54 protein-coding genes are annotated in these 51,556 nt (G+C 39.6%); 53 read left to right on the forward strand and 1 reads right to left on the reverse strand.

Features of this window, described 5'->3' with window-relative positions; genetic code table 11:
- The 11 genes from ACJ004_RS28475 to rsmI all read left to right on the forward strand — a co-directional run.
- Positions 1–247, forward strand: a 247-nt coding sequence (locus ACJ004_RS28475) for a hypothetical protein (protein WP_410896504.1), incomplete at its 5' end; no start/stop codon positions are given.
- On the forward strand, positions 210–428 hold the full coding sequence (locus ACJ004_RS28480) for a sigma factor G inhibitor Gin (RefSeq protein WP_410896456.1): 219 nt from the start codon (positions 210–212) through the stop codon (positions 426–428). The genes ACJ004_RS28475 and ACJ004_RS28480, both read left to right, overlap by 38 nt.
- A 99-nt stretch (positions 429–527) precedes the next feature.
- A complete protein-coding gene (locus ACJ004_RS28485; protein ID WP_410896457.1) occupies positions 528–1,967 on the forward strand; it encodes an aminotransferase class I/II-fold pyridoxal phosphate-dependent enzyme in 1,440 nt (479 codons plus the stop codon).
- A gap of 33 nt (positions 1,968–2,000) precedes the next feature.
- Positions 2,001–2,636, forward strand: a complete 636-nt coding sequence (tmk, locus tag ACJ004_RS28490; RefSeq protein ID WP_410896458.1) for a dTMP kinase — start codon at positions 2,001–2,003, stop codon at positions 2,634–2,636.
- Positions 2,637–2,747: 111 nt separating this feature from the next.
- Positions 2,748–3,077, forward strand: a complete 330-nt coding sequence (locus tag ACJ004_RS28495) for a cyclic-di-AMP receptor (RefSeq protein WP_088084908.1) — start codon at positions 2,748–2,750, stop codon at positions 3,075–3,077.
- A 47-nt stretch (positions 3,078–3,124) separates the two neighbouring features.
- On the forward strand, positions 3,125–4,132 hold the full coding sequence (holB, locus tag ACJ004_RS28500; RefSeq protein ID WP_410896459.1) for a DNA polymerase III subunit delta': 1,008 nt from the start codon (positions 3,125–3,127) through the stop codon (positions 4,130–4,132).
- Positions 4,125–4,952, forward strand: a complete 828-nt coding sequence (locus ACJ004_RS28505; RefSeq protein WP_410896460.1) for a PSP1 domain-containing protein — start codon at positions 4,125–4,127, stop codon at positions 4,950–4,952. Before holB ends, ACJ004_RS28505 begins: the two co-directional genes overlap by 8 nt.
- A gap of 13 nt (positions 4,953–4,965) precedes the next feature.
- Positions 4,966–5,337 (forward strand): DNA replication initiation control protein YabA, encoded by a 372-nt coding sequence (yabA, locus tag ACJ004_RS28510; protein WP_410896461.1) that lies wholly within the window; start codon positions 4,966–4,968, stop codon positions 5,335–5,337.
- A 60-nt stretch (positions 5,338–5,397) separates the two neighbouring features.
- The gene (locus ACJ004_RS28515) at positions 5,398–6,141 is read left to right on the forward strand and encodes a tRNA1(Val) (adenine(37)-N6)-methyltransferase (protein ID WP_410896462.1); all 744 of its coding nucleotides are present in this window, start codon (positions 5,398–5,400) and stop codon (positions 6,139–6,141) included.
- Positions 6,128–6,418 carry a GIY-YIG nuclease family protein gene (locus ACJ004_RS28520; RefSeq protein WP_410896463.1) on the forward strand — a complete coding sequence of 97 codons (291 nt, stop codon included), beginning with the start codon at positions 6,128–6,130 and terminating at the stop codon, positions 6,416–6,418. Before ACJ004_RS28515 ends, ACJ004_RS28520 begins: the two co-directional genes overlap by 14 nt.
- Positions 6,396–7,268 (forward strand): 16S rRNA (cytidine(1402)-2'-O)-methyltransferase, encoded by an 873-nt coding sequence (gene rsmI / locus ACJ004_RS28525; RefSeq protein WP_410896499.1) that lies wholly within the window; start codon positions 6,396–6,398, stop codon positions 7,266–7,268. Before ACJ004_RS28520 ends, rsmI begins: the two co-directional genes overlap by 23 nt.
- Before the next feature lie 55 nt (positions 7,269–7,323).
- Here rsmI and abrB read toward each other — a convergent pair whose 3' ends face one another.
- Positions 7,324–7,608 (reverse strand): transition state genes transcriptional regulator AbrB, encoded by a 285-nt coding sequence (abrB, locus tag ACJ004_RS28530; protein ID WP_088084915.1) that lies wholly within the window; start codon positions 7,606–7,608, stop codon positions 7,324–7,326.
- A gap of 483 nt (positions 7,609–8,091) precedes the next feature.
- Here abrB and metG point away from each other — a divergent pair, with 483 nt between their 5' ends.
- The 42 genes from metG to lysS all read left to right on the forward strand — a co-directional run bounded on the left by metG (position 8,092) and on the right by lysS (position 51,178).
- A complete protein-coding gene (metG, locus tag ACJ004_RS28535; RefSeq protein WP_410896464.1) occupies positions 8,092–10,047 on the forward strand; it encodes a methionine--tRNA ligase in 1,956 nt (651 codons plus the stop codon).
- Between the two features lie 377 nt (positions 10,048–10,424).
- Positions 10,425–11,192 carry a TatD family hydrolase gene (locus ACJ004_RS28540; protein WP_410896500.1) on the forward strand — a complete coding sequence of 256 codons (768 nt, stop codon included), beginning with the start codon at positions 10,425–10,427 and terminating at the stop codon, positions 11,190–11,192.
- Between the two features lie 236 nt (positions 11,193–11,428).
- A complete protein-coding gene (locus ACJ004_RS28545; RefSeq protein WP_410896465.1) occupies positions 11,429–12,613 on the forward strand; it encodes a ubiquitin-like domain-containing protein in 1,185 nt (394 codons plus the stop codon).
- A gap of 232 nt (positions 12,614–12,845) precedes the next feature.
- A complete protein-coding gene (rnmV, locus tag ACJ004_RS28550) occupies positions 12,846–13,406 on the forward strand; it encodes a ribonuclease M5 (RefSeq protein WP_410896466.1) in 561 nt (186 codons plus the stop codon).
- Positions 13,399–14,277, forward strand: coding sequence for a 16S rRNA (adenine(1518)-N(6)/adenine(1519)-N(6))-dimethyltransferase RsmA (gene rsmA / locus ACJ004_RS28555; RefSeq protein WP_410896467.1), 879 nt, complete (start codon positions 13,399–13,401; stop codon positions 14,275–14,277). Before rnmV ends, rsmA begins: the two co-directional genes overlap by 8 nt.
- A 156-nt stretch (positions 14,278–14,433) precedes the next feature.
- Complete coding sequence (yabG, locus tag ACJ004_RS28560) at positions 14,434–15,318, forward strand: sporulation peptidase YabG (protein WP_410896468.1); 885 nt, start codon at positions 14,434–14,436, stop codon at positions 15,316–15,318.
- A 207-nt stretch (positions 15,319–15,525) separates the two neighbouring features.
- Complete coding sequence (gene veg, locus ACJ004_RS28565) at positions 15,526–15,789, forward strand: biofilm formation stimulator Veg (protein ID WP_066249244.1); 264 nt, start codon at positions 15,526–15,528, stop codon at positions 15,787–15,789.
- 174 nt (positions 15,790–15,963) lie between these two features.
- Complete coding sequence (locus ACJ004_RS28570; RefSeq protein ID WP_410896469.1) at positions 15,964–16,152, forward strand: small, acid-soluble spore protein, alpha/beta type; 189 nt, start codon at positions 15,964–15,966, stop codon at positions 16,150–16,152.
- Positions 16,153–16,565: 413 nt separating this feature from the next.
- Complete coding sequence (gene ispE, locus ACJ004_RS28575) at positions 16,566–17,435, forward strand: 4-(cytidine 5'-diphospho)-2-C-methyl-D-erythritol kinase (RefSeq protein WP_410896470.1); 870 nt, start codon at positions 16,566–16,568, stop codon at positions 17,433–17,435.
- A 56-nt stretch (positions 17,436–17,491) separates the two neighbouring features.
- Positions 17,492–18,310: a pur operon repressor gene (gene purR / locus ACJ004_RS28580; protein ID WP_410896471.1), complete on the forward strand. Its 819-nt coding sequence runs from the start codon at positions 17,492–17,494 to the stop codon at positions 18,308–18,310.
- 15 nt (positions 18,311–18,325) lie between these two features.
- Complete coding sequence (locus ACJ004_RS28585) at positions 18,326–18,700, forward strand: RidA family protein (RefSeq protein ID WP_410896472.1); 375 nt, start codon at positions 18,326–18,328, stop codon at positions 18,698–18,700.
- A gap of 149 nt (positions 18,701–18,849) precedes the next feature.
- Positions 18,850–19,140 (forward strand): septation regulator SpoVG, encoded by a 291-nt coding sequence (gene spoVG / locus ACJ004_RS28590; RefSeq protein WP_026565468.1) that lies wholly within the window; start codon positions 18,850–18,852, stop codon positions 19,138–19,140.
- Between the two features lie 240 nt (positions 19,141–19,380).
- Complete coding sequence (gene glmU / locus ACJ004_RS28595; protein WP_410896473.1) at positions 19,381–20,754, forward strand: bifunctional UDP-N-acetylglucosamine diphosphorylase/glucosamine-1-phosphate N-acetyltransferase GlmU; 1,374 nt, start codon at positions 19,381–19,383, stop codon at positions 20,752–20,754.
- Positions 20,755–20,777: 23 nt separating this feature from the next.
- Positions 20,778–21,734: a ribose-phosphate diphosphokinase gene (locus tag ACJ004_RS28600; protein ID WP_410896474.1), complete on the forward strand. Its 957-nt coding sequence runs from the start codon at positions 20,778–20,780 to the stop codon at positions 21,732–21,734.
- Between the two features lie 336 nt (positions 21,735–22,070).
- Positions 22,071–22,700 (forward strand): 50S ribosomal protein L25/general stress protein Ctc, encoded by a 630-nt coding sequence (locus ACJ004_RS28605; RefSeq protein WP_410896475.1) that lies wholly within the window; start codon positions 22,071–22,073, stop codon positions 22,698–22,700.
- A 173-nt stretch (positions 22,701–22,873) separates the two neighbouring features.
- On the forward strand, positions 22,874–23,434 hold the full coding sequence (pth, locus tag ACJ004_RS28610) for an aminoacyl-tRNA hydrolase (protein WP_410896476.1): 561 nt from the start codon (positions 22,874–22,876) through the stop codon (positions 23,432–23,434).
- 141 nt (positions 23,435–23,575) lie between these two features.
- Positions 23,576–23,806, forward strand: a complete 231-nt coding sequence (fin, locus tag ACJ004_RS28615; RefSeq protein ID WP_410896477.1) for an anti-sigma-F factor Fin — start codon at positions 23,576–23,578, stop codon at positions 23,804–23,806.
- Positions 23,807–23,908: 102 nt separating this feature from the next.
- Positions 23,909–27,454 carry a transcription-repair coupling factor gene (gene mfd, locus ACJ004_RS28620; protein ID WP_410896478.1) on the forward strand — a complete coding sequence of 1,182 codons (3,546 nt, stop codon included), beginning with the start codon at positions 23,909–23,911 and terminating at the stop codon, positions 27,452–27,454.
- A gap of 232 nt (positions 27,455–27,686) precedes the next feature.
- Entirely contained in the window at positions 27,687–28,223 is a 537-nt protein-coding gene (gene spoVT / locus ACJ004_RS28625) for a stage V sporulation protein T (RefSeq protein WP_410896501.1), read from the forward strand.
- 161 nt (positions 28,224–28,384) lie between these two features.
- A complete protein-coding gene (locus ACJ004_RS28630) occupies positions 28,385–30,001 on the forward strand; it encodes a putative polysaccharide biosynthesis protein (RefSeq protein WP_410896479.1) in 1,617 nt (538 codons plus the stop codon).
- Positions 29,995–31,464 carry a bifunctional methyltransferase/pyrophosphohydrolase YabN gene (gene yabN, locus ACJ004_RS28635; RefSeq protein WP_410896480.1) on the forward strand — a complete coding sequence of 490 codons (1,470 nt, stop codon included), beginning with the start codon at positions 29,995–29,997 and terminating at the stop codon, positions 31,462–31,464. Before ACJ004_RS28630 ends, yabN begins: the two co-directional genes overlap by 7 nt.
- 17 nt (positions 31,465–31,481) lie before the next feature.
- On the forward strand, positions 31,482–31,757 hold the full coding sequence (locus ACJ004_RS28640) for an RNA-binding S4 domain-containing protein (RefSeq protein WP_026565458.1): 276 nt from the start codon (positions 31,482–31,484) through the stop codon (positions 31,755–31,757).
- Between the two features lie 77 nt (positions 31,758–31,834).
- Complete coding sequence (gene yabP, locus ACJ004_RS28645) at positions 31,835–32,137, forward strand: sporulation protein YabP (RefSeq protein ID WP_410896481.1); 303 nt, start codon at positions 31,835–31,837, stop codon at positions 32,135–32,137.
- On the forward strand, positions 32,134–32,766 hold the full coding sequence (gene yabQ, locus ACJ004_RS28650; protein WP_410896482.1) for a spore cortex biosynthesis protein YabQ: 633 nt from the start codon (positions 32,134–32,136) through the stop codon (positions 32,764–32,766). Before yabP ends, yabQ begins: the two co-directional genes overlap by 4 nt.
- Positions 32,767–32,779: 13 nt before the next feature.
- Entirely contained in the window at positions 32,780–33,154 is a 375-nt protein-coding gene (locus tag ACJ004_RS28655) for an FtsB family cell division protein (protein ID WP_410896483.1), read from the forward strand.
- A gap of 104 nt (positions 33,155–33,258) precedes the next feature.
- On the forward strand, positions 33,259–33,690 hold the full coding sequence (locus tag ACJ004_RS28660; protein ID WP_410896484.1) for a S1 domain-containing RNA-binding protein: 432 nt from the start codon (positions 33,259–33,261) through the stop codon (positions 33,688–33,690).
- 337 nt (positions 33,691–34,027) lie between these two features.
- Positions 34,028–36,505: a stage II sporulation protein E gene (spoIIE, locus tag ACJ004_RS28665; protein ID WP_410896485.1), complete on the forward strand. Its 2,478-nt coding sequence runs from the start codon at positions 34,028–34,030 to the stop codon at positions 36,503–36,505.
- A 95-nt stretch (positions 36,506–36,600) separates the two neighbouring features.
- On the forward strand, positions 36,601–37,338 hold the full coding sequence (locus ACJ004_RS28670) for a VWA domain-containing protein (protein WP_410896486.1): 738 nt from the start codon (positions 36,601–36,603) through the stop codon (positions 37,336–37,338).
- Complete coding sequence (locus ACJ004_RS28675) at positions 37,307–38,323, forward strand: protein kinase domain-containing protein (RefSeq protein WP_410896502.1); 1,017 nt, start codon at positions 37,307–37,309, stop codon at positions 38,321–38,323. The genes ACJ004_RS28670 and ACJ004_RS28675 overlap by 32 nt, the downstream gene beginning before the upstream one ends.
- Positions 38,324–38,513: 190 nt before the next feature.
- On the forward strand, positions 38,514–39,926 hold the full coding sequence (gene tilS / locus ACJ004_RS28680; protein WP_410896487.1) for a tRNA lysidine(34) synthetase TilS: 1,413 nt from the start codon (positions 38,514–38,516) through the stop codon (positions 39,924–39,926).
- On the forward strand, positions 39,923–40,468 hold the full coding sequence (gene hpt, locus ACJ004_RS28685) for a hypoxanthine phosphoribosyltransferase (RefSeq protein WP_410896488.1): 546 nt from the start codon (positions 39,923–39,925) through the stop codon (positions 40,466–40,468). Before tilS ends, hpt begins: the two co-directional genes overlap by 4 nt.
- A gap of 129 nt (positions 40,469–40,597) precedes the next feature.
- Positions 40,598–42,535 carry an ATP-dependent zinc metalloprotease FtsH gene (ftsH, locus tag ACJ004_RS28690; protein WP_410896489.1) on the forward strand — a complete coding sequence of 646 codons (1,938 nt, stop codon included), beginning with the start codon at positions 40,598–40,600 and terminating at the stop codon, positions 42,533–42,535.
- Positions 42,536–42,645: 110 nt separating this feature from the next.
- Entirely contained in the window at positions 42,646–43,425 is a 780-nt protein-coding gene (locus ACJ004_RS28695; RefSeq protein ID WP_410896503.1) for a type III pantothenate kinase, read from the forward strand.
- Between the two features lie 21 nt (positions 43,426–43,446).
- Positions 43,447–44,325, forward strand: coding sequence for an Hsp33 family molecular chaperone HslO (hslO, locus tag ACJ004_RS28700; RefSeq protein WP_410896490.1), 879 nt, complete (start codon positions 43,447–43,449; stop codon positions 44,323–44,325).
- A 36-nt stretch (positions 44,326–44,361) separates the two neighbouring features.
- Positions 44,362–45,255 carry a peptidyl-prolyl cis-trans isomerase gene (locus ACJ004_RS28705; protein WP_410896491.1) on the forward strand — a complete coding sequence of 298 codons (894 nt, stop codon included), beginning with the start codon at positions 44,362–44,364 and terminating at the stop codon, positions 45,253–45,255.
- Between the two features lie 260 nt (positions 45,256–45,515).
- On the forward strand, positions 45,516–46,445 hold the full coding sequence (gene cysK, locus ACJ004_RS28710) for a cysteine synthase A (RefSeq protein ID WP_410896492.1): 930 nt from the start codon (positions 45,516–45,518) through the stop codon (positions 46,443–46,445).
- Positions 46,446–46,562: 117 nt separating this feature from the next.
- Entirely contained in the window at positions 46,563–47,405 is an 843-nt protein-coding gene (folP, locus tag ACJ004_RS28715) for a dihydropteroate synthase (RefSeq protein WP_410896493.1), read from the forward strand.
- Positions 47,398–47,757, forward strand: a complete 360-nt coding sequence (folB, locus tag ACJ004_RS28720) for a dihydroneopterin aldolase (protein ID WP_410896494.1) — start codon at positions 47,398–47,400, stop codon at positions 47,755–47,757. Before folP ends, folB begins: the two co-directional genes overlap by 8 nt.
- A gap of 2 nt (positions 47,758–47,759) precedes the next feature.
- Complete coding sequence (gene folK / locus ACJ004_RS28725; protein WP_410896495.1) at positions 47,760–48,287, forward strand: 2-amino-4-hydroxy-6-hydroxymethyldihydropteridine diphosphokinase; 528 nt, start codon at positions 47,760–47,762, stop codon at positions 48,285–48,287.
- Positions 48,239–48,445 (forward strand): helix-turn-helix domain-containing protein, encoded by a 207-nt coding sequence (locus ACJ004_RS28730; protein ID WP_410896496.1) that lies wholly within the window; start codon positions 48,239–48,241, stop codon positions 48,443–48,445. Before folK ends, ACJ004_RS28730 begins: the two co-directional genes overlap by 49 nt.
- 54 nt (positions 48,446–48,499) lie before the next feature.
- Positions 48,500–49,501, forward strand: coding sequence for a tRNA dihydrouridine synthase DusB (gene dusB, locus ACJ004_RS28735; protein WP_410896497.1), 1,002 nt, complete (start codon positions 48,500–48,502; stop codon positions 49,499–49,501).
- A 192-nt stretch (positions 49,502–49,693) separates the two neighbouring features.
- Positions 49,694–51,178 carry a lysine--tRNA ligase gene (gene lysS, locus ACJ004_RS28740; protein WP_410896498.1) on the forward strand — a complete coding sequence of 495 codons (1,485 nt, stop codon included), beginning with the start codon at positions 49,694–49,696 and terminating at the stop codon, positions 51,176–51,178.
- Positions 51,179–51,556 lie beyond the last annotated feature (378 nt).

Genomic DNA, 51,556 nt, shown 5'->3' on the forward strand with positions numbered 1-51,556 from the left:
ACATCAAAGACAACCTGAAAAGGTTGTTTTTTTGTTTTTTATTAGTAAGGACAAAAACAATAGTAAAAAAGTACGAAATGTTTTCAAAGAAATTGCGAATAGACATACACCCAATCGTGAACTGTTACATACTATATTAATTAGGATGATGGGAAAAAGAGTATTCGAAAAATTGTATACAAATAAAAAATTCCGGGCAGAATGGATGTATGGAGGTGGAGGGATTGAGTTCATTTTTAGCACATAAATATCACCAGGAAATCTGCGTTATTTGTGAGAATTTAAAACCAAAAGGCATACATCTATATAATTCTTTTATTTGTACAGAATGCGAAAATGATTTAATACAAACAGATACCACGGATCCAAAATATAAATATTTTCTTAAACAGCTGAAAAAAATAACGACCCCAGAAATTTTTTCATAAAAGTCCTCATCGGACTTTTTTTTTGCAAATATACAATCAAATAGGAATGAGAATCAATTTTTGTTAGAATAAATGAGACTCTTAGAAGGAAGTAAACAAATGAAAAATCAATTAAAAACACCATTATTTGATGTCTTAACCGAACACGTAAACAAAAGGCCAGTTTCCTTTCATGTCCCTGGACATAAATATGGAGAAGTACTCCAAGCTGAAGCACATACTTATTTTAAGCAAGTGTTCCAAATGGATGCTACTGAATTATCAGGGTTAGATGATTTACACTCACCCGAAGGAGCGATATTAGAGGCGGAGGTCCTTTTAGCCGATCTTTATCAGACGAGAAAAAGTTATTTTCTTGTTAATGGTTCAACCGTTGGTAATCTTGCAATGATTATGGCATCCTGTGAGGAAGGATCGAAGGTTCTTGTTCAAAGGAATTGTCATAAGTCTATTTTAAATGGTCTAAGCTTAGCAAAAGCGGATCCCATTTTTCTAGAGCCTGAATTTAACCAGGAATGGAAAGTTCCCTCTGGAATCCATCTAGACACCGTCAGAGAATCTATCAAATTATATCCTGATGTGAAGGCGCTTATTCTGACCTATCCGAACTACTATGGAATGGGATTTGAATTACTAGAAATAATAAATGAAGCACATCATCATCATATCCCTGTCTTAATTGATGAGGCACATGGGCCGCATTTTATCCTTGGTGATCCTTTTCCGCCTTCAGCCCTTCAATTGGGCGCTGATATTGTGGTTCAGTCCGCCCATAAGATCCTTCCAGCGATGACAATGGGGTCCTATTTACATATTAATAGCGATTTAATTAATCAGCATAGGGTAAAGGAATATCTAGTTATGCTCCAATCAAGCAGTCCGTCCTATCCGATTATGGCATCCTTGGATTTGGCAAGGAATTATCTAGGTACATATAATCAAAAAGATCTAACATTTCTATTAACTGAAATCGACCGTTTTAAGTCCGAGTTGGCGGAGATTCCAGCTATTAAGGTGCTTGACTATCCTAACGCTAACGGAGATCCTCTGAAGATAACGATTCAGTCTCGTTGCCAATTAAATGGATATGAACTCCAAAGGAAACTGGAAGAGGGAGCAATTTATACAGAATTAGCCGACCCACATAATCTACTCTTTATTCTTCCATTACTTAAGGACGGACAAGGCTTCCCCTTAGAAGAAACCATGTTGAAAATAAAAGAGTCACTAGCTGGATTACCATCCATCAATCGGCATGAGGAATTCGAGTTGGCTGGGCAGAAAATATCGTCTTTAGCAGTCACTTTTAAAGAAATGGAGAAGTTAGAGATAAAAGCAGTCCCTATTTTAAGCGCACTAAAGGAAGTAAGTGCCGAAACGATTATTCCTTATCCACCAGGTATTCCCCTACTGTTAAAGGGTGAGAGGATAACAAAAAATAAGCTTAGCCAACTTACCCTTCTATTAAAATCGGGAGCAAGGTTTCAAGGGGGCTCCTTATTAAAAGATAAGATGATAAAAACGTTTATTACAACATAAGAGAGATTATACAGTTTTGGAGGTTTGTTTTAGATGAATAGCGGTATATTTATAACATTTGAGGGCCCGGATGGTGCGGGAAAGACAACCATTATTAATATGGTGGCGGAACAGCTGAGTGACGTTCTATTAACTAGAGAACCAGGTGGAATTGATATTGCGGAGCAAATCCGTGCAGTTATTTTAGACAAAGGCAATACCGCCATGGACCCCCGGACAGAGGCATTGCTCTACGCCGCCGCAAGAAGGCAGCATTTGATTGAAAAAGTAAAACCAGCATTAGCTGAGGGGAAAATCGTGTTGTGTGACCGATTTGTTGATAGTTCCCTCGCTTACCAAGGCTATGCGCGCGGCTTAGGAATTGATGAGGTGTTTGCAATTAATCAATTTGCGATTGAGAACTTAATGCCAGAACTAACCATCTACTTTGATATTGAATCAGAGTTAGGGTTAAAGCGAATTAACAAAAATAAAGGCCGAGAAATTAATCGTTTAGATTTAGAAAACCTGGAATTCCACCAAAAGGTGAGAGCTGGATACCAACTATTAATCAAACGTTTTCCCGAGCGATTCCGAAGTATTGATGCTTCAGGGACAGTGGAAAGTGTTTTTAAGGAAACATTAAAAATTATTGAAGAAACATTAGCACAAAGGAAGCCTTCACTGTAGGGCTTTTTTTTATCCTAAAAGATTCTGTCATTCCAGAATGTAAGGAACACGGTTACCTGTTATAATATAGGAAACAAAACTAGTTTTAGAAAAAAAGAGAGGGTGGTTTGGATGAAACTTATCATAGCTGTCGTACAGGACCAAGATAGTAACCGATTGTCAAAAGCACTAGTAGATAATAATTTTAGGGCAACCAAATTAGCTAGTACAGGTGGATTTCTAAAGTCAGGCAACACGACCTTTATGATTGGTACTGAGGATATTCGCGTTGACCGGGCCCTCCAGATAATTAAGGATAACTGCAGGTCCAGAGAACAGTTAGTTGCCCCTGTTTCACCAATGGGTGGGAATGCAGACTCCTATGTACCCTATCCGGTTGAAGTCGAGGTTGGCGGTGCAACCGTATTCGTCCTTCCTATCGAACAATATATGCATTTTTAAAATAAACAATAGATCCGTTATTATAATAAAGTTAGTGAGTGATGAACTTGGGAAAATCATGGGAGCAACTAGAAGAGCTTCAGCCAACTGTGTTAAAAATGTTAAAAAACAGTTTAGTGAAAAATCGAGTGGCCCATGCATACCTTCTTGAGGGCATCAGAGGGACCGGGAAGCGGGAAATTGCGTTATTACTGACAAAGTCCCTATTTTGCGAAGCAATCATTGATGAATATAGACCTTGTGAGGAATGCAACAATTGCCGGCGAATCAATCATGGTAACCATCCTGATGTCCATATTGTTGAGCCGGAGGGATTATCGATTAAGGTCGACCAAATCAGACACCTGCAAGTGGAGTTTTCAAAAAAGGGATTAGAATCTTTGAAAAAAGTTTATTTGCTTGTTCATGCGGATAAAATGAGTGTCAGTGCGTCCAATAGTTTACTAAAATTTTTAGAGGAACCAAACCCAGGGACGGTTGCGTTTCTGTTAACAGAACAGCCGCAAAAGATTTTGCCAACTATCCTTTCTAGGTGCCAAATACTAACATTTCATCCATTATCACCCCAAGTGATGATTAAACAATTGGTGGAAAACGGTGTGCAGCCGCAAAAGGCTCCGTTGCTGGCTCAATTAACCAACAGTTTAGATGAAGCACAAAAATTAAATGTCGATGAATGGTTTGCACAAGCCCAAAAAATAGTGGTAAAATTATATGAGGTGTTGAAAAAAAATCCGTTAGAAGCTATGGTAACGCTTCAAGCTGACTGGTTTTCACACTTTAAAGAGAAAGAACAGATTCATCGTGGTTTAGACCTTTTACTTCTTATTTTTAAGGATTTACTATATATACAATTAGATAGGCAGGAGCAGATTGTTTTTCGAGAGGAAAGCGAACGGCTGCAACAATTTGCCCTGCAAACATCTGGACGGCGGATATCGGATCAAATGTCAGCTATCCTTGATGCAAAGAGGAAGCTGGAGAGGAATATGAATCCTCAGCTGATGATGGAACAGCTTGTGTTAAAATTGCAGGAGGGATCTTCATTTGTATGATGTTGTAGGAGTACGCTTTAAAAAGGCGGGGAAAATCTATTATTTTGATCCAGGGGACCTCTCCATTGAAAAAGACGACTTTGTGATTGTCGAGACTGTTCGTGGAGTGGAGTATGGGAAGGCAGTAATCGCTCGCAAACAGGTTGAGGAGCATGATGTAGTCCTTCCACTCAAAAAAGTGGTTAGAATTGCCGACCCGAAAGATAAAATGATTGTTGAGGAGAATAAGCAAGCCGCAAAAGAAGCGTATGAGGTTTGTAATGAAAAAGTTAATGAGCATCAACTGGATATGAAACTAGTCGATGTTGAATATACATTTGATCGAAACAAGGTAATCTTCTATTTTACAGCTGATGGAAGAGTTGATTTCCGTGAACTTGTGAAGGATTTAGCAGCTATTTTTCGGACGAGAATTGAATTACGCCAGATTGGTGTCCGTGATGAAGCGAAAATGCTTGGCGGGATTGGTCCGTGTGGAAGAATGTTGTGCTGTTCCACCTTCTTAGGGGATTTTGACCCCGTTTCGATTAAAATGGCAAAAGACCAAAACTTATCTTTAAATCCTACAAAAATATCTGGATTATGCGGCAGACTGATGTGCTGTTTAAAATATGAAAATGATCAATATGAATCTGCTAAAGCCTTGCTGCCGGATTTAGGGGAAGTCATTGAAACACCGCAAGGTAAAGGAAAAGTAGTAGGATTAAATATATTAGAGCGGGTACTACAGGTTGAACTAAAGGAACAGGAACGCGTTCTGGAGTATACCTTGGAGGAAATTAATAAAGAAGGTGCCTTTTCTATACAATCCACAGATTAACGAGGTGGAAGACGTGGATAAAAAAGAAATATTTGAATCAGTGAGTAATATGGAAACACAAATTGGCCATCTTTACCAAAAGCTAGGAGAATTAAAGCAGCATTTAGCCGAAATACTAGAAGAGAATCATTATTTAAAGCTTGAAAATGAGCATTTGAGACGCCGTTTAGATGTAACGACCGAAGTGGAAAAGAAAGTAACAGAGAACAAAAAAGGGACAGCCGTACCCGAGACGTCTGGTGTAAAGCCATTTGATGTAGGGGAAGGATATGATAACCTTGCCCGTTTATATCAAGAAGGTTTTCATATTTGTAACCTCCATTTTGGAAGTTTACGCAAGGAAGGCGATTGTTTATTCTGCCTTTCCTTTCTTAATAAGAAATAACCTTAAGAGGCTGACAAAATCAGCCTCTATTTTCATACATATAGCTGGAGGATGGATACTTTGGTGAATTTGAAAGATGATGAACGGCTTGATTATTTACTAGCGGAAAACTTAAGGATCATTCAGAGCCCATCTGTATTTGCTTTTTCCCTTGACGCCGTCTTGTTAGCAAGATTTGTCTATGTTCCCATTCAAAAAGGGAACCTCATTGACTTATGCAGCGGGAATGGCGTGATTCCCTTATTTTTAAGTGCACGGACGAAGGGACAAATTACTGGTGTTGAAATACAGGAACGACTGTACGATATGGCAGTAAGGAGCATTGAATATAATGGTCTTGAACAGCGACTGCAAATGATTCACGGTGATATCAAGGAGATTCCAAAACAGCTGGGCTATGGGAAATTTGATGTCGTCACTTGTAATCCACCCTATTTCACAACATCATCGAAAGAAGAAATGAATCCTAATGAACATCTAGCGATTGCTCGCCATGAAATTCTTTGTACATTAGAGGATGCTGTCAAGGCCTCGAGTCAATTGGTTAAACAGGGTGGAAAGGTGGCATTTGTTCATCGTCCGGGGCGACTACTTGATATCATTACGCTAATGAGAGAATACCGGCTTGAACCAAAACGAATTCAATTTGTCTACCCTAAAAAGGGAAAAGAGGCGAATACCCTCTTGATTGAGGCAATCAAGGATGGCAGTCCAGATTTAAAAATTCTCCCGCCGCTATTTGTTTATAATGAAGACAATGAATACACTGCAGAGATAAAAGAGATCTTATATGGGGAAAAATGAACACTTCTTTTATGTACTTACCTGTAAAGATGGCAGTTTGTATGGTGGCTATACGAATAATCTAGAACGCCGGATTAAGATGCATAATGAAGGAAAAGGGGCCAAGTATACACGGGGCCGCGGACCAGTAGAACTTACATACTATCAATGTTATGAAAATAAAGGTGAAGCGCTCCGGGCAGAATATAATTTTAAGCGACTAACAAGAAATAAAAAAATTGAGTTTTTAAGTCGTGAAAAGGATGATAGTAATGATGTGGCAGCAAAAGAGTTTTGAGAATGAAGCAACAAAAGGGATTTTATATCTTATTCCTACACCAATTGGGAATTTAGAAGACATGAGTTTTCGAGCGATTCGGTTATTAAAAGAGGCAGACTTGATTGCTGCAGAAGATACAAGAAATACAAAAAAGCTGTGCAATTACTTTGAGATTGGAACACCTGTGGTCAGCTATCACGAACACAATAAAGAAACAAGCGGCGATAAATTAATTCAAAAAGTAAAGGAAGGGTTAAAAATTGCCCTTGTCAGTGATGCGGGAATGCCAGCAATCTCTGACCCAGGTTATGAGTTGGTGCTAGCTGCTACCCAGGAAAAGGTGACAGTTGTTCCCTTGCCAGGTGCAAACGCAGCGCTGACATCATTAATTGCCTCAGGATTACCATGCCAGCCTTTTTACTTCTATGGATTTCTGAATCGAAACAAGAAAGAGAAGCGGACGGAATTGGAAAGCTTAAAGTGGCAGTCGGCCACGTTAATCTTCTATGAATCGCCGCACCGGCTAAAGGAAACTTTAGCAGTCATGTTGGATGTGCTTGGTAACAGGAATGTGGCTATTTGCAGGGAATTAACGAAGAAGTATGAAGAATTTATTCGAGGGACAATAGAAGAAGTAATAGCTTGGACCCAACAGGATGAAATCCGCGGGGAGTTTTGCTTGATTGTTGAGGGGACGGATCAACAACAGGAGGAAGCACCAAGGTGGTGGCAGAATTTAACGCTCGAAGAACATGTAAATCATTATATTTCCGAAAAAAGTCTTCCTTCGAAGGAAGCAATTAAACAAACTGCGAAGGACCGTGATATGAATAAAAGAGATGTGTATCAGGCCTATCATGTCGAATAATACAGCAGTTATGTAAATAAAATAAAATCTCCAGCAAAAGTGCTGGAGATTTTTATTATTTTACTAATTCAAAGTTGTTTTGAATTTCTTGAAGTAATTGTTCTGCACCTTCACGGCTTAGAATCAATTTACCGCCAGCAAGAGTTAAATTATCATCAGATACTTCACCTGTAACTTGGCAAGTCATATTTGGCTTGTATTTCTTTAAGATGATACGCTCATCATCAACATAAATTTCAAGAGCGTCTTTTTCAGCGATACCAAGAGTACGTCTTAATTCGATTGGAATAACCACACGGCCTAACTCATCAACTTTACGAACGATACCTGTAGATTTCATTTTTACTAGCTCCTCTCATATTATAAACATAATTTTCTCTATCTATTTATTCGTCATTATTCGACAAATTTTTCATACCTTAATAATACAAGAAATTCCCATATCCGTCAATTATTTTATTTTGAAAAATAACAGTAAAATGTTTCAATTGTGATAATTGTTGATTTGGCCACGTCTTATCTGAACATTACCTATATTTGACGATTATTATTACTATTGTAATTTTAGTAGCTCAATTGATCGTCCCGATATTATTCGACAAATTCCAGCATATTTTGATACTATTTAACTATACATATTTCGAAGGTCATAAAGATTTTGTGGGTGTAACAGGAAATAATCTATAATTAATGGAAGCTTTTCAAATTGGGACTTCTTGCACAAAAGTTGATTTTTAGGTATATTTTGATGATAGAGACGGGAAAAAAGAGGCAATACTGGTTTAATAGGGTTGTGCGCTCGCCAACTATTGGAGGGATACAAATGGAGAATAAATTAAAGACTTTTTACCTGACAACACCGATTTACTATCCAAGCGGAAATTTACATATTGGGCATGCTTATACCACGGTTGCTGGTGATGCAATGGCTCGTTATAAGCGGATGCGCGGCTATGATGTTATGTACTTAACTGGGACGGATGAGCATGGACAGAAGATTCAACGGAAGGCAGAGGAGGCGGGAATTACTCCGCAGCAATATGTTGATGAAATTGTTGATGGAATTAAAGAACTCTGGAAAAGGCTTGATATTTCCTATGATGATTTTATCCGGACCACGGATGAAAGACATAAACAAGTTGTCGAAAAGATGTTTGCGAGACTGCTTGAGCAAGGGGATATTTATCTCGATCAATATGAAGGCTGGTATTGTACACCGTGTGAATCCTTTTATACTGACCGTCAGCTAGTGGATGGAAATTGTCCTGATTGTGGTCGTTCGGTCGAAAAAGTAAAGGAAGAGTCATACTTTTTTAGAATGAGTAAGTATGTTGATCGCCTATTGCAGTACTATGAGGAAAACCCTGATTTCATCCAGCCGGAATCCCGGAAAAATGAGATGATCAATAACTTTATCAAACCTGGTCTAGAGGACTTAGCTGTATCGAGAACTACATTTGATTGGGGAATTAAAGTGCCAGGAAATCCAAAGCATGTTATTTATGTTTGGATTGATGCCCTATCAAACTATATTACAGCGCTAGGTTATGGCACAGAAAATGATTCTAAGTATTTAAATTACTGGCCAGCTGATGTTCACCTTATGAGTAAGGAAATTGTCCGCTTCCACACCATTTATTGGCCAATTATGTTAATGGCGCTGGATATACCGCTTCCTAAAAAGGTATTTGCTCATGGCTGGTTGTTGATGAAGGATGGTAAAATGTCCAAATCAAAGGGGAATGTCGTTGACCCTGTCACTTTAATTGACCGCTATGGTCTCGATGCTCTTCGCTATTATCTCTTAAGAGAAGTGCCGTTTGGGGCAGATGGCGTTTTTACACCAGAAGGATTTGTTGAACGTATCAACTTTGATTTAGCCAATGATTTAGGAAATCTTCTTAATCGTACGGTCGCAATGATCGAAAAGTATTTTAACGGCATGATTCCTGATTACACTGGTTCAGTTGCTGAATTTGATGCATCGCTGCTCCAAGTTAACCAAGAGACAGTTAATAAGTATGAGGAAGCAATGGAGAAGATGGAATTCTCTGTTGCGTTAACCGCGATTTGGCAATTAGTCAGCCGTTCGAATAAATATATTGATGAAACAAAACCTTGGGTCTTAGCCAAGGAAGAGGCGAATAAAGGGGAGCTTGCAAGTGTAATGGTCCATCTTGCTGAATCATTACGGAGAATTGCGATTTTATTACAACCGTTCCTAACACGCACGCCGAATTCCATCTTTGCACAACTAGGTATTCAGGAGGAATCTCTAAAAGCATGGGAAAGCCTTGCTGATTTTGGTATGATTCCAAGCGGAACAAAGGTAGAGAAGGCAGCACCGATCTTCCCAAGGCTTGAGATTGCAGAAGAAGTAGAGTTCATTAAGACAAAAATGCAAGGTTCTGCTCCAGTAGTCGAAGAAAAGAAGGAAGAAAAACCGGAAGAAATTGATGAAATTGCTATAGATGATTTCATGAAAATTGATTTACGTGTAGCTGAAGTTATTCAAGCGGAGCCGATTAAAAAGGCAGATAAACTTCTTAAACTTCAACTTGATTTAGGCTATGAACAGCGTCAGGTTGTTTCAGGAATTGCTCAATACTATAAGCCTGAAGAATTAGTCGGCCGCAAGGTCATTTGTATTACTAATTTGAAACCAGTAAAACTGCGCGGCGAATTGTCACAGGGCATGATCTTAGCTGGTTCCAAAGATGGCCAACTTTCCCTGGCAACAGTCGATCAAACATTAGCAAATGGAGCAAAAGTAAAATAATCATGTAACAAAAGGCGCCTGATAAAGGCGCTTTTCGTTTGGGGATGGCTAGCTCCAGCACCAATAGGCAGTGGGTAATACGCCACTAAACGGGCGCTTTCGCTTTTCGTTGTGTCTAGCTCCAGCGCCTAGGGGCTCGGGTCATAAGCCAATCCGTCCTGAAGGTAAAAGGCAACCTTCATGCCGGCTCGTCTTATGCCTGTCGCCCCTAGGAAAAAATGAACTACTTTTTTCCCTGAACAAGGCGCCTCCGCTTTTGGTTGTTCCACGTGAAACAATTTTCGGGATATTTCCCTTTTTTTATTTTATATTTTGACATTGAGAGGTTGTAAGTGCACAATTTAGAGAAAAAAAAAGAAAAGAGGTTCTTGCTTACCATGCTATTCGACACGCATGCACATTTAAATGATAATCAGTATAACGAAGACTTAGAAGAAGTGATTGAAAGGGCCAAACACGAGGAAGTCAGCCATATGGTTGTTGTCGGATTTGATCGACCAACCATAGAGCGGGCGATGGAATTAGCCGAAAACTACGATTTTATCTATGCCTGTGTTGGCTGGCATCCTGTTGACGCAATTGATATGACAGAAGAAGACTTAGTCTGGATAGAGGAATTAACAGCCCACCCCAAAGTTGTCGCTATTGGTGAAATGGGCTTGGATTACCATTGGGATAAATCTCCTAAGGATATTCAAAAGGAGGTTTTCCGGAAACAAATCAGATTGGCTAAAAAGGTGAAGCTGCCGATTGTTATACATAATCGCGAGGCAACCGCAGATATAGTGGAAATTTTGAAGGAAGAAGGCGCTGAAGAAGTAGGCGGGATTATGCACTGTTTTAGCGGCAGTCCTGAAGTGGCGAAGGAATGTATAAAAATGAACTTCTATATTTCTTTAGGCGGCCCTGTGACCTTTAAAAATGCCAGAAAGCCGAAAGAAGTGGCGGCCGAAGTACCCTTAGATAAACTTTTAATAGAAACGGATTGCCCCTATTTAGCTCCCCATCCTTACCGTGGGAAAAGAAATGAGCCTAGTTATGTAAAACTAGTAGCTGAGCAAATTGCCGAAATAAAAGGGTTGACTTTTGAAGAAGTAGCGGAAGCAACGACACGAAATGCTAAAAAATTATTCGCCATAAAATGATAGGGGAATTTGTCGAAGTCAGTGGAAGCTTGTCTTAAAATTTAATGAAAACAAAAAGTTCTACAAGTCTCCTTTTCTACATAGGATAACCGTGTCGAGAAGTTTCTCTTTGCAAATATTCTTACTTTGTGCATAATTAGAAATACCCTCGCAGAGTATGCAAGGAATGAACAGCCGACAGCATGGTTCGTTAATCTCTCTAAGAGAAGGAGGCGTTTTTCATCGTATTCAAAACCATGAAAAACCTGTTCCCCCAGTCTTTGAGCCGGAAGACATTGACCATTGCTTTTGCTAGTTTCGTAGTTTTGTTAACATCTCTTGGAATTCTTTATTATGAAGGGTCGAAGAAAACTGTTGCCATCACTCTTAACAATCAGCAAAAGGTCGTAAAGACACATGCGGATACAGTCAAAGAATTATTTGATGAAATGAATGTATCCATTCGCTCACAAGACTATTTGCAACCGAAGGCGAATTCAAAGGTGAAGGATCACCTTATGGTCGTATGGAAGCAAGCTAAACAGGTTCACATTGTCAAGGACAACGAGAAGAAAACGATCTGGACGACAGCAGGATCAGTAGCTGGACTCCTAAAAGAGCAGAAAATTGTTTTGAGCAAACATGATCAAATCTCACCTAGACCGCAAGCGGCAATACAAGATAAGATGAAAATTGGAATTAAAAAAGCGTTTCATCTTACATATGTTGACGGCGGTAAGATGCAACAAGTTTGGACCACTTCGGCTACGGTCGCTGACTTTTTATCACAACAGGGCATTAAGCTAAATAAACTAGACCGAGTTGAACCGTCATTAACAGAAACCATTGCTAAGAATGGTGTTGTTAACGTCATTCGAGTAGAAAAAGTCACCGATGTAGTGGAAGAACCGATTCAATTTGCTGTGGTGACCAAGAAGGATGAAAGCTTAGAAAAGGGCAAGGAAAAAACCATTACCAGTGGTAAAAAAGGCCTCGTTTCTAAACAGTATGAAGTCCTGCTGGAAAACGGCGAAGAAGTCTCAAGAAAATTAATTAGTGAGCAGAAGGTTGCAGAGAAACAAGATAAAGTTGTGGCTGTCGGAACGAAGGATTTATCAATACAAGTTTCCCGTGGTGCTGCAGATGAGCCGGGAAAAGAGTTTTATGTGACTGCAACTGCCTATACTGCGTATTGCAATGGGTGTTCAGGTAGAACAGCTACCGGACTGAATCTCCGTGCGAACCCGAACATGAAGGTAATCGCCGTTGATCCAAGAGTGATTCCACTTGGTTCAAAGGTATATGTTGAAGGTTATGGTTATGCTGTAGCAGCTGACACAGGAGGCGCAATCAAGGGATATATCGTTGATTTATTCATGCCATCCAATCAGGATTGCTACCGCTGGGGGCGTAAAAAAGTTAAAATAAAAATTTTAGATTAAGTTTCTTAATGCAGGGGTCCTATCCTCTGCATTTTGCTTTTTTCGTAAATTTCTTTATACTAACAACGAATACATAGTTATAAAAACAGTATATCCAGCTAAGCGGGTGCTGCCGCTTTTCTTACTTAATTATATGAATGCGTTCAATAATATAGACGAGGGACATTACAAAAATGTTTCAAGTTTTTTTCATTTTTTTATTTTTTTTATTACGGAGGCCTACACTATTAAAATGAAGATTAAAGAAATTATTGTTGTTGAAGGCAAAGATGATACAACAGCAATTAAACGAGCAGTAAATGCTGATACAATTGAAACAAATGGATCAGCTGTAAACGAGGTTACCATTGAAAAGGTTCGACGTGCGCAACAGACAAGAGGCGTAATCATCTTTACTGATCCTGATTTTCCAGGTGAAAAAATCCGAAAGATTATTGCTGAAGCTGTTCCTGGTTGTAAACATGCTTTTTTAACAAAGGAAGCGGCTATGGGAAAGGTCGGCGAAAGCCTTGGAGTGGAGCATGCCAGCCCTGAAGTAATCCAAGAGGCACTAAAGGATGCTCAGGTCATGAGTGAAACGTTTACAGAAGAAATAACACAAGAGGACTTACTAACTGCTGGATTGATTGGCGGTGAAGGAGCGAAAGAAAGAAGAATTATGCTTGGTAAATTATTAAAAATAGGTTACACAAATGGGAAACAGCTCCATAAGCGCTTAATGATGTTCCAAATCAGTAAACAAGAATTCTCAGAAGCACTAAGGGTTGTACGTCAGGAGGAACTACATGAATAAAGATATTGCTACCCCAGTAAGAACAAAAGAAATTCTAAATAAATACGGTTTTTCTTTTAAGAAGAGTCTGGGTCAAAACTTTTTAATCGATACAAATATCTTAAAAAAAATTGTCAGCTTTGCCGATCTAACTGAAAATTCTGGTGCGATTGAAATCGGACCAGGTATTGGCGCGCTTACCGAACAGTTGGCCCGCACGAGTAAAAAGGTCGTTGCCTTTGAGATCGATCAACGTTTATTGCCCATCTTAACGGACACGTTATCACCTTATCCAAACGTAAAAATCATTCATAACGATGTGCTAGAGGCAGATGTTGCCGAAGTAATTGCCGAAGAATTCACGGAAATGAACGATATAATGGTCGTTGCTAATTTACCTTACTATGTGACAACGCCAATTATTATGAAACTTCTTGAAGAGCACCTGCCGATTCGCGGAATTGTTTGTATGCTTCAAAAAGAGGTGGCAGACCGAATTTCAGCGCGGCCAGGGACGAAGGAGTATGGATCTCTTTCCATCGCTGTTCAGTATTACACAGAGGCTGAGACTGTTATGATTGTCCCGAAAACGGTGTTTGTGCCGCAGCCGAATGTCGACTCAGCTGTTATTCGACTGACAAAGAGGGAACAACCAGCGGTTTCAGTTACCGATGAGGCGTTCTTTTTTCAAGTGACAAGGGCAAGCTTCGCTCAGCGAAGAAAAACTCTGCTTAATAATCTAACAAGCCAGCTGCCAGATGGGAAACAAAAGAAGGAGGAGATCCTTCAGGCCTTAAGTGCAAGTGGAATTGATCCTGCCCGGCGAGGTGAAACCCTTTCCTTAGAGGAATTTGGCCGTTTAAGCGAAGAACTATATCCATTTTTCCACTAGTAGACCCTTTGCCAAGGGTCTATTTTTTTTCACTAGACTATGCTAATTTCAACATTCCAATTTAACAGACCTTTTCACAAAAAGTTAAGCAGTCGCATAGCCTACGATAGAAACCTTATTTAAGGGCCCATTACTGGTCTTATTGGAGTGACGACAGTGGATATAAAATTAAATGATATTGTCGGCAGGCGTTCGTATAACTGTGATATTCTCTTTCGAATTATTGATATTAGAAAAATAAACGACCAGAAGTTTGCAGTCCTATATGGAGAGGATTTTCGGCTCGTTGCAGATGCACCATACGAGGATTTGGTTGTTATTGACTATAATCAAAGAGTGAAACTAAAGAATGAGTACCGGACACTTGAGGAACAGTCTTTTCGGCTATTTAAACAAGATGTTGAATTAATCAAGCATCGTCAGGAATACGAAGCAACTAGCGGATATGTAAAACCAAATAATTATTTTCAAATGCCAGGGAAGGTCCTCCATCTAGATGGTGATCCAACCTACTTGAAGAAATGTATGATGTTATATGAAAAAGTAGGAATCCCTGTGTTAGGTATACACTGTAATGAAAAGGAAATGCCTAATCGAATTGGTGAACTGATTGATTTGTATCGTCCGGATATTCTTGTAATCACTGGACATGATGCATATTCAAAAGCAAAGGGAAAGATGACGGATATAAATGCCTACCGTCATTCTAAACATTTTGTCCAAACGGTAAAGGAAGCACGGAAGAAAATACCCCACTTGGATCAGCTTGTTATTTTCGCTGGTGCTTGTCAATCGCATTTTGAATCCTTGATTCATGCCGGAGCGAACTTTGCCAGTTCCCCCTCAAGAATAAACATCCATGCTCTTGACCCGGTGTATATTGTCGCCAAAATCAGCTTTACCCCTTTTATGGAACGAATTAACGTGTGGGACGTGTTACGGAACACTTTAACAGGTGAGAAGGGACTGGGAGGAATCGAAACAAAGGGAGTGTTACGGACAGGGATGCCTTATCGGCCAATCCAAGAAGAGGATGAATAAGCCTTTGCAATTCAAAAAGGCTTATTTTTTTATTTTTTGGACGATACATATTCCCCGATATTATAAGGCAAGCTAAAAATGTTGAATTTTAGAAGAAAAAGTAGAACAAAAAATATTGACAATCTTTTTGTTTGACTGATATAATTTATGTTTTTGTTTGACATGAGTATGTCAGTGTGTTATACTTTACACAGTGAGGTGGACCGAATGCCAAAAACCTTAGCCGATATTAAAAAGGCTCTTGACACAAATTTAGGGAAAAGATTACTGCTTAAAGCCAACGGAGGGCGTCGAAAAACGATTGAACGTTCCGGTGTTTTAGCTGAAACTTATCCATCTGTTTTTGTTATTGAATTAGATCAGGATGAAAATTCATTCGAACGTGTTTCTTATAGCTATGCGGATGTTTTAACAGAAACAGTTCAAATCACTTTCTACGAAGATGCATCAGGACATTTAGCCTTAAATTAGTATATAAGCAATTTGCAGCAGTAAACAATAGTTTACTGCTTTTTGCTTTCTAAAAAGCGGAAACTTCTACGCGTTAGAATTAGATTCAGAGAACTCAATCAAAATGTTATCAGTCATGAAAACCTCGTATTTTTCCCATACTAAGAATGCTGTAGTATGAAAGGGGTTGTTTAGATGGGCAGAAGAAGAAGAGGAATAATGTCCAGTCACTTTAAAGAAGAACTTGCAAAAGAACTTGGATTTTATGATGTCGTTCAAAAAGAAGGATGGGGCGGCATAAAGGCAAAAGATGCAGGGAATATGGTCAAGCGTGCTGTTGAGCTTGCACAAGCACAGTTAGCTAATCGGGATCCAAGGGTGTAACTTCTAAATAAGGTACTTCCGCTTAAAATTTTATTCAATCACATACTTCAGCAAGGCCAGAGGACAATCTCCTCTGGCCTTCTTGTTTCCAATGGCTATTTTCGCATAGATTGTTGCTTTTCGTATAAGTTCATCAATCCGTATTACTATTTGCTTCGTGGCATCTTTTCGTAAGAACCTTTGCGAAAATTGCCTTGAAACTAAGTAAATGACCCTTATAAAGCTCCAAAAGCAACAAAGTTTACGAAAAGAGCCTTTCCAATTTATAACCTTTTTCTTCTAAAACTTATAATAAAATATGAAATTTGATAGGATTTCTCATATCGCACGTCTTACTTTTATCGTTTTGTGGTAAAATAGGACAAAATGTGGATTTTCGGAAACAGTGGATTATATAGAAGTAGGTGGACGTAGTGAAGCTTTTAGTAAAAGCACCGGCCAAAATAAATTTAGCATTAGATGTTTTACACAAACGACCCGATGGCTATCATGAGGTGGAAATGATTATGACCACGATAGATTTGGCTGACCGGGTGGAACTATCATTATTAAACGAAAATAAAATACATATTCATTCTCACAATCGCTATGTCCCTGATGACCAGCGTAATTTAGCTTTTCAGGCTGCCCAGCTCTTGAAGGATCGATTCAATGTAAAACAAGGTGTATTGATTTCAATTGAAAAAACCATTCCTGTTGCTGCAGGACTAGCAGGGGGAAGCAGTGATGCAGCAGCCACGTTAAGGGGTCTAAATAAGCTTTGGAATCTCGGACTAACCATGGATGAATTGGCTGAACTAGGCAGCGAAATAGGGTCGGATGTCTCCTTTTGTGTCTATGGTGGAACAGCCTTGGCAAAAGGCAGAGGGGAAGTAATTACCGAATTACCTGCCCCGCCAACATGCTGGGTCATCCTAGCAAAGCCTTTTATAGGGGTATCGACAGCGGAAGTATACCGAAGGCTGGATCTCAATGAAACGGTTCATCCCGACATTGCTGGTATGATTGGAGCAATTAAGGAACATGATTACCATAAAGTGTGCGAGAACGTCGGGAATGTCTTAGAAGAGGTGACGTTGAACCTTCACCCTGAAGTTGCACTCATCAAGGAACAAATGAAACGTTTTGGTGCCGATGCTGTCTTAATGAGCGGCAGCGGGCCGACTGTGTTTGGAATTGTTCAGCATGATTCAAGAATGCATCGAATTTATAACGGATTAAGAGGATTCTGTGATCAAGTATTTGCCGTCCGAATGTTAGGGGAACGACACTCACTTGATTAAAAACGTACAAAAATGGTATTCTATGGATAGAATATTCGTGTTTTTGGGGGCTTGTTATGAAATTTCGCCGCAGTGAACGGTTGATTGATATGACTAATTATTTACTGGATCATCCTCGACAATTAGTACCGCTTACCTTTTTTGCTGAACGTTATGCATCTGCGAAATCATCAATTAGTGAAGATTTGGCTATTATCAAAGAGACATTTGAAAAAAGAGGAATTGGAACCATCCAAACCGTACCTGGGGCATCAGGCGGGGTGAAATTCTTTGTAAAAGTAAGTCATGAAAAAGCAGTACCTTTTATCAATGAATTGTGTGATCTAATTGCCAAGCCTGACAGACTCCTACCAGGAGGATATTTATACTTAACCGATATTTTGGGCAATCCTCAGGTGGTTCAAAAGGCTGGACGCATTATTGCCTCTGCCTATACAGATGCAAAAATAGACGTGGTCATGACCGTTGCCACAAAAGGAATACCGCTTGCTTATGCAGTGGCGAGTCAGTTGAATGTTCCCGTTGTGATTGTCCGTAGAGATAGTAAGGTTACCGAAGGTCCAACCGTTAGCATTAATTATGTGTCTGGTTCAACGAAGAGAATCCAAACAATGGTTCTATCTAAACGAAGTATGAAAGAAGGTTCACGCGTCCTTATCGTCGATGATTTTATGAAAGCCGGCGGAACGGTCATGGGAATGATCAGCCTGCTTGAGGAATTTAATGGACATCTGGCTGGGATTGCTGTTCTAGTAGAGGCAGAAAAAATACAAGAACGGCTCGTTGATGAATATACTTCTCTCGTACAGTTATCTTATGTAGATGTGAAAGAAAAGAAGATTAAGGTTCAAGCCGGCAATTACTTAAAAAAATAGATGGAGGGTAAAAGTATGAAAGTAATAGAAACAAATCAAGCACCAGCAGCTATTGGCCCATATTCACAAGGGATCATTGTTAATAACCTGTTCTATAGTTCAGGACAAATTCCATTAACAGCAGAAGGCTCTTTAGTAACAGGGGATATCAAAGAACAAGCCCACCAAGTGTTTCAAAATTTGCAGGCGGTATTAACAGCTGCTGGTGCATCATTTGAAACGGTTGTAAAGACGACAGTATTTATTAAAAATATGGATGATTTCGCGGCATTAAATAAGGTCTATGGTGAATACTTCTCCATTCATAAACCTGCTCGTTCATGTGTAGAAGTGGCTCGTTTGCCAAAAGATGTTTTAGTAGAAATCGAGGTAATTGCACTCGTTAAATAAGAAAATTTATCCATTTACTTCCAAATTTATAATGTGTTCACTGATTTGCCCTAATTTTTAAAAAATATTTTGAATATAAAGAAGGATATTTGAAAAAGTTGTTGAATTTATTTACTTAGCTTTTTATCTATAGAAAAGGGTGTGAGCACATGGAAGTAACTGACGTAAGATTACGCCGCGTTAGCACAGATGGTAGAATGAGAGCGATTGCATCAATCACTTTGGACAATGAGTTTGTTGTTCATGACATTCGTGTTATTGACGGAAACAACGGTTTATTTGTAGCTATGCCAAGCAAACGTACTCCGGATGGAGAATTTCGTGACATTGCGCATCCAATCAATTCAGGAACACGCGGTAAAATCCAAGAAGCTGTTTTGGCTGAGTACCACCGTCTAGGTGAATTAGAAGTAGAATTTGAAGAAGCCGGAGCTTCCTAAGGATTTTTACAACTAGGGCCTTTCTTCTATGAAGGCTCTTTTTATTGTGCAAAAGTCACTCCTTGGGCTGATCCGGTATCTATTCGCCACCTATCCTCATTAGCACACCCCTCATAATAACTCTCTTTCGTAAATAAACTCATTATTACAAAAATAGACACTTCCTTCACATACCTTGAAAAGAGCGCTCATTTACGTTAATATTTTTAATGGATAAAAAGGTTAATTGGGGGACTGTTCATGTCTAATCGTTATGCTGTGATTTTAGCCGCTGGACAAGGCACGCGGATGAAATCTAAGCTATATAAAGTATTACACCCAGTATGCGGAAAACCGATGGTTCAACATGTGGTTGACCAAGTAATGAAGCTTAATATACAAGAAATTGTCACAATTATTGGTCATGGGGCAGAAATGGTGAAAGCACAGTTAGGTGAAACCAGTCAATATGCCCTTCAGGATCAACAGCTAGGAACTGCACATGCTGTAAGCCAAGCACAGAGTGTACTTGAAGGCAAAGCCGGTGTCACGATTGTTGTTTGTGGTGATACACCATTGATTAAGGCTGAAACAATGGAAGCTTTGTTTAAGCATCATGAAGAGTTAGGGGCAAAAGCAACGATTCTTACAGCAAGAATTGAAGACCCGACAGGATACGGACGAATTATTCGTAACGTAGACGGTTTGGTTGAAAAAATTGTGGAACACAAAGATGCCTCTGAAGACGAAAGAAAAATAAATGAAATCAATACAGGAACCTATTGTTTTGATAATACGGCGTTATTTGAAGCCTTAAAGAATGTTTCGAATGACAATGTTCAAGGCGAATATTATTTACCTGATGTCATCGAAATTTTAAAGAAACAAGGGGAAGTAGTTACAGCTTTCCAAACAAGTGACTTGGAAGAAACTTTAGGTGTGAATGACCGCGTGGCCTTAGCCGAGGCTGAGCGAATTATGCGCAGTCGCACAAATGCAGCGCATATGAGGAACGGGGTAACCATCATTGACCCTGCTAATACCTACATTGAAACGGGTGTCGAAATCGGACAGGACACGGTGATCTATCCAGGAACGATGATCAAAGGTAAAACCGTGATTGGAGCAGAATGTTACATTGGTCCAAATTCTGAAATTGATTCGTGTGAAATTGGTGCGGAAACGGTAGTCCGTCAATCAGTTGCACATAATAGTTCTATCGGTGCTTATGTCAATATTGGGCCATTCGCTCATATTCGTCCAGAATCCACGATACAAGATGAAGTGAAAATAGGCAACTTCGTCGAAATTAAAAAAGCTGTTTTTGGAAAAGGAAGCAAAGCCTCCCACCTAAGTTATATTGGTGACGCAGAAGTAGGTTCCGATGTGAACATTGGCTGCGGCTCTATAACAGTTAATTACGACGGTAAAAATAAATTTTTAACCAAAATTGAAGATGGAGTCTTTATTGGTTGTAATTCTAATCTAGTTGCTCCTGTTACGATTGGGAAAGGTGCATACGTGGCAGCTGGTTCAACGATTACGAAAGATGTACCAGGTGAAGCCTTATCGATTGCCCGGGCGCAGCAAGTAAATAAGGAAAATTATGTCCAGAAGCTGAATCTAAAGAAATAAGCGAATCAATTTAGGAGGCTATCATGTCGAATCAATATTTAGACCCAAATCTTAAGGTATTTAGTTTAAATTCAAATCTTCCGCTTGCAAGTGAAATTGCGAAAGTCATCGGTGTTGAATTAGGTAAATGTTCTGTAACAAGATTTAGTGACGGAGAAATTCAAATTAATATCGAAGAAAGTATCCGTGGCGGTGATGTGTATGTCATCCAGTCGACTAGCCAGCCAGTTAATGAAAATATCATGGAATTATTAATCATGATTGATGCGTTAAAAAGAGCTTCGGCCAAGACTATTAACATTGTTATGCCTTATTATGGCTATGCACGTCAGGACCGTAAGGCACGTGCCCGTGAGCCGATTACAGCTAAATTAGTGGCAACTCTGCTTGAAACAGCAGGAGCAACCCGTGTTATCTGTCTTGATCTGCACGCACCACAAATTCAAGGATTCTTTGATATCCCGACTGATCATTTAATGGGCGTTCCTATTTTATCAGATTATTTTAAGGCTAGAGAATTCCAAGGGGACATTGTTATTGTGTCACCAGACCATGGCGGTGTAACAAGGGCTCGGAAAATGGCTGAACGATTAAAAGCACCAATTGCTATTATTGATAAACGTCGTCCAAGACCAAATGTCGCGGAAGTAATGAATATTGTTGGTAACATTGAAGGGAAAATTGCTATTCTAATTGATGATATCATTGATACAGCTGGTACAATCACCCTGGCTGCTAATGCATTAATTGAAAATGGGGCATCAGAAGTATATGCTTGCTGTACCCATCCAGTATTATCTGGACCTGCAATCGAAAGAATTCAAAATTCGAAAATCAAAGAATTAGTTATTACGAATTCAATCGCCCTTCCAGAAGAGAAAAAGATCGATAAAATTGTTAATCTATCCGTTGCCCCACTTCTTGGTGAAGCGATTATTCGTGTTCACGAAGAGCAATCCGTAAGTACTTTATTTGATTGATCATTTAATTAGGATCTGGCCTATCTGGCTGGATCCTGTTTTAAGTTTTGAGTCAGTTGTCATTTTCCTGTTTTGGATAAACAGTCGAAAAAAATGTTTAGACCATCCTATTTTGGGGCATTTTTATATAGACAGTTTTTGATTTAGGCTCTTTTCGTAAACTTTGTTGCTTTTGGAGCTTAATAAGGATCATTTTCCTAATTTTCTTGGCAATTTTCGCAAATGTTCTTACGAAAAGAGGCCACGAAGTATCTAGTTATACGGTTTAATGAACTTATACGAAAAACAACAATCTATACGAAAAATTGCCTTAATAAAATAGGAGAGTGATTAAACATGAGTACTGTTTTACAAGCAAAGGAACGGAAGGAATTCCGTCACTCCGCATTGAAGGCCATAAGAGAGACAGGAAATATTCCCGCCATCATTTATGGTTCAAAGGTCGATAGCAAACCCGTGGTTATTAGTTCAGCAGACTTAACAAAGACGATCCGTCAAGTGGGCAGGAATGGAGTTATTTCTCTTGATGTAGACGGCAGCAAACAGGATGTTATTTTGACTGATTATCAAGCGGATTCGATTAAAAAGGAAATCATCCATGTTGATTTCTTGGCTGTCGATAAATCTTCTAAGATTAATGTAGATGTAAGACTTGTGCTAGTTGGTGATGCTGCTGGTGTCAAAGATGGTGGTGTCTTGCAGCAGCCACTACATCAAATTTCAATTACATCTACTCCAGATAATATTCCGCAACAAATTGAAGTGGATATCTCTAACCTACAGGTAGGCGAAACCGTAACTATGGGTGATATTCCTTCAGCAGGTGCCTTTTCTATTAACCATGAGGACGATGAAGTAGTTGCTTCCATCCTTCCTCCAAAGCAGGAAGAGGAAATTAACTCCGGCGAACAACAAGAAGAAGGACATCCTGATAATGAAGAAGGCAGAGAGACCACTCCTGAATAGAAAGATCATGCAATTGGGCTAGACAATGTTCACGGTTCACTGTAAATTAAGAGTAGCAAGGCGTAATCTTTATAGGTTACGTCTTTTACCACATGACAATCTCATGGGAGAAAAAAGCGATGTTTCGAAAAATATTTAAAAGGTTGGCTAAACCGGAAGAGGTGGGACCCAGAATGAAATTAATTGTTGGTTTAGGTAACCCTGGGAAACAATATGAAAATACTAGGCATAATATTGGATTTGAGGTCATTGACACACTTTCCAGTAAATTTTCGATTCCGCTTAATCAGTCTAAATTTAAAGGACTGTACGGAATGGGTTTTTATCAAGGAGAAAAGGTCATTTTATTAAAACCGCTTACCTATATGAACCTATCCGGAGAATCGATTAGAGCTGTCATGGATTATTATGAAATAGCCGAAGAAGATCTACTTGTGATTTATGATGACCTTGATTTGCCAGTTGGAAAGATTAGACTAAGGCAAAAAGGGAGTCCAGGTGGACATAATGGAATTAAGTCGACAATAGCCCATCTTGGGACACAGGAGTTTAACAGAATAAGAATTGGGGTTGACCGCCCTCAGTCAGGAATGAGTGTGCCTGATTATGTTCTTGGCCGTTTTCGTCCGGATGAAAAGGCGCCAATGGAAGAAGCAGTGAATAAAAGTGCAGCAGCCTGTACAGCGTGGCTGGAGAAGCCGTTCTTACAGGTAATGAATGAATATAATCAGTAATGATTCATGATTTACCCATTCGTTTCATACAATAAGCAATAAAAAGATACGGTGAAGCATGATGATAGCGGTTTCTAATTGAATAAGTTCCTCCTTTAAGGATAATACTAGTAAGGAATCCTAGATTAGGGAGGGACAGGCGTGGCTATCCATTACCATTGTCGTCATTGTGGTACGAAACTTGGTTCGATTGATAAAGCATCTATACACAGCGAAGCCCTCGGTCTGCATAAATTAAATGATCAAGAAAGACTGGAAATGGTTGCGTATGACTCATCTGGCGATATTCACATCACAGCTATCTGTGAGGATTGTCAGGAAGCTTTAGAGCGGAATCCAGATTACCACCAATACGATTTTCTTATTCACTAACCAGCTTTGGACTGATATCCAAAGCGTTTTTCTATTTATAATTTACTAATATAAGAATGTTAATTATATGATTTTTTATGGAAGAAGGAGGGAGGAGAAACCTTGAATGCGTTAAAATCGTTATTCCTCAAGCAGGAAGATGTCCATTCTGTAATTGCAGGAGTGGAAGAAGGATTAAAAGAGCAGCTAATTGCTGGGTTATCGGGTTCGTCTCGAACCGTTTTAACAGCGTCCATTTATGAACAAATGCAAAGACCGATTATGCTCGTCACCCACAATCTATTACAAGCTCAAAAACTTTATGATGATATTGTCAATCTATTAAGTGAGAAGGAAGTTTTTCTTTTTCCTGCCAATGAGTTAATTGCTGCAGAGATGGGTATTGCTAGCCCAGAGTTAAAAGCACAAAGAATAGAAACCTTAAACTACTGGAGCAAGCATAATAAAGGAATATTAATTGTCCCGATGGCAGGGTTAAAAAAGATTGTACCTCCTAAGTCTTTATGGAAAGAATACCAACTCTCGTTAAAATTAGGAGAAGACATAAATATTGATCAGACCTTAAATACATTTGTCAAAATGGGGTATGTTCGAGCCGAAATGGTGACAACGCCCGGTGAATTTAGTGTCAGAGGCGGAATCATCGATATTTATCCTCTTACGGAAGCAAATCCAATTCGAATTGAACTATTTGATACAGAAATTGATTCGATTCGTTCTTTCTCCTTAGAAGACCAACGTTCGAAAGAAAAGGTTTCAGAGATTCTGATTGGACCTGCAACAGAAGTATTGTTAGAGGCAGAGAATTATAGGGCCATTGTTGAAAAACTTGAAGTCGGATTAGGTCAAAGCCTAAGAAAATTAAAAGATGATAAAGCAAAAATGCAGCTTTCCCAAAATATCAGTTTTGAATTGGAACAGTTAAAAAATGGGCAAAAGCCTGACCAAGTCTTTAAATACTTATCACTAGCCTACGATAGGGCTAGTAGTCTACTAGACTACCTGCCAAGTAATGGACTTGTATTTATTGACGAAATAAGCCGCGTCCAAGAAATGAATGATTCCTTAGTAAAAGAAGAAGCAGAATGGTATACAAGTTTACTTGGCACCGGTCAGATTGTCCATGATTTACATATTTCCCATGATCTTGCTGTGCTTTTGCAAAAAAAGGAACTGCCGATCGTTTATATGTCCTTATTTTTGCGCCATGTAGCCAATACCAGTCCACAAAATATTATTAATATTTCCTGCAAGCAAATGCAAAACTTCCACGGTCAGATGCATTTGTTAAAAGCAGAGGTCGAGAGATGGAAAAAAGGCAATTATTCTATTTTATTTTTAGGACCTGATGAAGAGCGGGTCAAAAAGCTAGAGCGCGTCCTCGAGGATTATGAAATTAGTGCCAGTGTTATCAAGGGTGAACAGCAGCTGTCGCCTGGTAGAGTTCAGATTATGCAAGGGAATCTCCAAACAGGTTTTGAGCTGTCTATCCAGAAAATAGCTGTCATTACTGAGGAAGAACTATTTAATAAACGGGTCAAAAAATCTACTAATCGCCAAAAACTATCAAATGCTGAAAGAATTAAGAGTTACTCTGAGCTTAAAATTGGTGATTATGTTGTTCACGTTAATCATGGAATAGGGAAGTATTTAGGGATTGAAACGCTTGTAATTAACGGGATTCATAAGGATTATCTCCATATTCGTTATCAAGGAACAGACAAACTGTATGTCCCTGTGGAACAGATTGATCTGGTCATGAAGTATGTGGGATCGGAAGGTAAAGAGCCAAAGATCTATAAACTGGGTGGAACCGATTGGAAAAAGGTCAAGAAGAAGGTTCAATCTTCCGTTCAAGATATTGCAGACGATTTAATTAAATTGTATGCAGAACGGGAATCAGCAGTTGGCTATGCCTATTCACCGGATGGCGATTTGCAAAGAGAGTTTGAAACATCGTTTGCGTACCAAGAAACCGAGGATCAGTTGCGTTCCATTCATGAGATTAAAAAAGACATGGAAAGACCGCGACCGATGGATCGTCTCCTTTGCGGGGACGTTGGCTATGGAAAAACAGAGGTAGCGATTCGAGCTGCATTCAAAGCAATCGCTGACGGGAAACAAGTGGCTTTTCTTGTTCCGACAACGATTTTGGCCCAGCAGCATCATGAAACATTACGGGAGAGGTTCCAAGATTATCCGATTAATATTGGCTTGTTAAGCCGCTTCCGAACGAAAAAACAACAAACGGAAACAATGAAAGGGTTAAAAGCAGGGACCATTGATATTGTCGTTGGGACACACCGCCTGCTTTCAAAAGATATTGTTTATCGTGATTTAGGCTTGTTAATTATTGATGAAGAGCAGCGGTTCGGTGTTACACATAAAGAAAAAATTAAGAAACTAAAAACCAATGTGGATGTGTTAACATTAACGGCAACGCCGATCCCTCGTACACTGCACATGTCGATGCTCGGTGTCCGTGATTTATCTGTGATAGAAACACCACCTGAAAATCGATTCCCTGTCCAAACGTATGTAATGGAATACAATGGAGCATTGGTGCGGGAAGCGATTGAGAGAGAGCTAGCCCGGGACGGACAAGTATACTTTTTATATAACAAAGTTGAAGATATTGAACGTAAAGCCGAGGAAATATCGATGCTTGTCCCCGATGCACGAGTGGTCTATGCCCATGGGCAGATGTCAGAAAATGAATTGGAAACGGTGATGATTGGCTTTTTAGCGGGTGAATATGATGTCCTTGTGAGCACCACGATTATTGAAACCGGTGTGGACATACCGAATGTAAATACGTTAATTGTCTTTGATGCGGATCGGATGGGGCTTTCCCAGCTTTATCAGCTCCGTGGTCGTGTCGGCCGGTCTAATCGTGTTGCCTACGCTTATTTCACTTATCGGAAAGATAAAGTATTAACGGAGGTCGCAGAAAAACGCCTCCAAGCCATTAAGGAATTTACTGAATTAGGTTCTGGTTTTAAAATTGCCATGCGAGATTTATCAATCAGAGGGGCAGGTAATTTACTGGGTGCCCAGCAGCACGGCTTTATTGACTCCGTTGGTTTTGACCTTTATTCACAGATGTTAAAAGAGGCCATTGAAGAGCGGAAAATAAATATCGGTGTGACTGGAGCTGCCGTCAAAAAGTCGGTGGAAATAGACCTTGAAATTGATGCCTATATCCCTGATACATATATTAAGGATGGGCATCAAAAAATAGAGATGTACAAACGGTTCAGGGGTACAGAAACCCTCGAGGATATTGAAGAACTCGAGTCGGAAATGCTTGACCGTTTTGGTGAGTATCCTGAGGAAGTTTCCTGCTTATTTCAAATCGCTGAGATGAAGGTTTATGCTCTTTTAAATGGTGTTGAACAAATTAAACAGATTAAACAAGAAGTCACCATATTAATAAATGAAGAAGTGACCAACACCATTGATGGTAGTAAGATTTTCCAAATTGGCAGTCAGTTTGGCCGAAATGTTAATCCGGGTATGGAAGGTCCAAGACTGAAAATTGTCATAAGGACCAAGGAATATTCTACTTCCCAATGGCTGAATATTGCCTTCGAAATGGTTAAGGGCGTATCTAAAGCCAAGAAAGGCCATGAAAACCCTGTAAATTAAGGCAACACAATGTGGTTTTGCCCAGTTATTTTAGTTCGACCAAACCATTCCAAAAGAATGAAGCTTTATCCAATTTGGGATAATTCTATGATATTTGAAAAAATATTACGTTTATGTATATAACTTTCCAGATGAAAGATACTAAGTTCAAAGTTGGTGATGATTACAAATTCAGGAAGGAAGAATCATTACCAAGTTGAATAATCATCAGATGAAAGTGAGGCAACATTGGATGAAAGCAACTGGAATAGTTCGTCGAATCGATGATTTGGGTCGTGTTGTCATTCCCAAAGAAATACGCAGAACTTTGCGTATACGCGAAGGGGATCCGTTAGAGATATTTGTTGATCGTGACGGAGAAGTCATCTTAAAAAAGTATTCACCTATTAGTGAATTAGGTGATTTTGCGAAAGAATATGCTGAAGCCCTTTTCGATAGCCTCGGAAACCCCGTATTAATTTGTGATAGAGATTCTGTTATCGCAATGGCTGGAGGTTCTAAGAAAGAGTACTTAAATAAAAATATTAGTGATGTTGTTGAAAAAACAATGGAAGAACGAAATTCAGTCCTAAACAATCAAAAAGGCGATATTGCCTTGGTGGATGGAAATGAGGAAGCATTAACTTCCTATACCATTGGACCAATCATTGCAAATGGTGACCCAATCGGGGCAGTTATTATTTTTTCTAAAGAAGGATCTCTTGGCGAAGTGGAACAAAAGGCGGTTGAAACCGCAGCAGGTTTCCTCGCACGACAAATGGAATCATAAAAAAGGCAGCGAGAGCTGTCTTTTTTATTTAGCTTAAATACGGCTCTCCTTGTGCTATAATAACTTTCGAGTTTGTATTTATTGTCTAGCGCAAGCGGCCCAGTGGCTAGTGTACTTCGCCGCTAAACTGGGCGCTTACGCTTTTCTTGGTAGGTGAATGAATGAAGTCTGTGAATCCATCAAAGGCTCTGTTTAGAGGAGCTTTTATCTTAATGCTTGCCGCACTTATTACGAAAATTTTAAGTGCCTTTTACCGAATTCCCTTTCAAAACATTGTCGGAGATATTGGTTTTTACATATACCAACAAGTGTACCCGTTTTATGGGATCGCCATCGTCCTTTCGACGACGGGCTTTCCAGTAGTTATCTCTAAACTGTATGCGGAGCAGAAACAGAAAGGGGACGATTTTAAACCACGCCTCCTTTTGTTTGTCTCCTTTATCTATTTGCAATTATTTGGCTTTCTTTGTTTCTTAATTCTTTATTTTGGGGCGGGCAGCATCGCTGTTTGGATGAACGACCCACATCTATCCATCCTATTACGAGTGGTCTCCATTGTGTTTTTGCTGTTTCCGTTAATGTCAATCTTACGCGGCTATTACCAAGGAAGTGGCGACATGGTTCCCACGGCCTTATCTCAAGTAGGGGAACAATCGACACGGGTTGTAACGATTCTCTTTTTGGCCTATCTTTTTATGGAAAAAGGTTATTCTCTGTATTTAGTCGGTGGAGGAGCGATGTTTGGCTCGATAACAGGCAGTTTGGTTTCAGGAATCATCTTGTTTATGTTTTTATGGATCCGTAAAGAATGGAAGGTAATAGCCCCTAGTCCAGGGATATTTAAAAGTTATGCAGGCGAGGCCACCCGAATCTTAAAGGCACTGGTCTTTCAAGGCCTAACGGTTTGTATAAGCGGAATGCTGATGATTTTTATTCAATTAGGAGATTCGTTAAATCTTTTCTCCTTGCTTGTCTCAACTGGTATTGAAAAAGACATGGCTAAAGGTCTTAAAGGGATATTTGACCGTGGACAGCCGCTTATTCAGTTAGGAACCATCGCGGCGACTTCCATGTCTTTAACACTTGTTCCCTTAATTACGAGAGAACGATTGTCGGCCAAACCGGAGTTTTTACACCACAAAATTCAAGTAGCGCTTAAGGTAAGTGTGATTATTGGTGTCGGGGCATCAGCCGGACTATGGGCCATTATTGAACCAACTAATACGATGCTTTTTAAAAATAACGCCGGTTCTGAGGTCTTAGGTGTGCTTGGTTTTATGATTTTGTTTACATCGATAACATCAACGATTATTGCGATTATGCAAGGACTAGGTGTGATGCTGTTTCCTGCAATTGCTGCTCTATGTGCCTTTCCTTTAAAATATATCCTAAATGGTATTTTCGTTCCGATCTATGGGACCATGGGTGCTGCCATTTCATCACTAGTTTCAATAGGGCTAGTCACAGCACTGTTAGTAGTCCGATTTAAGAAGATCACCCGGATCTCTCTATTTTCCCTTCGCTTTTGGTGGACGGTGGTCATGGCGACAGCAGCAATGGTTGTCTTCTTAAAAGTTTATTTATATACGTTGGGCTCCGATGAGGTTGGACGATTCGAGGCTGTCTTTCAATCGTTAAGTTCCGCTATATTGGGTGGATTCCTCTTTTTATTTTTGATCATTAGAGGTAGCGTGTTTCGTGAAGAAGAACTATCATTATTTCCATTAGGAAGTAAATTAATAAAATTAATGGCCCGAAAGGATAGGAATAAATGGTGAAAAAGATTGAAATTGTTGGTTTAGGTGCGGGGGATTTAGAACAGCTTCCTGTTGGAGTGTATAAAAAATTACTGAACACTGGCGAGGTATTTTTACGGACGAAAGAGCATCCTGTTGTCGCTGAATTAGAGAAAGAAGGATTTACTTATACCTCATTTGATGCCATTTATGAAAAGCATGAGCAATTTGAGGAAGTATATGAAGAAATTGTTCAGACCCTAATGGATAAGGCCGGCCGCGAGACGGTGGTATATGCTGTACCAGGTCATCCACTGGTGGCGGAGCGGACTGTACAGCTTCTGCTTGACTATGGTCCAAAACAGGAAATTGAAATCACGATTGGCGGAGGGCAAAGTTTTATTGACGCCTTATTTACCTCGTTACAGATTGACCCAATTGAAGGGTTCCAATTACTTGACGGAACATCGTTAAACAAAGAGCAATTACAAATTGATCAACATATGATTATTAGCCAGGTCTACGATCAATTTGTGGCTTCCGATGTGAAGTTAACACTGATGGATAAATTGCCTGATGATTACTGGTTGTATATCGTTACAGCTGCGGGAAGCAGTCAGGAAAGCATCGAGAAAGTACCTTTGTATGAGCTGGATCGAAATGTATCGATCAACAATCTGACGTCTGTTTATATCCCGCCCGTTAAAGAGGAACAAATTCTGTTAAAGAATTTTTCTAAGCTTAGGGAAATTATTGCCGAACTTAGGAGTCCAACTGGCTGTCCATGGGACCGGGAGCAAACACATGAGTCATTAAAAAAATACTTAATTGAAGAAACCTACGAAGTGATTGATGCAATTAATAGTGGAGATATAGACCATTTAATTGAAGAACTCGGAGATGTGCTTCTACAGGTCATGCTCCATGCGCAAATTGGTGAGGATGATGGGTATTTTTCAATTGATGACATTATTGAAGGCATATCAGCGAAAATGATTCGACGCCATCCCCATGTTTTTGGAACAGGTAAGGCGGATAATGCCGAAGAGGTAGTTCGGAATTGGCAGGAGATTAAGAAGCAGGAAAAAGGTGAAGAAGAACCCACTTCTTTCATTGAGGGAGTGTCAATGGCATTACCAAATCTGTTAAGAGCCTATGAACTTCAAAAGAAAGCTGCCAAGGTTGGCTTTGATTGGCAGGAAATTACCCCTGCGCTGGAGAAAGTGAAAGAGGAGCTTGAAGAATTTGTCCATGAATTAGATGGAACCGAAGCAGGCATGGTACGGGCGAAAGGCGAATTTGGAGATTTATTATTTGCGTTTGTGAATGTCGCCAGATTCTTAAAAATCCATCCGGAAGAAGCTTTGTTTGAAACGAACGAAAAGTTTACACGCCGGTTTCAGTTTGTCGAGCAAAAGGTAAAGGAAAGCGGCCGAACATTTGAGGAACATACCTTAGAACAACTCGACCAGTACTGGGATCAAGCAAAGTTAGAAGGACTATAAAAAAGGGGGACACAGATATGCGTCTTGATAAATTTTTAAAAGTTTCTCGTTTAATAAAAAGAAGGACCCTGGCAAAAGAAGTATCGGATCAAGGCCGAATTGAGATTAATGGGAAAGAGGCAAAGGCCAGTTCAACCGTAAAAGTCGGCGATGAATTAACGATCCGTTTGGGGCAAAGGAAGGTAACCGCAAGGATTGACCGAATTCAGGATACCACACGCAAAGAAGAAGCGGCAGAAATGTATACGATTATTAATGAAGAAAGAATTGGCTCAACAGAATCGCCCTTTTAGTAACAGGGTTCTAATTCTATAATCCTTCACATAAATATGTATAAAAAAGGTTGTACAAATGATTGTGAGGGATGTTAATGAGCCAATATTATGAAAGTAATCCGTCAAAGAGCAGCGTTCCAGAACATGATGTCATCATGAGGGGCCGAAAGTTGCTTGACATCACTGGAGTTAAGCAAGTAGAAAGTTTTGATAATGAGGAGTTTTTACTTGAAACTTCAATGGGATTTTTAGCAATCAAAGGGCAAAACCTGCAAATGAAAAATCTAGATGTAGAAAAGGGGCTTGTTTCAATTAAGGGGAAAATCTTTGATTTAGTTTACCTTGATGAACAGCACGGGGAGAAAGCTAAAGGATTCTTTAGTAAGTTATTCCGATGACCCTCTCGACTCAATTCTTCACCTTGCTTTCCATGATTGGAATGGGTTCATTGTTTGGTGCAATGTTCGACACCTATCAGCGGTTTTTGAATCGGCCGAAAAGAAAGCAGTGGATTGTATTTATTAATGATTTGCTCTTTTGGATTATTCAAGCAGTAATTATTTTTTATACCCTATTCCTAGTCAATAATGGCGAGCTTAGATTTTATATCTTCCTCGCTCTTATTTGTGGATTTGCCGCTTACCAGAGTTTATTTAAAGGAATCTATCTTCACTTGCTGGAATTTGTCATAAAATCAATTATTGCGATCATCCGCCTTATAAAAAAGACCTTCCATCTCTTAGTTTATAAACCAATCGTTGGCCTTATTCAGTTAATTATCATTATTATCGTGGCGATTGGCAGGGGACTATTAACTCTTGTTAAATTTATTAGCAAGGTTTTACTATTAATAGTAAAAATCATTTTATTCCCATTACAAAAAATCCTGTTGCTTTTTTGGAAACTTTTGCCGAAAAGTATTAAAAAATCCGTCGAGAAGTTATATAATAAAACGGCAGGAATTTTTCAGAGAATCAGGAATTATACTACTAAGTTAATTAATAGATGGAAGAAACGAAACGAGTAAGGCGGTGAGGGAAATGGGAGCAGAACGAAAAAGAAGTGTATCCAAAATTCAGACAACCTTTGTAAAGCAGCAGGAATATGCAGAAATTGCCTCAGCTAGGAAAAAGAAATTATTAGCAAGGCGGCTAACGATGTTTCTGGCTCTTGCTAGCATTCTCTCTTACTTATTGATTTCAAGTAACATTTCCCAAACAGCAAAGCTTAATGCTAAAATGGCGCAAAAGAAGCAGCTTGATCATGAGTTAACGAAGTTAAAGGATCAGCAAGATATTCTAAATGAAAATATTATTAAATTAAATGATGATGATTATATTGCAAAGCTAGCCAGAAAAGAATACTTTTTCTCCGATAAAGGTGAAATCATTTTTAATATCCCTGATGAAAATTAGGGGAAAAGAACCAATTTATAGTCATATTGACACTGATTTTTTTCTTTTTGTATAATATAGAGTAAGATTGATTTTTTATACTTTTAAGGAGGAACATTCTTTTTATGTCAATTGAAGTAGGCAGCAAGTTACATGGGAAGGTAACCGGGATTACTAATTTTGGAGCGTTTGTAGAGCTGCCGGAGGGCTCAACAGGACTCGTACACATCAGTGAGGTCGCTGACAACTATGTGAAAGATATTAATGACCATCTGAAGGTTGGCGACCAAGTAGAGGTAAAAGTCATTAATGTTGAGAAGGATGGGAAGATTGGACTGTCGATTAAAAAGGCAAAGGATCGACCAGAGTCACAGCAAAGATCCCACTCAAACTCACAACGCCCTCGTCAGGGGAGAAATAACGATCGCAATAATTCTAAGCCGGAAAATTTTGAAACCAAAATGGCAAAATTTTTAAAAGATAGCGAGGATCGTTTATCTTCCTTAAAAAGGCACACAGAGTCCAAACGTGGAGGAAGAGGAGCTAAGCGGGGGTAACTTGCTGCTAAACTTTTTATCGGATGAAGAGTGGAACCACTTCATATCTATAATCGAAAGACAGGTCAAATTGACCTGTCTTTTTTTGTGCTCACTTTTCGACGAATGAAAAAGGGTGTCAGGCACCATGTGAATTTTTCACATGGTGCCTGACACCCAAAAATGAGCGATGGCATCCAACGAAGCGGTGTCACTCTACGACACTAATTAATATTATTTGAATGATAATAGAGAAAACCGTCGAACGATTTTTTTAGCCTGTTCACTAATTTGACAAACTTTTAAGTCTATTAATTTTATAATTATCTGAACAATGAAAGAATAGGGAGTGTGATTTATGGAAAAGACAAATGCTAGTTTCATAGAACCTGTTAGTGAAGTAAATCTTCATTCATCTAAATGGGCTTTGCAGAATGGTCTGAAAAAAATTCAACTCATGCTTGAGTCCTTTTTCATAAAAAAGGGGTACCTGTTATTAATAGTTGGGTTTTTGCTTGGACGGGCCTTGATTTTGGCAAAGCTGACTCCTTTTTGCCTTCCCTTTTTTGCCTCCGTGTATTTAATTAAACGTGATCGGGCACCGCTTGCCTTGATCGGACTGGTTATCGGAGCAGTAACCATTTCATTAACAAATGCTGCCAGTACCTTTATCATCACCCTTTGCTTTATCGTAGTCTTTCGAATAAGCAAAAAATGGATAAAAAATGAGCTAAAAGCTTTGCCCTTTTTTGTCGGTATTGTGCTAGGACTGGGGAAATTAGCGGAAGCGTTTATCCTTTCGACGCAATTAACGCTTTATGACTTCATGATGGTCGGAGTACAGACGAGCCTTGCTTTTATCTTGACGCTCATTTTTTTACAAAGTATTCCATTATTAACCTTTAACAAACGAAGGCAATTATTAAAAACAGAAGAAATTGTCTGCTTAATCATCATGCTTGCTTCAATCATGACGGGGACGATTGGGTGGAAGGTATATGACTTGTCGGTGGAGCATATCCTGTCAAGATACTTAGTATTAGTGTTTTCTTTTATTGCTGGGGCAACAGTCGGCTCCACCGTTGGGGTCGTCACGGGCTTAATTTTTAGTCTTGCGAGCGTTTCGAGCTTTTACCATATGAGTTTGCTTGCCTTTTCAGGTGTTCTCGGCGGCCTAATGAAGGAAGGGAAGAAAATAGGTGTTTCGATTGGATTATTTATTGCCACACTCCTCATCGGTATGTATGGGGAAGGGGGCGACGGTTCAATCCTGCAAACGGTATTGGAAACAGCCGCTGCCGTCTTTTTATTCCTTCTAACACCTCAGCTCCTCACTTCACGATTAGCAAAGTATATCCCTGGTACACCAGAGTACACAGCGGAGCAGCAAAAATATATGCGGAAAATGCGCGACGTCACTGCGCAGCGGGTTTCTCAATTCTCTAATGTCTTCCATGCCTTGTCCAAAAGCTTTTCACAAATGGAGGTCCAGCCAAGGGACGATGAAAGTGAACGAGAAATGGATTACTTTATGAGCAATGTGACCGAGAAAACCTGCCAAACCTGCTTTAAGAAGGACCAATGCTGGACGAGTAATTTTAATACAACCTATGCTTATATGGAAGAAATTATTCATGAAATGGATCAAAACAATGGGACGATTTCTACGAAACTAGCACGAGATTGGGAGAAGATATGTACACGTTCTAAAAAAGTATATGAATCGATTGGACAGGAATTAACATTTTTCCAAGCCAATCAAAAGTTGAAAAGACAGGTTCAGGAGAGCCGAAAGCTTGTTGCCGATCAATTGTTAGGTGTGTCTGAGGTAATGGAAAATTTCGCAAAGGAGATTCAGCGGGAAAGAGAAAATCATCACAAGCAGGAAGAACAAATTATGGAGGCAATGCAATCATTCGGAATCCATATTGAACAGGTAGAAATATATAGCCTCGAACAAGGAAATGTCGACATTGAAATGTCTTTACCATTTTGCAATGGTCACGGGGAATGTGAAAAGTTAATTGCGCCGATGTTATCAGACATTCTTGGTGAGACGATCGTTGTAAAAATGGAAGAATGTGCAACCATGCCGAATGACTTTTGTCATGTAACGTTCAGGTCGTCCAAGGCGTATACGGTAGAAACAGGTGTAGCCCATGCTGCTAAAGATGGCGGTCTAGTATCAGGCGATAGCTATTCGACAATTGAACTTGGATTTGGTAAATATGCAATTGCTATCAGTGATGGGATGGGGAATGGAGAAAGGGCGCATTACGAGAGTAAGGAAACCCTGCTTCTTTTGCAAAAAATTCTCCAATCAGGAATTGAGGAAAAGGTAGCGATTAAGTCCATTAATTCGATCCTTTCGCTCCGAACAACAGATGAAATTTTTTCTACATTAGATTTAGCGATGATTGATCTGCAAAATGCTTCAGCGAAGTTCCTTAAGATTGGTTCTACACCAAGCTTTATTAAAAGAGGAAATAAAATTATTAAAATCCAAGCTAGCAATCTGCCGATTGGGATGATTCAAGAATTTGAAGTAGATGTGGTCAGTGAGCAATTGAAAGCAGGAGATTTGCTTATTATGATGAGTGATGGAGTATTTGAAGGACCCTTGCATGTCGAGAACTATGATTTATGGATGAAGCGAAAATTACAAGGGTTAGAGACAGAAGACCCACAAGAAGTAGCTGATTTAATCCTTGAGGAAGTGATTCGTTCGAGATCTGAGATCATCCATGATGATATGACTGTAACGGTGGCAAAAATCAAACATAATACACCGAAATGGGCGTCGATTCCTGTTCAAAAGTTAAAGCGTCAAGCCTAAAAGCGTTATTTTGCGCAGTCATCTATTAATATATGTATAAATCACCTTCTTCCCGTCGAAAATGGTACCAATACATGTAGTGGAGGGAGAAGGTTATGTATACAGGGAAAATTCGCCAAATATTACTGATTACCGATGGATGCTCTAATCAAGGGGACGATCCAATAGCCATGGCTGCACTCGCAAAAGAACAAGGAATTACTGTTAATGTCATTGGAGTAATGGAACAGGATACCATTGATGAAAAAGGAATGACTGAAATTGAAGGAATTGCGATGTCAGGCGGGGGTGTCAGTCAGATTGTCTATGCCCAGCAGCTATCGCAAACCGTTCAAATGGTTACTCGTAAGGCTATGAATCAGACGATTCAAGGAGTGGTGAACCGAGAACTGCAGCAAATATTAGGGCGTTCGCAAACGATGGAAGATCTACCACCTGAAAAACGCGGAGAAGTGATGGAGGTTGTTGATGAATTAGGTGAAACGATCGAATTAGAGGTGTTGATTCTTGTCGATACAAGTGCAAGTATGAAACACAAGCTGCCAACAGTAAAAGAAGCACTGCTTGATCTGTCACTAAGCTTAAACGCTCGTACAGGTGATAATCAATTTTCAGTTTACGTATTTCCTGGGAAAAAGAAAGATGTCGAAAGATTGCTGGATTGGACGCCGAAACTGCAGACATTGACAAGTGTCTTTTCCCAATTGTCTACGGGCGGAATTACCCCGACTGGACCAGCGTTACGGACAGCGCTATCCTCATTTGATCAAAAACAATCCCTAAGGAGCCTTCTTTCACGTGATGATGAATCATACTTTGAAGAGTCAATGTAAGGTAAGCCCCGGAACCGTCATTTCAGGGAAGTGGCATTTTAATAAGTATACGATCATCAAGGAACTTGGATTTGGAGCAAACGGGGTGGTCTACCTTGCCAAACATAATAACACTCAAGTAGCGTTAAAAATGAGTGATAATGGTATGTCGATCACTTCTGAGGTAAATGTTTTAAAATCCTTAGCAAAGGTCCAGGGAACCCCAACCCTTGGGCCTTCTTTGCTTGATGTCGATGATTGGCAAAGTACTCAAGGACGTATTTCCTTTTATGTCATGGAATACATACAGGGTCCTGACTTTTTATCTTTTTTACAACAAAAGGGAAGGTCATGGACCAGCGTTTTATTTTTGCAGCTCTTAAAGGATTTAGACAAGCTTCATGAAAATGGCTGGGTATTCGGCGACTTAAAGCCAGAAAATTTAATTGTCACAGGACCACCGCCTAAAATAAGGTGTATTGATGTGGGCGGAACCACCATTCAAGGGAGAGCCATAAAGGAGTTCACTGAGTTTTATGACCGCGGATATTGGGGGCTGGGTTCAAGGAAGGCAGAGCCCTCTTATGACTTGTTTGCCGTGGCAATGATTATGATCAATACCGCCTATCCTAAACGATTGACGAAAACAACCAGAGGGATTTCGCAATTAAGAGAAGCCATCCGTCAAAAGCCAGAGTTATTGGCATGGGAAAAGGTCATCTTAAAAGCGCTTCAAGGCCATTATAGCAGTGCTAAGCAAATGAGAGCAGATTTATTAGAGCTCATGATTGAAAAAAAAATTCCTGATCCGTCCCCAGCAAAAACTGCCGGAACGGGCAAACCTGCACAAAAACAGCCACAGCAGCCGGGACCTATGGGAAGCCGGCCAATGACAAGGCAGAACTTTCGGAAAAAGAAGAAAAAAAGCGGCTGGATGGAATTTTGGTTAATAACGATCGTGTTAGGTCTTCTGTATGCATGGTACACATTTAATAAATTATTATAAATGTTTGAAACTATTTTTTAAGTCATTCGTATAAGAATTTATACAGTAAGCTTTGAGTAAATAAATAGGAAAAATTTCTAGGCATTTTGCAATACCAATGCTTTGATACTTTATTCTTAAAAGTGGTAGACTAAGGTTATTCTTACCGTTATTAAGTTTTAAACTTTGGTTTAAGGAAGAGAGCAATAATATGTTGGAAACTAAAGTTAAGGCCTTTCTTCATCACCAGGCATTTAGCTTAACATCGAAAAAAATTGTCATTGGTGTTTCAGGAGGGCCGGATTCGCTGGCACTGCTGCACTATTTGCTCGCGGAAAAAGAAAAGCAAGATTTGCACCTGATTGTGGCTCATGTAGACCATATGTTTCGTGGTCAGGAGTCCTATGAGGATGCGATTTTTGTTAGGGATTTTTGTGAACAACATCGCATTCCGTTTGAAATGACTCGGGTCAATGTCCCGGAAATAATGAATAAAACAGGTAAAAGTTCGCAGATTGCGGCACGAGATGTGAGGTATGAGTTTTTTTTAAAGATCATGGAAAAGTATCAGTATCCATTTTTAGCGTTAGCTCACCATGGCGATGATCAAATGGAAACGATGCTGATGAGAGTAACAAGAGGCAGTACGGGGCTTGCTCGGGCAGGTATTCCTTTTATCCGCCCATTTTATAACGGGACCATTTTTCGTCCGTTTTTAGGGTTGGAGAGGGCTGACATTATCGAGTATTGTCAAAAGCAAAACCTTAGCCCAAGAATAGACCCCAGTAATGAAAAAGGGATATATAGCAGAAATCGATTTCGTAAAGAAATAATTCCTTTTTTAAAAAAAGAAAACCCGCATGTCCATGAACATTTTCAACGGTTTAGTGAAGAATTAACCAGCGATGAAATCTTTCTTCAGGAATTAACTGTCCAGCAAATGAATACAGTAATGACAAAAAAGGAAGAAAGCAAAATTACCATTGACATTCAACGCTTTCTTGAAGTGGCTTTACCTTTACAAAGGAGAGGGATTCAACTAATATTAAACTATCTTTACAAAGAAAAACCAGCTTCTTTATCTGCCGTACATATTGATCAAGTATTTTTCTTAATTCAGCATCCTCACCCATCAGGTCAACTCGATTTTCCTAATGGTTTAAAAGTTACCCGTTCCTATTATTCCCTTTCTTTCCAATTTGAATCGATGGAGGTGCCGTCCTATCATTTTGAAATGACGGAGCCTGGTGTGATTAACTTGCCGAATGGCGGGGAAATTGGAAGCGGATATGTTATTGGGGAAATTCCTCCCATAGATGGGAACACTGCCTTGTTTAGTGTTAACAGGTTAAAGTGGCCAATCATTATTCGTTCTCGAAAAGAAGGCGACCGAATGACGATAAAGGGAATGCAAGGTTCGAAGAAATTAAAATCGATATTCATTGATCAAAAAGTACCAGTTCAAGAACGAAACTTGTGGCCAATAGTAACTGATAAAGATGGCAGGATTATTTGGCTGCCAGGTTTAAAAAAATCTTCAATAGAAGGCATAGATTACACTGCTCAACAATATATACTATTCACATATCAAAGTAAGGATCTTCTAGGGGGCACATTTAGATGAAACAGGATATTAAACAGGTTTTAGTAACAGAAGAAGAGATTCAAACTAAAATCAGGGAACTAGCTGCACAGTTAACTGAAGAGTACCAAGATAAATTCCCGCTAGCTATTGGTGTGCTAAAAGGTGCCATGCCGTTTATGGGTGATTTATTAAAACGTATGGATTGTTATCTTGAAATGGACTTTATGGATGTATCCAGCTACGGAACCGGACTTGTTTCTTCTGGTGAAGTAAAAATTATTAAGGATTTAGATACATCTGTAGAAGGAAGAGACATTCTTATTATCGAAGATATTATCGATAGCGGTTTAACACTTAGCTACTTGGTTGACTTATTCAAGTATAGAAAAGCAAAATCCATCAAGATTGTGACACTGCTTGATAAACCAACAGGTAGAAAAAGTGCGATTAAAGCGGATTATGTTGGTTTTATTGTGCCAGATGAATTTGTTGTCGGTTATGGCTTGGATTATATAGAAAAGTATCGTAACCTTCCATATATTGGCGTCCTAAAACCAGAAGTATACAGCGATAATCTCTAGAGAGTGGTATCCCTTCTTTACTAAAACTCGGAGATAGCAAGTCCTAGTAGTAAGTGTAATTTCTTGAATTTGTAAGATTTTCTATGATACCATTTAGTATAGTTTGTCTATCGTGGGAGGAGGTAAGAGATGAATCGGATTTTCCGTAATACCATCTTTTATTTATTGATATTTTTAGTCATTATTGGCGTGGTGAGCTTCTTTAATGGAAGCAATGAACCAACAGATCATATTTCATATGATAAGTTTGTTACCCAATTAGAAAATGGCAAAGTAGATTCGTTCTCCATGCAGCCTGAACGAGGGGTTTATGAAGTTCGAGGTGAGCTTGAAACGAAGAAAAAATTCATAACTTATGTTCCAAACAGTGAAGAAATTATTAACAAAATCAATAAAGCTGATTCAAAAGTTGAAGTAATGCCTGCAAAGGAAACAAGTGGATGGGTGACTTTCTTTACATCAATTATTCCGTTTGTGATTATCTTTATTTTATTCTTCTTCTTATTAAACCAAGCACAAGGCGGCGGCAGCCGTGTCATGAACTTTGGTAAATCCAAAGCGAAGCTTTATAACGACGATAAGAAAAAGGTTCGTTTTAGAGATGTAGCAGGTGCTGATGAAGAAAAGGCAGAATTAGTGGAAGTTGTCGAATTTCTAAAGGATCCACGGAAGTTTGCTGAACTGGGTGCCCGGATTCCAAAAGGAGTGCTTCTTGTAGGACCTCCAGGTACTGGTAAAACCTTGCTCGCTCGTGCAACTGCAGGAGAAGCTGGCGTTCCATTCTTCTCGATCAGTGGTTCGGACTTCGTTGAAATGTTTGTCGGGGTCGGGGCTTCCCGTGTTCGTGACTTATTTGAAAATGCTAAGAAAAATGCACCATGTATTATCTTTATTGATGAAATTGATGCAGTTGGACGTCAGCGTGGCGCAGGGTTAGGCGGCGGACATGATGAACGTGAGCAAACCTTGAACCAATTGCTTGTTGAAATGGACGGATTTGGGGCAAATGAAGGAATTATTATTATTGCTGCCACAAACCGTGCTGATATTTTAGATCCGGCGTTATTACGTCCAGGTCGTTTTGACCGACAAATTACGGTAGACCGTCCGGATGTTGTTGGACGTGAAGCCGTTCTTAAAGTCCATGCACGTAATAAACCTTTGGACGAATCGGTAAACTTGAAAAATATTGCGATGCGTACACCTGGCTTTTCAGGTGCTGATTTAGAAAACTTATTAAATGAGGCGGCATTAGTTGCAGCTCGCAGCAGTAAGAAGAAAATCGATATGGAAGATATTGATGAAGCAACAGACCGCGTCATTGCTGGCCCAGCTAAAAAGAGTCGGGTTATTTCCAAAAAAGAACGTAATATTGTTGCTTTCCATGAGGGCGGCCATACGGTAATCGGTTTAGTGCTTGATGAAGCAGACATGGTTCACAAGGTTACCATCGTACCGCGTGGGCAAGCAGGCGGATATGCTGTCATGCTTCCAAGGGAAGACCGTTACTTTATGACGAAGCCAGAATTACTTGATAAAATTGTTGGTTTATTGGGCGGCCGTGTCGCTGAAGAGATTGTCTTTGGTGAAGTAAGTACAGGAGCACACAATGACTTCCAACGTGCAACCAGTATTGCCCGTAAGATGGTAACAGAATACGGTATGAGTGATAAACTTGGACCACTTCAGTTTGGTCAAGGTTCAGGTGGTCAGGTCTTCTTGGGCCGAGACATTCATAATGAACAAAATTATTCTGATGCGATTGCTTACGAAATCGACTTGGAAGTTCAACGAATTATTAAAGAATGTTATGCAAGAGCTAAAGTGATTCTCACTGAAAATCGTGATAAGCTTGATCTCATTGCAAAAACATTACTTGAAGTGGAAACTCTTGTGGCGGAACAGATTAAATACTTGGTTGACCATGGTCATATGCCAGAGCCTAACCAAGCATTAGAAGCTGTGAAAATCGGCCCGAAAAAAACAGAAGACGTGAAGGTCAATATCAATAAGAAAAAGGATGAGCTTGAGCCTCAAAACCCTTCTGACGAATTAGATAAGCAATAAATATGTAAAGAGTGCTTCGGAAGAAGCGCTCTTTTTTTTTATGAATAAACCAATGTATGGTATTATGTTTTCAGTATAGAAGAGAATAATCTGAAAAGTGAGTGATAGATTTGATTTTCGTATTTGATGTAGGAAATACCAATATTGTACTAGGTGTTTATGATGGTGAGGAGCTTAAATATCATTGGCGTGTTGAAACTAATAGAAACCGAACGGAAGATGAGTTTGGAATGAATATTAAAGCATTGTTTGATCATGCTGGCCTCTCTTTTTCAGATATTGACGGGATCATTATTTCCTCCGTTGTTCCACCAATCATGTTTGCACTGGAAAGAATGTGCCAAAAGTATTTTCACATTAAGCCGTTTGTTGTTGGACCTGGGATTAAAACGGGTCTAAACATTAAATATGAAAACCCAAGAGAAGTGGGTGCTGACCGAATCGTCAATGCTGTAGCTGCGATTCATGAATATGGAAGTCCGCTGATTATTGTCGATTTTGGAACAGCGACAACGTATTGTTATGTGAATGAGGAACGTCAATATATGGGTGGCGCGATTGCACCAGGAATAGGGATTTCAACTGAGGCACTCTATTCGCGAGCGTCAAAACTGCCAAGAATAGAAATTGCCCGTCCAGAAGGGGTTATTGGCAAAAATACGGTGGCGGCCATGCAGGCTGGTATTGTCTACGGGTATGTAGGACAAGTAGAGGGAATTGTAAAGCGGATGATGGAGCAAGGGGAGAAAAAGCCTACCGTCATTGCGACAGGCGGTTTAGCTAATTTAATTGCCCAAGAATCAACTATTATTGATGTGGTTGATCCATTTTTAACTTTAAAAGGTTTACAGCTTATCTATAAAAGGAACATAGGGCAACCTAAGGAATAACAGCTAGAAAGGGGTTAAGCAATGAAGGATTATCTTGTAAAAGCACTTGCCTATGATGGGAATATTCGAGCCTTTGCAGTTCGTACAACGGAAACGGTGACTGAGGCACAAAGGCGTCATCAAACATGGAGAACGGCATCAGCGGCATTGGGCCGCACGTTGACCGCAGGGGCGATGATGGGTGCCATGCTTAAGGGTGAGGATAAATTAACGATAAAAATAAATGGCGGCGGCCCACTAGGACCGATTGTTGTCGATAGTAATGCCAAAGGAGAAGTTCGTGGCTATGTAACGAACCCGGAGGTGGATTTTGAATCAAATGAACATGGCAAGCTGGATGTTCGTCGTGCGGTGGGAACAGATGGTATGTTAGCTGTCGTCAAAGATATCGGACTGCGTGACTTTTTTTCCGGTCAAGTTCCGCTGGTATCTGGAGAATTAGGAGAGGACTTTACTTACTATTTTGCAACCTCTGAGCAGGTACCGTCTTCCGTAGGGGTAGGAGTTTTGGTGAACCCAGATGATTCGATCTTGGCAGCAGGCGGGTTTATTTTTCAATTAATGCCTGGCACACCTGAGTCAATTATTTCTAAACTTGAGGAACGCCTAAAAACGATTGAGCCAATCTCTAAATTAATTGAACGAGGACTCACACCAGAGCAAATCCTCGAAGAACTTTTTGGAAAAGAGCAAGTAAAGGTGTTAGAAACGATGCCAGTGGGGTTTGTATGTAATTGCTCTAAAGAACGGTTTGCTAATGCCATTATCGGTTTAGGGGCCGCCGAGATTACAGCAATGATTGAAGAAGATGGGCAAGCTGAGGCGCATTGCCACTTTTGCAATGAAAAGTACCTCTTTTCAAGAGAGGAATTAGAAGAGCTAAAAAAGGAAGCCAAATAAACGGGTGCTTGCCTTTTTCTGATGGGAGGAGAGAGATTGGGACGGAAGCAACTTTGGATGGTGATTGCCGCCTTGATATTGGTGAACTGCCTAACAATCGCTTTTTTTCTTTCAAAGGCTAATCCGGCAGGCGGTGCCGTATTAGATGAAGAGGCAGTTGCAACCATAGGAAAAGAGACGATTTTACGCCAAGATTGGCTAAATGAACTCGAATCTAGATATGGGAAAGATGTTTTAAAGGAAATGGTCGATCAAAAGGTGATCGAGGAAATGGCTGCAAAATATAAGATAAAAGTTTCCTCCCAAGATGTCGACCGAGAATTTAGGATGCTGCAATCCACCACTACTTCATTTAATAAACAGAATATTAATAATGAGGAAAAGTGGAAGGAGCAAATCCGCAGCAACCTTCTTTTAGAGGAGCTTTTAACAAAAGATGTTAAAGTTTCAACCAAAGAATTGGAAAGCTATTATCAAAAAAACGAGGACCTTTTTAATGTACCATCTGCCTATCATTTATCACACATTGTGGTAAGTACGTTGGAAGAAGCGAACAAGGCCTTGCAAGAATTAGACCAAGGTTCTGATTTTTCAACGTTAGCAATGGAACGATCGATTGAGGAGTTTTCTGCTAATGAGGGCGGCGATATTGGGTATATTAGTGAAGGAGACGAGCGTTATCCGAGCCAATATATCGAAACGGCCCAAGGATTAAAGAAGGGCTCCTACAGTCTGCCAATTAAAGTTGACGAAGGCTATGCCATCCTAAAGTTAGAAGGAAAGATTAACGGAAAAAAATATTCCTTTTCTAATGTAAAGGAGCAAATTCGCAGGCAAATTGCACTAGAACAAATGAAATCACCTGCATCTGCGACTACTTTTTGGGATGATGCTAAGGTTGAATGGTTTTATGGTCAAGAAGGAAACTAAGCACAGGAAATATTCCGTGCTTTTTCTTTATATAGAAAGATTATGTTAGCTCATAGTTGAGTTTTGCCACTATTTTGATTGGAGCGGAAAGCGAAGCGCTTTGAACGGAAATCAACGCCCGATTACAGAACTTTATATATAAAAGTAAATTTGAAATATTGTAAAAAATACGTAAACAAAACGATTGACAAACTCAGTATAAAACTGGTAAATTTAATTATATAAATCCAATCAATTTACTCGGAATAGGGGTGCTCTTAATGGTTCGTGTTGCAAATTCAGTTGCCGAATTAGTCGGTCAAACGCCAATTGTTAAATTAAACAGAATAGTAGATGAAAATAGTGCTGAGGTTTATCTAAAGCTGGAATATTTTAACCCAGGCAGCAGTGTAAAGGATCGTATCGCTTTAGCAATGATTGAAGCGGCAGAAGAGCAAGGTTTAATCAAACCAGGTGTCGATACCATTATTGAGCCTACAAGTGGAAATACTGGTATTGGACTTGCGATGATTGCTGCAGCAAAAGGTTACAAAGCCGTTTTTGTTATGCCTGAAACGATGAGTTTGGAAAGACGGAACCTCCTTCGTGCATACGGTGCTGAACTAGTGTTAACACCTGGTCCAGCCGGCATGAAGGGCGCTATTGCAAAAGCAGAAGAGCTTGTTCAGGAGCATGGTTATTTCTTACCACAACAATTTAAAAACCAAGCAAACCCTGAAGTTCATAGAAGAACAACTGGAAAAGAAATTGTGGAACAAATGGACCAATTAGATGCGTTTGTTTCCGGTATCGGAACAGGCGGAACTATCTCAGGAGCAGGTAGTGTACTTCGTGAAGAATTCCCTGAAATCAAAATTTTTGCGATTGAACCAACAGATTCTCCTGTTCTTTCCGGCGGGTCACCTGGACCACACAAGCTGCAAGGATTGGGTGCAGGATTTGTTCCAGAGACATTAAATACAGACATTTATGACGAAGTACTCCAAGTTAACACGGAGGAAGCGTTTGCAGCAGCAAGACGTGCAGCAAGAGAAGAAGGAATTCTTGGAGGTATTTCCTCAGGTGCAGCAATCCACGCAGCACTAGAAGTTGGTAAAAGACTAGGTAAAGGTAAAAAGGTACTAGCGATAATTCCTGATAATGGTGAACGTTATCTAAGTACAGTGCTGTACCAATACGATGCTGAGTAAGGTAAAACGATAATTAAAGGAGGCGTTGGCGATTGCTGATGCTTCTTTTTTTTGTAAACTATTTATGATTTCATGTATGATAAAAAGAGTGAAAAAAGTTCATAAGGAGGAAAAGGTATGAGAACATCTCAAGAGCAAATCCAATGTGGACCATATACCTTGGATAGTAGTAAAAAAACCATTATTATGGGCATTTTAAATGCTACTCCAGATTCCTTTTCAGATGGCGGAAAGTTCAATAATGTAGAAATTGCTGTTGAACGAGCGAAAGAGATGGTGGCAAATGGGGCAGATATTATTGATATCGGCGGTGAATCAACACGGCCGGGCTTTGCGGCAGTCCCTGTGGAAGAAGAACTCAATCGGGTAATCCCAATTATTCAGGCGATTTCTGAACAAGTCCAGGTCCCAATATCGATTGATACGTATAAAGCGGAAGTGGCAAAGCAGGCGATTGAAGCTGGGGCCCATCTGATTAATGATGTATGGGGGGCGAAAGCGGATGAAAAGATGGGACAAGTTGCCGCTGCTTACGGTGTTCCTATTATTCTCATGCATAATCGGCACGACCGAGACTATAAGGTATTTATGAGAGATGTCATTAATGATCTTTATGAAAGTATTGCCATCGTTAAAAAGGCTGGGGTTAAGGATGAACAGATTATCCTCGACCCAGGTATCGGTTTTGCAAGGAATTATCAAGAAAATCTGCTAACTATGCAGAATTTAGATACGTTCGTGAAACTAGGCTACCCAGTACTATTAGGAACCTCTAGAAAATCGATGATTGGACAAGCATTGGATCTCCCTGTTCATGAAAGACTGGAAGGGACAGGAGCAACCATCTGCTACGGAATCCAAAAGGGCTGTCATATTATCCGTGTTCACGATGTGAAGGAAATGAGCAGAATGGCTAAAATGATGGATGCCCTCATGGGAAAGGGTGAAGCGATTGGATAAAATCCACGTCAATAGAATGGAGTTTTATGGATACCATGGTGTTTTTTCAGAAGAGACTCGGTTGGGCCAGCGATTTGCCGTCGATTTATCAGTTTCCATTGATTTAAAAAAGGCGGGCGAAACGGATCAGCTGGAATACTCCGTAAATTATGCAGACCTTTACCAAGTATGCAAAGATATCGTGGAGGGCCAGCCCTATAAATTGGTCGAAGCTGTGGCAGAAAGAATTGCAGCAAACATTTTGACAGGGTTCCCACTCATTTCTGAAGTTACCGTAACGGTGATTAAACCAGATCCGCCGATTCCAGGTCATTACCGGTCCGTTGCAGTAGAAATTACAAGGAGAAGATAAAAGTGGAAAACACAGCATTTATTGCCCTTGGCTCGAACATAGGAAACCGTTATGATAATATAGCAAGGGCGATCAAAAGATTAACATGTTATACAGGTATTCAATTGGTAAATTACTCCTCCATTTATGAGACGGATCCGATTGGCTATGAAAATCAAGACTTATTTTTGAATATGGTACTTGAGATTCAGACGGTACTCAGCCCCATGGAATTATTAGAGGTATGTTTAAAAATCGAGCTAGAACTTGGGAGAAAAAGGGAAATAAAGTGGGGTCCACGAACAATAGACCTTGACATTCTTACCTTTAACCAAGAAAATATTGAGAGCGAGAAGCTCACTGTTCCACATCCAAGGATGTTAGAACGAGCGTTTGTAATTATTCCACTTTTAGAAATATATAATGAAAAGAAATGTTCGGAGATAAATAAAGTACTTGAGGCATCGTTAGAAGAATTACCAAATAAAGAAGGAGTCCGAATATGGAAGCGGAAAAATGGGGAAGACGTATTCGAGCCTATCGAAAGTTAAAGGGCTTTACGCAAGAAGGTTTTTCGAGGGAATTGGGTGTATCAGTATCGATTTTAGGCGAAATTGAAAGAGGGAACCGCCTTCCTGCCGCTGAATTGCTTGAAAGGATTGCGGAATCTTTAAAAATCACCATAGACGACCTAACACCAAAAGAATGATAAAGCGAAAGTGTCTGTTAACAAATAATTTCAAGAAGAATAGGAGGTGGTTTCATGTTGAAAATTGGCGATATTGAAATAAAGAATCCAGTCGTACTAGCTCCGATGGCAGGAGTATGTAACTCGGCATTCCGTTTAACGGTAAAAGAGTTTGGTGCTGGTTTAGTTTGTGCAGAGATGGTAAGTGATAAAGGTATTGTTAATAAAAATGAGAAAACAATGAATATGCTTTATATCGATGAGCGAGAAAAACCGTTAAGTTTGCAAATCTTTGGCGGTGAGAGAAAAACACTTGTCGAGGCGGCTAAATTTGTTGATCAGAATACCAATGCTGATATTATCGATATAAATATGGGCTGCCCTGTACCGAAAATTACGAAGTGTGATGCTGGTGCAAAGTGGCTGCTTGACCCGAATAAAATTTACGAAATGGTTTCAGCGGTAGTAGCGGAAGTTGAAAAACCTGTTACTGTAAAAATGCGGATAGGCTGGGATGAAGAGCATATTTTTGCCGTAAAAAATGCCCAGGCAGTAGAACGAGCTGGCGGAAAGGCTGTATCCTTGCATGGCCGAACACGTGTTCAAATGTATGAGGGCAAAGCTAACTGGGATATCATTCGTGAAGTAAAGCAAAACCTAAATATTCCGTTGATTGGTAATGGGGACGTTCAAACACCACAAGATGCTAAACGCATGCTTGATGAAACAGGTGTTGACGGAGTAATGATTGGGAGAGCTGCTTTAGGTGACCCTTGGATGATCTATCGCACCGTTCAATATTTAGAAACTGGTATTTTAATGCCTCAACCATCTGTTAGAGAAAAAATTGATGTATGTATCCTTCATCTAGACCGTTTAATCGCTCTGAAAAATGAAAATATTGCTGTACGCGAAATGCGCAAGCATGCTGCCTGGTATTTAAAAGGGGTACGCGGCAATGCCATAGTTCGGAATGCGATTAATGAGTGTGAGACGAGAGATGATTTAGTGGCATTATTAAATGATTTGGTTGCAGAGGTTGAAGAAAAAGAACAAAACCAATTGATTGTAGGATAAATTTGTCACTTAAAGTGTCTTTTCTATACTAATTGATGCTGCCAGTGAAAAAACTGGCAGTTTTTATTTTATTAAGAACTTTTTGATGTCTGAAAGTATAAGTTTGTGTAAAATAATAAAGTATGTAGAAAAATGGAATTGCCTTATATAAAAAGCATTTTACATAATAAAAAGATTATTGGAGTGGATTTTATGAGTCAGGAAGATTTAAATGACCAATTAAGGGTCAGACGTGAAAAAATGAATACCATGCGCGAAAATGGTCTTGATCCATTCGGCAAACGTTTTGACCGCACCCACAGTACAACAGAATTGGTTGAACATTATGGAGAACTAGAAAAAGAAGATATTGAAGCAAAGAATGTTTCCGTTTCTTTAGCAGGCCGAATTATGACGAAGCGTGGAAAAGGGAAAGCAGGCTTTGCACATCTTCAAGATTTAACAGGTCAAATCCAAGTATATGTTCGGCAGGATGCGATTGGCGAGGAAAATTACCAGCTATTTGATTCCGCAGACTTAGGAGACATCATTGGGGTAACTGGAACTCTATTTAAAACAAAAGTAGGCGAATTATCCGTAAAAGTTGAAGACTTTGTGTTTTTAACAAAGGCTTTGCGTCCGCTCCCTGATAAATTCCACGGACTAAAGGATGTTGAACAGCGCTACCGCCAACGTTATTTGGACTTAATTATGAGTCAGGAAAGTAAGGCTACCTTTATTTCACGAAGCCGTATTATTCAATCCATGCGTCGTTATTTAGATGACCACGGATATTTAGAAGTAGAAACACCAATGATGCATTCGATTGCTGGTGGAGCTTCAGCACGTCCATTCATTACACATCACAATGCTCTTGATATGCCATTGTTTATGAGGATTGCTATTGAGTTGCACTTAAAGCGCTTGATCGTGGGCGGACTAGAAAAGGTCTACGAAATTGGCCGTGTATTCCGGAACGAAGGTGTTTCAACCCGTCACAATCCGGAATTCACAATGATTGAACTTTATGAAGCCTATGCGGACTACCGGGATATCATGAGTCTTACAGAGAATTTAATTGCCCATATTGCCCAAGAAGTAGTTGGTTCAACGACTGTTCAATATGGTGATTATGAAGTTGACCTGAAACCTGAATGGAAAAGACTCCATATGGTGGATGCCATTAAAGAATACACCGGTGCGGACTTCTGGAAAGAGATGAGTGTCGAAGAAGCACGTGAACTTGCCAAAGAACACGGTGTCGAAATTAATAACAATATGCTTTATGGTCACATTGTGAATGAATTCTTTGAGCAAAAGGTAGAGGAAAAGTTAATTCAGCCTACCTTTATTTACGGACATCCTGTCGAAATCTCACCGCTAGCAAAGAAAAATGATGAGGACCCAAGATTTACGGATCGTTTTGAATTGTTCATTGTCGCTCGTGAACATGCGAATGCATTTACAGAGCTTAATGATCCAATTGATCAAAGAGAACGGTTTGAAGCACAATTAAAAGAACGTGAACAAGGAAATGATGAAGCTCATATGATGGATGATGATTTCGTTGAAGCTTTAGAGTATGGTATGCCGCCTACCGGAGGATTAGGAATCGGAATAGACCGCTTAGTTATGCTGCTTACTAATTCACCATCTATCCGTGACGTACTATTATTCCCGCTTATGCGTCATAAATAATATCTTTAAAAAAGTGCCATATCATTGGCACTTTTTTTATGACTTCAAACAAGAAGAGTTAGAATATTATTACTTTGATTATTTGATAAAAAAATACAAAAGACTATTGCGCCCGTTCTATAATGGTGGTATATTAATATCTGTTGCTGCGACGCAATGGCAGTAACAAAAAAGAAGTTAAAAAAGTTGTTGACATTATCGTGATAACTTGATAAGATAATAAAGTCGCTTTAAGGCGATTGAGTAATTGATCTTTGAAAACTAAACAAACAAGATCGTGCAAACAAACAATAAATTTAGTTTCATTATTGAAACTAAGCCAACGTAACTTTTATGAGCTAATCAACTTTCTTGGAGAGTTTGATCCTGGCTCAGGAC

This window comes from Neobacillus sp. 204 (assembly GCF_046562815.1).
In the GTDB taxonomy this organism is placed as follows: Bacteria; Bacillota; Bacilli; order Bacillales; family Cytobacillaceae; genus Neobacillus.

Coding starts and splice junctions, on each gene's coding strand:
- yabN (WP_410896480.1), top strand. CDS start 29,995: ATGGTGAAAAAGATTGAAATTGTTGGTTTAGGTGCGGGGGATTTAGAA.
- ACJ004_RS28540 (WP_410896500.1), top strand. CDS start 10,425: ATGCTATTCGACACGCATGCACATTTAAATGATAATCAGTATAACGAA.
- ACJ004_RS28655 (WP_410896483.1), top strand. CDS start 32,780: ATGGGAGCAGAACGAAAAAGAAGTGTATCCAAAATTCAGACAACCTTT.
- purR (WP_410896471.1), top strand. CDS start 17,492: ATGAAATTTCGCCGCAGTGAACGGTTGATTGATATGACTAATTATTTA.
- ACJ004_RS28495 (WP_088084908.1), top strand. CDS start 2,748: ATGAAACTTATCATAGCTGTCGTACAGGACCAAGATAGTAACCGATTG.
- ACJ004_RS28485 (WP_410896457.1), top strand. CDS start 528: ATGAAAAATCAATTAAAAACACCATTATTTGATGTCTTAACCGAACAC.
- lysS (WP_410896498.1), top strand. CDS start 49,694: ATGAGTCAGGAAGATTTAAATGACCAATTAAGGGTCAGACGTGAAAAA.
- glmU (WP_410896473.1), top strand. CDS start 19,381: ATGTCTAATCGTTATGCTGTGATTTTAGCCGCTGGACAAGGCACGCGG.
- pth (WP_410896476.1), top strand. CDS start 22,874: ATGAAATTAATTGTTGGTTTAGGTAACCCTGGGAAACAATATGAAAAT.
- ACJ004_RS28670 (WP_410896486.1), top strand. CDS start 36,601: ATGTATACAGGGAAAATTCGCCAAATATTACTGATTACCGATGGATGC.
- ACJ004_RS28480 (WP_410896456.1), top strand. CDS start 210: ATGGAGGTGGAGGGATTGAGTTCATTTTTAGCACATAAATATCACCAG.
- ACJ004_RS28640 (WP_026565458.1), top strand. CDS start 31,482: ATGCGTCTTGATAAATTTTTAAAAGTTTCTCGTTTAATAAAAAGAAGG.
- veg (WP_066249244.1), top strand. CDS start 15,526: ATGCCAAAAACCTTAGCCGATATTAAAAAGGCTCTTGACACAAATTTA.
- ACJ004_RS28585 (WP_410896472.1), top strand. CDS start 18,326: ATGAAAGTAATAGAAACAAATCAAGCACCAGCAGCTATTGGCCCATAT.
- ftsH (WP_410896489.1), top strand. CDS start 40,598: ATGAATCGGATTTTCCGTAATACCATCTTTTATTTATTGATATTTTTA.
- folP (WP_410896493.1), top strand. CDS start 46,563: ATGAGAACATCTCAAGAGCAAATCCAATGTGGACCATATACCTTGGAT.
- rsmI (WP_410896499.1), top strand. CDS start 6,396: ATGTGGCAGCAAAAGAGTTTTGAGAATGAAGCAACAAAAGGGATTTTA.
- tilS (WP_410896487.1), top strand. CDS start 38,514: ATGTTGGAAACTAAAGTTAAGGCCTTTCTTCATCACCAGGCATTTAGC.
- ACJ004_RS28675 (WP_410896502.1), top strand. CDS start 37,307: ATGATGAATCATACTTTGAAGAGTCAATGTAAGGTAAGCCCCGGAACC.
- ACJ004_RS28605 (WP_410896475.1), top strand. CDS start 22,071: ATGAGTACTGTTTTACAAGCAAAGGAACGGAAGGAATTCCGTCACTCC.
- ACJ004_RS28660 (WP_410896484.1), top strand. CDS start 33,259: ATGTCAATTGAAGTAGGCAGCAAGTTACATGGGAAGGTAACCGGGATT.
- tmk (WP_410896458.1), top strand. CDS start 2,001: ATGAATAGCGGTATATTTATAACATTTGAGGGCCCGGATGGTGCGGGA.
- ACJ004_RS28520 (WP_410896463.1), top strand. CDS start 6,128: ATGGGGAAAAATGAACACTTCTTTTATGTACTTACCTGTAAAGATGGC.
- yabP (WP_410896481.1), top strand. CDS start 31,835: ATGAGCCAATATTATGAAAGTAATCCGTCAAAGAGCAGCGTTCCAGAA.
- hpt (WP_410896488.1), top strand. CDS start 39,923: ATGAAACAGGATATTAAACAGGTTTTAGTAACAGAAGAAGAGATTCAA.
- rsmA (WP_410896467.1), top strand. CDS start 13,399: ATGAATAAAGATATTGCTACCCCAGTAAGAACAAAAGAAATTCTAAAT.
- rnmV (WP_410896466.1), top strand. CDS start 12,846: ATGAAGATTAAAGAAATTATTGTTGTTGAAGGCAAAGATGATACAACA.
- ACJ004_RS28730 (WP_410896496.1), top strand. CDS start 48,239: ATGGAAGCGGAAAAATGGGGAAGACGTATTCGAGCCTATCGAAAGTTA.
- dusB (WP_410896497.1), top strand. CDS start 48,500: ATGTTGAAAATTGGCGATATTGAAATAAAGAATCCAGTCGTACTAGCT.
- ACJ004_RS28570 (WP_410896469.1), top strand. CDS start 15,964: ATGGGCAGAAGAAGAAGAGGAATAATGTCCAGTCACTTTAAAGAAGAA.
- spoVG (WP_026565468.1), top strand. CDS start 18,850: ATGGAAGTAACTGACGTAAGATTACGCCGCGTTAGCACAGATGGTAGA.
- spoVT (WP_410896501.1), top strand. CDS start 27,687: ATGAAAGCAACTGGAATAGTTCGTCGAATCGATGATTTGGGTCGTGTT.
- yabQ (WP_410896482.1), top strand. CDS start 32,134: ATGACCCTCTCGACTCAATTCTTCACCTTGCTTTCCATGATTGGAATG.
- hslO (WP_410896490.1), top strand. CDS start 43,447: ATGAAGGATTATCTTGTAAAAGCACTTGCCTATGATGGGAATATTCGA.
- ACJ004_RS28600 (WP_410896474.1), top strand. CDS start 20,778: ATGTCGAATCAATATTTAGACCCAAATCTTAAGGTATTTAGTTTAAAT.
- ACJ004_RS28630 (WP_410896479.1), top strand. CDS start 28,385: ATGAAGTCTGTGAATCCATCAAAGGCTCTGTTTAGAGGAGCTTTTATC.
- cysK (WP_410896492.1), top strand. CDS start 45,516: ATGGTTCGTGTTGCAAATTCAGTTGCCGAATTAGTCGGTCAAACGCCA.
- spoIIE (WP_410896485.1), top strand. CDS start 34,028: ATGGAAAAGACAAATGCTAGTTTCATAGAACCTGTTAGTGAAGTAAAT.
- abrB (WP_088084915.1), bottom strand. CDS start 7,608: ATGAAATCTACAGGTATCGTTCGTAAAGTTGATGAGTTAGGCCGTGTG.
- ACJ004_RS28545 (WP_410896465.1), top strand. CDS start 11,429: ATGAAAAACCTGTTCCCCCAGTCTTTGAGCCGGAAGACATTGACCATT.
- metG (WP_410896464.1), top strand. CDS start 8,092: ATGGAGAATAAATTAAAGACTTTTTACCTGACAACACCGATTTACTAT.